Annotated in this window: 48 protein-coding genes (2 of these 48 running past the window's edge); 26 read left to right on the top strand and 22 right to left on the bottom strand. The window is 72.4% G+C overall.

Annotated elements, in window-relative coordinates; all coding sequences use genetic code 11:
• The 5 genes in view from DEJ18_RS09845 to DEJ18_RS09825 are tightly spaced (at most 24 nt apart) and all read left to right on the top strand, a layout consistent with a single transcriptional unit that may run on beyond the window.
• Positions 1 to 468, top strand: the end of a protein-coding gene (locus DEJ18_RS09845; RefSeq protein WP_111080535.1) for an adenosine deaminase. It extends 645 nt beyond the left edge of the window; the window shows 468 of its 1,113 coding nt (coding positions 646-1,113); the start codon falls outside the window, past its left edge; it ends in the stop codon at positions 466 to 468.
• Positions 469 to 472: 4 nt separating this feature from the next.
• A complete protein-coding gene (locus tag DEJ18_RS09840) occupies positions 473 to 922 on the top strand; it encodes a PTS sugar transporter subunit IIA (protein ID WP_111210976.1) in 450 nt (149 codons plus the stop codon).
• On the top strand, positions 919 to 1,191 hold the full coding sequence (locus DEJ18_RS09835; RefSeq protein WP_111080533.1) for a PTS sugar transporter subunit IIB: 273 nt from the start codon (positions 919 to 921) through the stop codon (positions 1,189 to 1,191). The genes DEJ18_RS09840 and DEJ18_RS09835 overlap by 4 nt, the downstream gene beginning before the upstream one ends.
• Positions 1,192 to 1,215: 24 nt before the next feature.
• The gene (locus tag DEJ18_RS09830) at positions 1,216 to 2,046 is read left to right on the top strand and encodes a purine-nucleoside phosphorylase (RefSeq protein ID WP_111210977.1); all 831 of its coding nucleotides are present in this window, start codon (positions 1,216 to 1,218) and stop codon (positions 2,044 to 2,046) included.
• On the top strand, positions 2,043 to 3,674 hold the full coding sequence (locus tag DEJ18_RS09825; protein WP_111210978.1) for a phospho-sugar mutase: 1,632 nt from the start codon (positions 2,043 to 2,045) through the stop codon (positions 3,672 to 3,674). Before DEJ18_RS09830 ends, DEJ18_RS09825 begins: the two co-directional genes overlap by 4 nt.
• 187 nt (positions 3,675 to 3,861) lie before the next feature.
• Here DEJ18_RS09825 and DEJ18_RS09820 read toward each other — a convergent pair whose 3' ends face one another.
• Together DEJ18_RS09820 and DEJ18_RS09815 are read right to left on the bottom strand one after the other, a co-directional pair.
• The gene (locus tag DEJ18_RS09820) at positions 3,862 to 5,637 is read right to left on the bottom strand and encodes an acetyl/propionyl/methylcrotonyl-CoA carboxylase subunit alpha (RefSeq protein WP_111210979.1); all 1,776 of its coding nucleotides are present in this window, start codon (positions 5,635 to 5,637) and stop codon (positions 3,862 to 3,864) included.
• 79 nt (positions 5,638 to 5,716) lie between these two features.
• On the bottom strand, positions 5,717 to 6,514 hold the full coding sequence (locus DEJ18_RS09815) for a Maf family protein (RefSeq protein ID WP_111210980.1): 798 nt from the start codon (positions 6,512 to 6,514) through the stop codon (positions 5,717 to 5,719).
• A 14-nt stretch (positions 6,515 to 6,528) separates the two neighbouring features.
• Here DEJ18_RS09815 and DEJ18_RS09810 point away from each other — a divergent pair, with 14 nt between their 5' ends.
• The 4 genes from DEJ18_RS09810 (at position 6,529) to DEJ18_RS09795 (ending at position 11,092) form a co-directional block, all read left to right on the top strand.
• Positions 6,529 to 7,788: a class I SAM-dependent RNA methyltransferase gene (locus DEJ18_RS09810; RefSeq protein WP_111210981.1), complete on the top strand. Its 1,260-nt coding sequence runs from the start codon at positions 6,529 to 6,531 to the stop codon at positions 7,786 to 7,788.
• 128 nt (positions 7,789 to 7,916) lie between these two features.
• Positions 7,917 to 8,642: a response regulator transcription factor gene (locus tag DEJ18_RS09805; protein ID WP_375334645.1), complete on the top strand. Its 726-nt coding sequence runs from the start codon at positions 7,917 to 7,919 to the stop codon at positions 8,640 to 8,642.
• A 24-nt stretch (positions 8,643 to 8,666) separates the two neighbouring features.
• Positions 8,667 to 10,013, top strand: a complete 1,347-nt coding sequence (locus DEJ18_RS09800; protein WP_111210982.1) for a sensor histidine kinase — start codon at positions 8,667 to 8,669, stop codon at positions 10,011 to 10,013.
• Entirely contained in the window at positions 10,010 to 11,092 is a 1,083-nt protein-coding gene (locus tag DEJ18_RS09795) for a DUF8320 family protein (RefSeq protein WP_111211048.1), read from the top strand. Before DEJ18_RS09800 ends, DEJ18_RS09795 begins: the two co-directional genes overlap by 4 nt.
• 469 nt (positions 11,093 to 11,561) lie before the next feature.
• On the opposite strand, the gene DEJ18_RS09790 is transcribed toward DEJ18_RS09795, so the two are convergent.
• Together DEJ18_RS09790 and DEJ18_RS09785 are read right to left on the bottom strand one after the other, a co-directional pair.
• Positions 11,562 to 11,813: an acyl-CoA carboxylase subunit epsilon gene (locus DEJ18_RS09790; RefSeq protein ID WP_111080526.1), complete on the bottom strand. Its 252-nt coding sequence runs from the start codon at positions 11,811 to 11,813 to the stop codon at positions 11,562 to 11,564.
• Positions 11,810 to 13,405, bottom strand: a complete 1,596-nt coding sequence (locus DEJ18_RS09785; protein WP_111080525.1) for an acyl-CoA carboxylase subunit beta — start codon at positions 13,403 to 13,405, stop codon at positions 11,810 to 11,812. Before DEJ18_RS09785 ends, DEJ18_RS09790 begins: the two co-directional genes overlap by 4 nt.
• 74 nt (positions 13,406 to 13,479) lie before the next feature.
• Between DEJ18_RS09785 and DEJ18_RS09780 the strand changes: the two genes are divergently transcribed.
• From DEJ18_RS09780 to purE, 6 genes are all read left to right on the top strand, one after another.
• Positions 13,480 to 14,325 carry a biotin--[acetyl-CoA-carboxylase] ligase gene (locus DEJ18_RS09780; RefSeq protein ID WP_111210983.1) on the top strand — a complete coding sequence of 282 codons (846 nt, stop codon included), beginning with the start codon at positions 13,480 to 13,482 and terminating at the stop codon, positions 14,323 to 14,325.
• Positions 14,326 to 14,329: 4 nt separating this feature from the next.
• Complete coding sequence (locus tag DEJ18_RS09775; protein ID WP_181434234.1) at positions 14,330 to 14,863, top strand: PH domain-containing protein; 534 nt, start codon at positions 14,330 to 14,332, stop codon at positions 14,861 to 14,863.
• A gap of 78 nt (positions 14,864 to 14,941) precedes the next feature.
• On the top strand, positions 14,942 to 16,249 hold the full coding sequence (locus tag DEJ18_RS09770) for a UDP-glucose dehydrogenase family protein (RefSeq protein WP_111210985.1): 1,308 nt from the start codon (positions 14,942 to 14,944) through the stop codon (positions 16,247 to 16,249).
• Positions 16,250 to 16,252: 3 nt separating this feature from the next.
• On the top strand, positions 16,253 to 17,389 hold the full coding sequence (locus tag DEJ18_RS09765; protein WP_111210986.1) for a 5-(carboxyamino)imidazole ribonucleotide synthase: 1,137 nt from the start codon (positions 16,253 to 16,255) through the stop codon (positions 17,387 to 17,389).
• 163 nt (positions 17,390 to 17,552) lie between these two features.
• Complete coding sequence (locus tag DEJ18_RS09760) at positions 17,553 to 19,220, top strand: glycoside hydrolase family 6 protein (RefSeq protein WP_181434235.1); 1,668 nt, start codon at positions 17,553 to 17,555, stop codon at positions 19,218 to 19,220.
• Between the two features lie 38 nt (positions 19,221 to 19,258).
• Positions 19,259 to 19,768: a 5-(carboxyamino)imidazole ribonucleotide mutase gene (gene purE, locus DEJ18_RS09755; protein ID WP_258371054.1), complete on the top strand. Its 510-nt coding sequence runs from the start codon at positions 19,259 to 19,261 to the stop codon at positions 19,766 to 19,768.
• Positions 19,769 to 19,804: 36 nt separating this feature from the next.
• Here the strand turns inward: purE and DEJ18_RS09750 are convergent, their stop codons facing one another.
• The 3 genes from DEJ18_RS09750 to DEJ18_RS09740 all read right to left on the bottom strand — a co-directional run bounded on the left by DEJ18_RS09750 (position 19,805) and on the right by DEJ18_RS09740 (position 22,800).
• Positions 19,805 to 20,512: a hypothetical protein gene (locus DEJ18_RS09750; protein WP_146241600.1), complete on the bottom strand. Its 708-nt coding sequence runs from the start codon at positions 20,510 to 20,512 to the stop codon at positions 19,805 to 19,807.
• A gap of 100 nt (positions 20,513 to 20,612) precedes the next feature.
• Positions 20,613 to 21,755, bottom strand: a complete 1,143-nt coding sequence (locus tag DEJ18_RS09745; RefSeq protein ID WP_111080517.1) for a glycosyltransferase family 4 protein — start codon at positions 21,753 to 21,755, stop codon at positions 20,613 to 20,615.
• A 55-nt stretch (positions 21,756 to 21,810) separates the two neighbouring features.
• Positions 21,811 to 22,800: a lysylphosphatidylglycerol synthase transmembrane domain-containing protein gene (locus DEJ18_RS09740; RefSeq protein ID WP_111210990.1), complete on the bottom strand. Its 990-nt coding sequence runs from the start codon at positions 22,798 to 22,800 to the stop codon at positions 21,811 to 21,813.
• Between the two features lie 124 nt (positions 22,801 to 22,924).
• Between DEJ18_RS09740 and DEJ18_RS09735 the strand changes: the two genes are divergently transcribed.
• Positions 22,925 to 23,980, top strand: coding sequence for a glycosyltransferase (locus DEJ18_RS09735; RefSeq protein ID WP_220034338.1), 1,056 nt, complete (start codon positions 22,925 to 22,927; stop codon positions 23,978 to 23,980).
• An 84-nt stretch (positions 23,981 to 24,064) separates the two neighbouring features.
• On the opposite strand, the gene rfbD is transcribed toward DEJ18_RS09735, so the two are convergent.
• The 5 genes from rfbD to DEJ18_RS09710 are packed head-to-tail and all read right to left on the bottom strand — an operon-like array spanning position 24,065 to position 30,215.
• The gene (gene rfbD / locus DEJ18_RS09730) at positions 24,065 to 24,916 is read right to left on the bottom strand and encodes a dTDP-4-dehydrorhamnose reductase (protein ID WP_111210991.1); all 852 of its coding nucleotides are present in this window, start codon (positions 24,914 to 24,916) and stop codon (positions 24,065 to 24,067) included.
• Between the two features lie 14 nt (positions 24,917 to 24,930).
• Positions 24,931 to 25,917 carry a dTDP-glucose 4,6-dehydratase gene (gene rfbB / locus DEJ18_RS09725; protein WP_111210992.1) on the bottom strand — a complete coding sequence of 329 codons (987 nt, stop codon included), beginning with the start codon at positions 25,915 to 25,917 and terminating at the stop codon, positions 24,931 to 24,933.
• A gap of 41 nt (positions 25,918 to 25,958) precedes the next feature.
• Positions 25,959 to 27,626, bottom strand: a complete 1,668-nt coding sequence (locus DEJ18_RS09720) for a glycosyltransferase family protein (RefSeq protein WP_111210993.1) — start codon at positions 27,624 to 27,626, stop codon at positions 25,959 to 25,961.
• Positions 27,623 to 29,281, bottom strand: a complete 1,659-nt coding sequence (locus DEJ18_RS09715; RefSeq protein WP_111210994.1) for a glycosyltransferase family 39 protein — start codon at positions 29,279 to 29,281, stop codon at positions 27,623 to 27,625. Before DEJ18_RS09715 ends, DEJ18_RS09720 begins: the two co-directional genes overlap by 4 nt.
• Positions 29,274 to 30,215 carry a glycosyltransferase family 2 protein gene (locus DEJ18_RS09710; RefSeq protein WP_111210995.1) on the bottom strand — a complete coding sequence of 314 codons (942 nt, stop codon included), beginning with the start codon at positions 30,213 to 30,215 and terminating at the stop codon, positions 29,274 to 29,276. The genes DEJ18_RS09715 and DEJ18_RS09710 overlap by 8 nt, the downstream gene beginning before the upstream one ends.
• 172 nt (positions 30,216 to 30,387) lie before the next feature.
• Here DEJ18_RS09710 and DEJ18_RS09705 point away from each other — a divergent pair, with 172 nt between their 5' ends.
• The 5 genes from DEJ18_RS09705 to DEJ18_RS09685 are packed head-to-tail and all read left to right on the top strand — an operon-like array spanning position 30,388 to position 36,428.
• On the top strand, positions 30,388 to 31,881 hold the full coding sequence (locus DEJ18_RS09705; protein WP_181434236.1) for a glycosyltransferase family 39 protein: 1,494 nt from the start codon (positions 30,388 to 30,390) through the stop codon (positions 31,879 to 31,881).
• 12 nt (positions 31,882 to 31,893) lie between these two features.
• Entirely contained in the window at positions 31,894 to 32,994 is a 1,101-nt protein-coding gene (locus DEJ18_RS09700; protein ID WP_111210997.1) for a glycosyltransferase family protein, read from the top strand.
• A gap of 27 nt (positions 32,995 to 33,021) precedes the next feature.
• Positions 33,022 to 33,633, top strand: a complete 612-nt coding sequence (locus DEJ18_RS09695; protein ID WP_111210998.1) for a dTDP-4-dehydrorhamnose 3,5-epimerase family protein — start codon at positions 33,022 to 33,024, stop codon at positions 33,631 to 33,633.
• A gap of 12 nt (positions 33,634 to 33,645) precedes the next feature.
• The gene (gene rfbA / locus DEJ18_RS09690; protein WP_111080505.1) at positions 33,646 to 34,509 is read left to right on the top strand and encodes a glucose-1-phosphate thymidylyltransferase RfbA; all 864 of its coding nucleotides are present in this window, start codon (positions 33,646 to 33,648) and stop codon (positions 34,507 to 34,509) included.
• Between the two features lie 2 nt (positions 34,510 to 34,511).
• Complete coding sequence (locus DEJ18_RS09685) at positions 34,512 to 36,428, top strand: glycosyltransferase family protein (protein WP_111210999.1); 1,917 nt, start codon at positions 34,512 to 34,514, stop codon at positions 36,426 to 36,428.
• On the opposite strand, the gene DEJ18_RS09680 is transcribed toward DEJ18_RS09685, so the two are convergent.
• The 6 genes from DEJ18_RS09680 to DEJ18_RS09655 all read right to left on the bottom strand — a co-directional run bounded on the left by DEJ18_RS09680 (position 36,425) and on the right by DEJ18_RS09655 (position 44,407).
• A complete protein-coding gene (locus tag DEJ18_RS09680) occupies positions 36,425 to 37,570 on the bottom strand; it encodes a glycosyltransferase family 2 protein (protein WP_181434237.1) in 1,146 nt (381 codons plus the stop codon). The genes DEJ18_RS09685 and DEJ18_RS09680 overlap by 4 nt on opposite strands.
• 58 nt (positions 37,571 to 37,628) lie before the next feature.
• A complete protein-coding gene (locus tag DEJ18_RS09675) occupies positions 37,629 to 38,501 on the bottom strand; it encodes a glycosyltransferase family 2 protein (protein ID WP_181434238.1) in 873 nt (290 codons plus the stop codon).
• A complete protein-coding gene (locus tag DEJ18_RS09670) occupies positions 38,498 to 39,568 on the bottom strand; it encodes a glycosyltransferase family 4 protein (RefSeq protein ID WP_258376965.1) in 1,071 nt (356 codons plus the stop codon). Before DEJ18_RS09670 ends, DEJ18_RS09675 begins: the two co-directional genes overlap by 4 nt.
• Positions 39,569 to 39,627: 59 nt before the next feature.
• A complete protein-coding gene (locus DEJ18_RS09665) occupies positions 39,628 to 40,869 on the bottom strand; it encodes an ABC transporter ATP-binding protein (RefSeq protein WP_111211001.1) in 1,242 nt (413 codons plus the stop codon).
• 4 nt (positions 40,870 to 40,873) lie between these two features.
• A complete protein-coding gene (locus DEJ18_RS09660; RefSeq protein ID WP_258376966.1) occupies positions 40,874 to 41,770 on the bottom strand; it encodes an ABC transporter permease in 897 nt (298 codons plus the stop codon).
• Between the two features lie 69 nt (positions 41,771 to 41,839).
• Positions 41,840 to 44,407 (bottom strand): glycosyltransferase, encoded by a 2,568-nt coding sequence (locus tag DEJ18_RS09655; protein ID WP_111211002.1) that lies wholly within the window; start codon positions 44,405 to 44,407, stop codon positions 41,840 to 41,842.
• 122 nt (positions 44,408 to 44,529) lie between these two features.
• Here DEJ18_RS09655 and DEJ18_RS09650 point away from each other — a divergent pair, with 122 nt between their 5' ends.
• The 4 genes from DEJ18_RS09650 (at position 44,530) to DEJ18_RS09635 (ending at position 50,374) form a co-directional block, all read left to right on the top strand.
• Positions 44,530 to 45,561 carry a glycosyltransferase family 2 protein gene (locus tag DEJ18_RS09650; RefSeq protein ID WP_111211003.1) on the top strand — a complete coding sequence of 344 codons (1,032 nt, stop codon included), beginning with the start codon at positions 44,530 to 44,532 and terminating at the stop codon, positions 45,559 to 45,561.
• A 232-nt stretch (positions 45,562 to 45,793) separates the two neighbouring features.
• Positions 45,794 to 47,875: a hypothetical protein gene (locus tag DEJ18_RS09645; protein ID WP_111211004.1), complete on the top strand. Its 2,082-nt coding sequence runs from the start codon at positions 45,794 to 45,796 to the stop codon at positions 47,873 to 47,875.
• 24 nt (positions 47,876 to 47,899) lie between these two features.
• On the top strand, positions 47,900 to 49,537 hold the full coding sequence (locus DEJ18_RS09640) for a DUF8201 family protein (RefSeq protein ID WP_111211005.1): 1,638 nt from the start codon (positions 47,900 to 47,902) through the stop codon (positions 49,535 to 49,537).
• Positions 49,538 to 49,612: 75 nt separating this feature from the next.
• On the top strand, positions 49,613 to 50,374 hold the full coding sequence (locus tag DEJ18_RS09635; protein WP_111211006.1) for a polyprenol monophosphomannose synthase: 762 nt from the start codon (positions 49,613 to 49,615) through the stop codon (positions 50,372 to 50,374).
• Here DEJ18_RS09635 and DEJ18_RS09630 read toward each other — a convergent pair whose 3' ends face one another.
• Together DEJ18_RS09630 and DEJ18_RS09625 are read right to left on the bottom strand one after the other, a co-directional pair.
• Positions 50,375 to 52,285 carry a glycoside hydrolase family 25 domain-containing protein gene (locus tag DEJ18_RS09630; RefSeq protein ID WP_111211007.1) on the bottom strand — a complete coding sequence of 637 codons (1,911 nt, stop codon included), beginning with the start codon at positions 52,283 to 52,285 and terminating at the stop codon, positions 50,375 to 50,377. It abuts the gene before it with no gap.
• A 63-nt stretch (positions 52,286 to 52,348) separates the two neighbouring features.
• Entirely contained in the window at positions 52,349 to 53,650 is a 1,302-nt protein-coding gene (locus DEJ18_RS09625) for an O-antigen ligase family protein (RefSeq protein ID WP_181434239.1), read from the bottom strand.
• Between the two features lie 92 nt (positions 53,651 to 53,742).
• Between DEJ18_RS09625 and DEJ18_RS09620 the strand changes: the two genes are divergently transcribed.
• The gene (locus DEJ18_RS09620; protein WP_111211009.1) at positions 53,743 to 54,969 is read left to right on the top strand and encodes a hypothetical protein; all 1,227 of its coding nucleotides are present in this window, start codon (positions 53,743 to 53,745) and stop codon (positions 54,967 to 54,969) included.
• 199 nt (positions 54,970 to 55,168) lie between these two features.
• Here DEJ18_RS09620 and DEJ18_RS09615 read toward each other — a convergent pair whose 3' ends face one another.
• A complete protein-coding gene (locus tag DEJ18_RS09615) occupies positions 55,169 to 56,548 on the bottom strand; it encodes an O-antigen ligase family protein (protein WP_111211010.1) in 1,380 nt (459 codons plus the stop codon).
• A gap of 20 nt (positions 56,549 to 56,568) precedes the next feature.
• Positions 56,569 to 57,671 carry the 3' portion of an acyltransferase family protein gene (locus tag DEJ18_RS09610; RefSeq protein WP_181434240.1) on the bottom strand. The gene runs 994 nt beyond the window's last position, so only the last 1,103 of its 2,097 coding nucleotides appear in the window; the start codon falls outside the window, past its right edge; its stop codon occupies positions 56,569 to 56,571.

Here is a 57,671-nt window from a genome sequence, read left to right as displayed (position 1 = left end):
GACGGTCTCGCGTCCATCCGCTCGGCGCTCGTCGACGGCCGTGCGCTCCGCCTGGGCCACGGCGTGCGCGTGTACGAGGACGTCACCCTCACCGACGGTGGCGACGGTTCGATGCTCGCCACCCTCGGCGAGGTCGCGTCATGGGTCCGGGACCGCGAGATCCCGCTCGAGGTCTCGCCGTCGTCGAACCTGCAGACCGGGGCGATCGCCGCGTGGGGCGACGACCTCGCCGACCACCCGATCGACGTGCTCTACCAGCTCGGCTTCCGCGTCACGGTCAACACCGACAACCGCCTGATGAGCAACACGACGTTGTCGAAGGAGCTGGCGCTCCTCGCCGGCACGTTCGGCTACGACCTCGACGACCTCGCCGCCTTCCAGATCAACGCCGCCCTCGGGTCGTTCCTGCCGCTCGAGGACCGCGAGGAGATCATCGCCGCCATCACCGCCGGGTACGCGGAGGCCTGACCCGATGGGGCTGCCGCCGCTGCCGGACCCGGCCGTCGTGCTCGGGGCGTCCGCGTCATCGTGGCGTGACGCGCTGCGGGCGGTCGGCGGTGCCCTCGTGGCCTCGGGAGCCACCACCGAGGCGTACACCGACGCCATGACCGCCATGGTGGAGGAGCACGGGCCGTACATCGTCATCTCGCCCGGGCTGGCGTTCGCGCACGCACGACCGGGGTCGAGCGTGTCGCGGGACGGCCTGGCGGTCGTGACCCTGGCCTCGCCGGTGGCGTTCGGCCACCCGCACAACGACCCGGTGTCGGTCGTGCTCGGGCTCGCCGTCGCCGAGGTCGGCACCCACCTCGAGTCGATCGGCGAGATCGCGAACCTGTTCAACGAGGCCTCGGTCACCGGTCGACTGGCTGCCGCCACGACCGCGGCCGAGGTCCGGACCATCATGGGAGTGACGGCATCGTGAAGATCGTGACCATCTGCGGTGCCGGCATCGGTGCGAGCGCCATCCTCAAGGTCAACGCCGAGAAGGCCCTGGCCGCCCTCGGTCTGTCGGCCGAGGTCGTCGCGGCCGACGTCGGCTCCGTGCGCCAGGTGTCCGACGACGCCAACGTGATCCTCACCAGCCAGGAGTTCGTGGACGCCATCGGGACGACCTACGCCGAGGTCATCGTCATCCGGAACCACTTCGACCAGAGCGAGATCACGGCGGCTGTGGAGAAGGCGCTGGGCTAGGTCCGCTCCCGGTACGATCGGCGCATGGTCAGCACCGACAACCCCCTGAACGACCCCGCCGTCGACCCCTTCGATGTGGCCCGGGACGCCGCAGCCGTCATCGCGTCGCGGTCCGGCATCGAGCGTCACGACGTCGCCCTGACGCTCGGCTCCGGCTGGGGGAAGGCCGCCGACCTGCTCGGCGAGACCGTGTCCGAGATCCCCGCTGCGGACGTCCCCGGCTTCAGCGCGTCGGCCGTGCCCGGACACTCCGGCACCGTCCGCTCGATCCGGCTCGCCGATGGTCGCCACGCGCTCGTCATCGGCGCCCGGACGCACTACTACGAGGGCCACGGCGTCCGTCGGGTCGTCCACAGCGTCCGGACCGCCGCCGCGACCGGCGCGTCGGTCATGGTCCTCACGAACGGTGCCGGCGGCATCAAGGAGACCTGGACGCCCGGCACCCCGGTCCTCATCAGCGACCACATCAACCTCACCGCCGACAGCCCGCTCGAGGGCGCCACGTTCATCGACCTGACGGACCTGTACTCGGCCCGTCTCCGTGCGGTCGCGAAGACCGTCGACCCGTCTCTCGACGACGGCGTCTACACGCAGTTCCGCGGGCCGCACTACGAGACCCCGGCCGAGGTCCAGATGGCGAAGGCCATCGGCGGCCACATCGTCGGCATGTCGACCGCGCTCGAGGCCATCGCCGCGCGGCAGGCCGGCATGGAGGTCCTGGGCTTCTCGCTCATCACGAACCTCGCCGCTGGCATCCAGAAGACGCCGCTGTCCCACGCCGAGGTGCTCGAGGCCGGCAAGCAGGCCGAGCCCGTCATCGCCGACCTCCTCGCCCGCGTGGTGGCGGCACTGTGAGCGTCGTCGACACCGCCAGGGTGTGGGCGGCGCAGGACCCGGACGACGAGACCCGAGCCGAACTCCAGCAGCTCATCGACGCCGGGGACACCGACGAACTCGCCGCCCGCTTCGCCGGACGTCTGCAGTTCGGCACCGCCGGGCTCCGCGCCGAGCTCGGGGCGGGCCCCCTGCGGATGAACCGCGTCGTCGTCACGCAGGCAGCGGCCGGGCTCGCGCGGTTCCTCATCGACTCCGGCCGTGACCGCAGCGTCGTCATCGGCTACGACGGCCGCGTCAACTCGGACGTCTTCGCGCGGGACTCCGCCGAGGTCATGCGGGGTCTCGGCCTCGACGTGACGCTGCTGCCCTCGGCCCTGCCGACACCGCTCGTGGCGTTCGCCGTCCGGCACCTCGACGTCGGCGCCGGCGTCATGGTCACGGCCAGCCACAACCCGCCGCGTGACAACGGCTACAAGGTGTACCTCGGCGGGGACGACCAGGGCTCGCAGATCGTGCCGCCGGTCGACGCGGAGATCGCCGCCGCCATCGACGTGGTCGCCGCGGGCGACATCCGCGACCTCGAACGGGCCACGGACTACACCGTGGCGGACGCCTCGCTCGTGCAGGCGTACGTGGACGCGACGGCCGCGACCGTGCCGGCCCCGGGCCTCCCGGTCGACCAGCAGCCGTCCGTCGTCTACACGGCCATGCACGGGGTCGGGTGGGAGACCGCACGCGCCGTCTTCGCGCGCGCCGGCTTCCGCGAACCAGCCGTGGTGCCCGAGCAGATCGAGCCCGACGGCGCCTTCCCGACGGTGTCCTTCCCGAACCCGGAGGAGCCGGGGGCGATGGACCTGTCGATCGCTCGCGGGGTCGAGCTGGGCGCCGACCTCGTCATCGCGAACGACCCGGACGCCGACCGGCTGGCACTCGCGATCCCGGACGGTGCCGGCTCCTACCGTCGACTCTCCGGCAACGAGGTCGGGTGGTTGCTCGGCTGGCGTGCCGCCACACGCGCCGCTGCCGCCGGGACGACCGGTGTGCTCGCCGCGTCGATCGTCAGTTCGCCGGCGCTGTCCCGCGTCGCGGAGCAGCACGGCCTCGGGTACCGCGACACCCTGACCGGGTTCAAGTGGGTCTCCCGCGTGCCGGACCTGCTGTTCGGCTACGAGGAAGCGCTCGGCTACCTCGTCGACCCGCAGGTCATCCGTGACAAGGACGGCATCTCGGCCGCGCTCGAACTGCTGTCCCTCGCGGCTGAACTCGCCGCCGACGGCAAGACCATCGCCGACCAGCTCGACGCGTTCGCCGAGCGGTTCGGGGCGTTCTCGTCCGGGCAGGTCTCGACGCGGGTCGACGACCTGTCGCGGATCGGCGAGATCATGGCGTCGCTGCGTTCGTCGACGCCGACCGAACTGGGTGGGGTCGCGATCACGTCGGTGACGGACTTCCTCGACGGTGTCGAGGGCTTCCCGCCGTCCGACATCCTGCGCTTCGACCTCGAGGGCGGGGCGCGGGTCATCGTCCGCCCGAGCGGCACTGAGCCGAAGGTGAAGGTCTACATCGACACGGTGGCGGCCACCTCCGCCGAGGCTGCTGCGCTGGCCGACCGCCTGGCGACGGCGGTCCGCCCCCTCGTGTCCTAGCGCACGGGCGGCCCGCCACAGCGGAACAGGAACCCGCTCGAACCACTGCATCCGGTGGTTCGAGCGGGTCCTCGTCGTGTCGGTGCGGACGGAAGGAGCCTCGTCCTGCACGACGCGCGGGTTCTGCGCTGGTGTCCAGGTGTCGTTCGTGTCCGACCCACGCCACGGGAGCGCGGCGCGGGGAACGCTACGCGATCTCGAGCAGGACGTGACCGGAGGAGACCGTCTGGCCGACGGGGGCGTTGAGGCCGGTCACGACGCCGTCCTTGTGCGCCTGGACGGGCTGCTCCATCTTCATCGCCTCGAGGACGACGAGCAGGTCGCCCTTCACGACGGTGTCGCCTTCCGCGACCGCGAGCTTCACGACGGTGGCCTGCATCGGGGACGCGACCGACGAACCCGACGCCGCACGACCACCCTTGACGGCGGAGGAGCGGCGCTTCGGGGGAGCCGAGGGCCCGGACGGACGACGGGCACCGCCGGCACCGCCGCCGACGATCGAGGGCATGGTGACCTCGATGCGCTTGCCCTGCACCTCGACCACGACGCTGTCGCGCTCGGCGGGGACGGGCAACGCCTCGGGCTCCCCGCTCCACGCCGGGATGTCGTTCGCGAAGTCGGTCTCGATCCACTGCGTGTACACGGAGAACGGCGTCGTGTCGTCCGTGGCGAAGGCCGGGTCCGCGACGACCGCGCGGTGGAACGGGATGACGGTGGGGAGCCCGGCGACCTCGAACTCGGCGAGGGCGCGGCGGGAGCGCTCGAGCGCCTCGGCACGGGTGGCACCGGTGACGATGAGCTTCGCGAGCATCGAGTCGAACGATCCGGAGACGACGTCGCCCGACACGACGCCCGAGTCGACGCGGACGCCCGGACCGGACGGGGCGTTGAACACGTGCACGGGGCCCGGCGCGGGGAAGAAGTTGCGACCCGGGTCCTCGCCGTTGATGCGGAACTCGAAGGAGTGTCCGCGCGGGGTCGGGTCCTCGTAGTCGAGCACGCCACCTTCGGCGAGCCGGAACTGCTCGCGGACGAGGTCGATGCCGGTCACTTCCTCCGACACGCAGTGCTCGACCTGCAGCCGGGTGTTCACCTCGAGGAAGGACACGGTGCCGTCGGCACCGATGAGGAACTCGCACGTGCCGGCACCGAGGTAGCCGACCTCGCGCAGGATGGCCTTCGACGACTCGTACAGGGCGGTCGTCTGCGCCGCCGTGAGGTACGGGGCCGGGGCTTCCTCGACGAGCTTCTGGTGGCGACGCTGCAGGGAGCAGTCGCGGGTGGAGACGACGACGACGTTGCCGTGCATGTCGGCCAGGCACTGGGTCTCGACGTGCCGCGGCTTGTCGAGGTACTTCTCGACGAAGCACTCGCCACGACCGAAGGCGGCGATGGCCTCCCGCGTGGCGGACTCGAACTGGGACTCGATCTCGTCCCGGGTGCGCGCGACCTTGAGCCCGCGGCCACCGCCACCGAACGCGGCCTTGATCGCGACGGGCAGCCCGACCTCGTCGGCGAAGGCGACGACCTCGGAGACGTCCTGCACGGGCTCGATCGTTCCCGGGGCGAGCGGCGCGCCGACCTTCTCGGCCACGTGCCGGGCGGAGACCTTGTCGCCGAGGCGCTCGATGGACTCCGGCGAGGGGCCGATCCAGGCGAGGCCGGCGTCGATGACCGCGCGGGCGAAGTCCGCGTTCTCGGCGAGGAAGCCGTAGCCCGGGTGCACCGCGTCGGCGCCGGACCGGCGAGCGACCGAGATGATCTTCTCGATCACCAGGTAGGTGTCGGCGCTCGTGGTGCCGTTCAGCGCGTAGGCCTCGTCGGCGAGGCGGGCGTGCAGGGCGTCGCGGTCCTGGTCGGCGTAGACCGCGACCGAGGCCTTGCCCGCGTCACGGGCCGCGCGGATGATGCGGACGGCGATCTCGCCGCGGTTCGCGATGAGGACCTTGCTGATGCGGGGCATGGAACATCAGCGTATTCGTGTGTCGGGGTCGTGTTTTGAGCGGCATCCACAAGAAACACCCCGTGGAGCAGGTGGATGTCTACAGGGCCCAGAGGTCGTGCCAGGCGATCCCGAAGCCCGTGCGCAGCATCGAACGGAGGACCGGGAGCGACAGGCCGACGACGGCGGAGGGGGCTCCGTCGATCCGCGTGATGTACGCCGCGGCGCGACCGTCGATCGTGAACGCGCCGGCGACCTCGAGCGGCTCGCCGGTGGCGACGTACGCGTCGATCTCGGCCGGGGAGACGTCGTCGGCGAACGTGAGGACGGCGCTGTCGACCGCGACCACGCGGTCGCCGTCGGTGACGAGCGCGGACCCGCCCGGCGCGACCGCGCCCAGGGACGCCACCGCGTCGGACCCGGCGGACATGCCGGACCCGGCCACCGGTCGGACGGGAGGCCCGTCACCCGACGTCACCGCGCCTCCCGGCCCCGACACGGTCGGTCCGCCACCGGCGCGTCGGTCGATGACGCAGTGTCCGCTCCACAGCGTGCCGCCGCCGGCCTCGAGCATCTGCCGCCACCGTCGCCGCGCGACCGCCGGGTCGTGCGGCTTGCCGTACAGCTGCCCGTCCACCTCGAACGCGGAGTCGCCGCCGAAGACGAAGCCGTCGAGCGGGCCGGCGGTCGTCACCGCACCGTCGGCGACGGCGGACGCCTTGGCCACGGCGAGCAGGGCGACGAGCTCCGGACCGGTGAGCTCGCGACCGAGGCGGTCCCGCTCGGCGAGCCCGACGGCGTCCTCGTCCACGCCGGGCGAGACGAGCACGGGGTCGATCCCGGCCTGCGCCAGGAGCGCACGGCGGGCGGGGGAGGTGCTCGCGAGGTACAGACGCATGGGAACATCGAACCATGGGTGAATCCGTCGGCACACTGCTCGAACTCGACGTCACCGGGATCGCCCACGGCGGCATCTCGGTGGCACGGCACGAGGGGCGCGTGGTGTTCGTCTCGGACGCGGTCCCGGGGGAGCGGGTCGTCGCCCGGGTGACGGAGGACCGGAAGAAGCCGTTCTGGCGCGCCGACACCGTGCAGGTCCTCGACCCGAGCGAGCACCGGGTCGACCACGTCTGGCCCGAGGCGGCCCTCGAGCGCGACCCCGCGGTGCGCCCGGGCGGCGCGGAGTTCGGGCACATCGCCCTCGCCCACCAGCGCACCTTGAAGCGGGACGTCCTGGTCGACTCGTTCTCCCGGTTCGGCCGTGTCGACCTCGACGAGATGCTCGGCGCACCGGTGCTCGTCGAGTCGGCTCCCGGCGACGACGAGGTGAACGGCCTCGGCTGGCGTACCCGCCTGCGGCTCCACGTCGACGCCGACGGCACCCCCGGCCCCTTCGCCGCCCGCTCGCACACCGTCGTCCCCGTGACCTCGCTGCCGCTGGCCACGGCGGCCGTCCAGGAGTCCGCCCCGATCGCCCGCGGCTCGATGCCCGGCGCGGAGGTCGTCGACGTCCTGAGCCCGAGCGGCTCCGAGGGTGCCCGCCTCGTCATCGACGCGCAGCGTCCCACCGTGGTGCACGAGATCGTCGGCGAGCGGACCTTCGCCGTTGACGACGACGGGTTCTGGCAGGTGCACCGGCAGGCCCCCGCCGTGCTCACCGCCGCCGTGCAGGACCTGCTCGACCGTGAGCGGCTCGACCCGGAGGGGCAGCACCTCGACCTGTACGGCGGGGTCGGCCTCCTCGCCGCCGCCCTCGCCGACGTCGGCGGTCCCCGCGCCCGCGTCACGAGCGTCGAGAGCGCCGCCCGGGCGACGGAGCACGCGCAGGAGAACCTGTCCGAGTGGATCGGCGCCCGCGCCGAGACCGGTCGCGTCGACCGATGGCTCGCCCGGACCGTGGACACCGCCTCCCGTCCGGAACGGGAGCGCTTCCGCGCCGGCACCGTCGTCCTCGACCCGCCCCGCGCCGGTGCCGGCCGTGACGTCGTCGTCTCCGTCGCGGCGCTGCAGCCGGCCCAGGTCGTCTACGTGGCGTGCGACCCGGTCGCGCTGGCCCGCGACGTCGCCACCTTCGCGGACCTCGGCTACCGCCTGGAGGCCCTCCGCGCGTTCGACCTCTTCCCGCACACCCACCACCTGGAGGCCGTGGCGCGTCTGGTGCCGGTCGCCTGACGCGGTCGACGCCGACCGGGTCCGGCACTTCCGTTGCGGGGTACGAAGCTGAGGCTGACCTGGGTATCCTTGGTTGCTGACGGCAACCGGGATCAGGGCCCGGCGCGTCGTCGGAACGAGAGGCAACCGTGGGAGACACCACCAGCACAACGACCGGCACGACAGGGACTGCCGGTCTCGAGACCCGGCCGGTCCGGGTCGCCATCGTCGACGACCACGAGTCGGTCCGACTGGGGATCCAGGCCGCGTGTCAGAACGAGGGGTTCGAGGTGGTCCTCACCGCCGCGAGCGTCCCGGAGTACATCGCGCAGCTCGGTGGGCGTGAGGTCGACGTCGTCGTCCTCGACCTGTCGCTCGGCGACGGTTCGACGGTGACCGAGAACGTCAAGGGCGTGCAGGGGACCGGCTCGGCCGTCCTCGTGCACAGCATCGCCGACCGGGTGGCGAACGTCCGCGAGGCGCTGGCGGCAGGGGCCGCCGGTGTCATCCCGAAGTCCTCCGCCACCAAGACCGTGATGGCCGCCGTCGCGACCGTGGCCCGCGGTGACGTCCTCAACAACCTCGAGTGGGCGAGTGCGATCGACGCCGACCGGGACTTCGCGAAGGCGCAGCTCGGCCGCCGCGAGCGCGAGATCCTGCACCTGTACGCATCGGGTCTGCCGCTCAAGCTGGCGGCCCAGCAGCTCGGGATCGGGTACTCCACGGCCCGCGAGTACCTCGACCGCATCCGCGTGAAGTACGTGGAGGTCGGTCGTCCCGCGCCCACCAAGGTCGACCTCCTGCGCCGCGCGGTGGAGGACGGGATCCTGCCCGGGCTCGACTCCGGCATCGACCCCGACGGCGATGGTCGCTGACGACGTCCGCGGTCGGCGGTCCTCGTGACCACCGACGCCGCGGCGGACGCCGGGCCGGGAGCGGCCCGGCGTCCGCCGCACCCGGGGTCCGGCGCAGCCGTCGGACAACGCGTGCGACCGGGGGACGACCCGGGGACGGGCACGTCGCCCTCGGGCATGACCGACCCGTCGCGGTCGGTGCGCGCGACGATCACGCAGGCCTCGCTGGGCCGGGCGTTCACGATCCTCATGGCGATCGCCGCGATCGGCTTCGGCGCCGTGAACACCCCGTCGTTGTTCCGGCAGCTGCCGTCCCTCGACCCGTTCTGGGCGCCGGCGACGACCATCGTGGTCGGGCTCTCGCTCCTCGTCGTCGGTGCGTCGGCGTTCGCGCAGCGCTGGGCCCAGCCCGCGCAGATCGTCTGTGCGGTGCTGTTCCTCGTCGCGCTCGTCACCTTCCCCCTGACCGTCCGCGAGCCGCTCTCCGCCGCGGACATCCCGTGGCCGTGGTGGCTCTGCAACGTCGGCACCATCGCCGCGTCGCTCAGCTTCGCCACCTGGCGGGCAGCGGTCTACAACGCGCTCGTGCCGATCGTGTACATCCTGCTGCGGCTCTCGCCCGCCGGCGGGGCGGTCGGTCTGCAGCGGGCGTTGCTCGACGGCGTGTACACCGCCGTCCTCGGCATCGCGGCGCTCGTGCTCATCGTGGTGCTCCGCCGTGCGGCCGCAGCGGTGGACGTGGCACAGGCGACCGCGGTGCGGCGCTACTCGCGGGCGATCCGTGAGCACGCGACCGAGGTCGAGCGCGTCCAGGTCGACGCGATCGTGCACGACAGCGTGCTGACGACCCTGCTGTCCGCGGCGCGGGCGGACACCCTCGAGGCGAAGACCCTCGCGGCGCGGATGGCACGCAACGCGATCGACCACCTCGCGGCGGCGGCGGCGGACGGCCCCGGCGAGGACCCGGTCGTGCCGTTCCACGCGCTCCGTGAGCGCATCACCGCCTCGGTCTCAGCGCTCGCCGCCCCCGTCGAGGTGCGCACGGCGCCGACCGACGGCCCGGCCGTCCCGGCCTCCGCCGCCGACGCGCTCGCGTCCGCGGCACTGCAGGCCGCGGTGAACAGCGTCCAGCACGCGGGGAACGACGTGTCGCGGTGGGTGACGATCGACGCCGACGACGCGTCCGTCCGCGTGGAGGTCGCCGACGACGGCGCGGGGTTCGACCGGGACGCCGTGCCAGCGGAGCGACTGGGGGTCCGACGGTCGATCGTCGAGCGCATGGCCGCTGCGGCCGGCGCGGCCGAGGTGCTGACGGCACCGGGCTCCGGCACGCGGGTCGTGCTCCGGTGGCCGGCGCCCCGCACGGAGCCCGCGACGGGAGACGTCGCATGAGGGCCCCCGGGACCCGCGGGAGCGCGACCGGTCTGGCCGCGCTGTTCTCCCTCGTGCACCTGGTGCTCGCCGCGTCCACGCTGCCCGCGGCGCCGGCGGACGCCGCGCGCGTGGTGTCGTGCATGGTCCTCTACGCGGCGGCGACGGCGCTGGCGCTGTTCGTGCGCGGGCCCGCGCTGCCGGTCTGGGTGGCGTGCTTCGCACTCGCCACCGCGTTCGTGATGCCGATCGTCTGCGCGCCGGTCGTCGACCTCAGCGTCGCGCCGACCTACTCCACGTGGTGGATCGCGGCCGTCGGGACGCTCATGGTCGTGCTCGCCGTCCGGCAGCGCGGCCCGTTCGCCTGGGCCGGCGTGCTCTTCTGCACGGTGCACTCCGTCGCCTGGGCCGGGCTCGGGGCGCTCGGCGAGCTCGGCGCGCTCGGCAGCGTCATCTGGCTGTCGGTGGCGACCGGGTTCTCGATCGCGATGAACCACGCGAACCGGATCACCCGTGACTTCGTCCGCGCCGAGCAGGAGACCGTCGACTGGCAGGCGGCCCAGGACGCCCACGTGTCGGAGCGGCAGGTCCGCCTCGGGCAGACCACGCGGATGGCGCTGCCGATGCTGCAGCGCATCATCGACACCTGCGGAGACCTCGACACCGACGAGCGCGCGGAGAGCCTGCACCTCGAGCAGGCGATCCGCGACGAGATCCGTGGCCGGTCGCTGCTGTCGGACGACGTGCGGACCGAGGTGATGCGCCTGCGTCGTCGTGGCGCCGTGGTGCAGCTGCACGACGACGGGGGGCTGGACGACCTCGACGTCCGTGAGCAGCAGCGCGTGCACGGCGAACTCGCCGACGCGCTCCGGCGCGCGTTCGAAGCCCAGGCGGACAGCGTCATCGTCCGCACCGTGCCGGACGGCGCCGACGCGGCCGTCACCGTCGTCGGGCTCCGGCTCGACGCCGCGGAGAGCGAATCGGCGGCCCTCGGCGCGGCCGACGACGACGAGGACGGCGACGAGGACGACTCGGTGGCGCTGTGGCTCGAGATCGCCCGGTCGGCGGAGTCGACCGCACCGGCTGGCCCGCAGCGCTGACGCAGCGCACGCCGGGAAGCTGACACAGCGCACGCCGGGAAGCTGACGCAGCGCACGCCGGGAAGCTGACGCAGCGCACGCCGGGAAACTGACACAGCGCACGCCGGAAACGGGAACGGGCCGGTCGGAGCTACCGACCGGCCCGTTCACGACCCGAGGCAGAGCGACAACCCGAATACCGCCCTGACTCGTCACGGTGGTGGCTTCGTACCCTAGTCGGCCACCGACCGCCGATGCACTTCAACGAAGAACACCGAACACAGACAATGATGCCCGCAGCACCGCGGGGTGTCAGTCATCATTTCGGGGGACAATCCCGCCGATCTGCGGCGATCTGCAGGCGGGACGCCCCCCCGACCGAGGGGAGACGGAACGGTGCGTCGGTCCGGGCCGAGTGGTGCGTCTCAGCGGACCCCGGCGACAGCCTGGACGACAGCTGTCAGTGGAAGATCCTCGGGGTACACGCTGGTCAGCGCAGCGACCGACTCCAGGTGCCCTGGTGCAGCGGTCGACGCATGCCCCGGGCGGAAGCGTCCCAGCCCGACCTCGGCGAGTCCTCCGCACGGGCCCGGCCGGCGGCCGCGGCCTCGTCGGCCTGCCGCTGCAGGACCGCGATGACGGCGGCGAGTTCCTCGGGCGTCGGGTCGCCCCCGACGACGCGGACGTCCGCGACCGACGTGGGTTCGTCGGCCGGGACGGCGGCAGCGTGACGCGGGCTCACAGCGGGATGTTCCCGTGCTTCTTCGGCGGCAGGCTCGCCCGCTTGCCGCGCAGGGCCCGGAGCGCCTTGATGACCGACACACGGGTCGCGTGCGGCTGGATGATGCCGTCGAGCTCACCGCGCTCCGCTGCGAGGTACGGCGACGCGACGTTGTACGTGTACTCGTTCGCGAGCTTGGTGCGGACCGCGGCGACGTCCTCGCCGGCCTCCTCCGCACGCTTGATCTCGCTGCGGTAGAGGATGTTGACCGCGCCCTGGCCGCCCATGACCGCGATCTCGGCGGTCGGCCACGCCAGGTTGATGTCGGCGCCGAGCTGCTTCGAGCCCATGACGATGTACGCGCCGCCGTACGCCTTGCGGGTGATGACGGTCACGAGCGGCACGGTGGCCTCGGCGTACGCGTACAGCAGCTTCGCGCCACGGCGGATGACGCCGGTCCACTCCTGGTCGGTGCCCGGCAGGTACCCGGGGACGTCGACGAGGGTCAGGATCGGGATCCCGAAGGCGTCGCAGAACCGGACGAAGCGCGCGGCCTTCTCACCGGCGTCGATGTTCAGCGTGCCGGCCATCGCCTGCGGCTGGTTCGCGATGATGCCGACGGTACGGCCCTCGACGCGGCCGAAGCCGATCATGATGTTCGGCGCGAAGAGCGGCTGCACCTCGAGGAACTCGCCGTCGTCCACGACGTGCTCGATGATCGTCGTGACGTCGTACGGCTGGTTCGTCGAGTCCGGGATCACGACGTCGAGCTCGCGGTCGGCGTCGGTCGTCTCGAGCTCGGGCGCGACGTCGTAGCTCGGCGGGTCGGACAGGTTGTTGTCCGGCAGGAACCCGATGAGCGAGCGCGCGTAGTCCAGCGCATCGGTCTCGTCCTCGGCAAGGTAGTGCGCGACGCCCGAGACCGCGTTGTGGGTGTGCGCGCCGCCGAGCTCCTCGAAGCCGACGTCCTCGCCGGTGACCGTCTTGATGACGTCCGGACCGGTGACGAACATGTGGCTGGTCTTGTCGACCATGATGACGAAGTCGGTGAGGGCGGGGGAGTACACCGCGCCACCGGCCGCCGGTCCCATCACGATCGAGATCTGCGGGATGACGCCGGAGGCAGCGGTGTTGAGGCGGAAGATCTCACCGTACTTGCCGAGGGCGACCACCCCCTCCTGGATCCGGGCGCCGCCGGAGTCGAGGATGCCGATGATCGGCACACCCGTCTTCAGCGCGTGCTCCATCACCTTGACGATCTTCTCGCCGGCGACCTCGCCGAGGGAGCCGCCGAAGACGGTGAAGTCCTGCGCGTACACCGCGACCTGTCGGCCGTGGATCGTGCCGTGTCCGGTGACGACCGCGTCGCCGTACGGGCGCTTCGACTCCATCCCGAACGCGTGGGTGCGGTGGCGGACGAACTCGTCGAGCTCCACGAAGGAGTTCTCGTCGAGGAGCTGCTCGATGCGCTCCCTGGCGGTCATCTTGCCCTTGGCGTGCTGCTTCGCGATCGCGGCCTCGCCCGCGGCGGTCACGGCCTCGTGGTACCGGTCGCGGAGGTCGGCGAGACGGCCGGCGGTCGTCGAGAGATCGGGGGTGTCTCCTGTGGTCACCCGCTCACCCTACCGGCGGTCCGGAGCGGGCCCGTTGGAGGACCCCCACGGTTCCGGCCCGTAGGTTTGCGTGCATGTCCACACCGGTCGCGCCCTCCTTCCCCCGTGCCCGTGCCGCCGTCGAGGCCACCGGCGCCACCTTCACGGCGACCGCGACCACCGGTTCGACCAACGCGGACCTCCTGGTCGCCGCCCCCGGGCTGCGTTCCGGCAGCGTCGTCGTCACGCTCGACCAGACCGCGGGGCGGGGGCGCCTGGACCGCACCTGGGAGGCCCCGGCGGGACAGACCCTGGCCGCCAGCGTCCTCGTCCGTGCCGACCTCGAGCCGCGTGAGCGCGGGTGGTTGCCCCTCGTCGCCGGCGCCGCGGTCCGGGACGCGGTCGTCAACGCGCTGTCCGGGCACGGGCACGGGCACGGTCACGGTCACGAGGACCCTCGACCGACCGAACGGCGCGTCCTCGTGAAGTGGCCGAACGACGTCCTCGTCGACGGCCGCAAGGTCTCCGGCGTGCTCTGCCAGGTCGCGCGCGACGGCTCGGTCGTGGTCGGCGTCGGGGTGAACCTCACGATCCCCGCGGACGCGCTGCCCACCCCGACCGCGACCTCGCTGCTCGTCGCCGGTGCCACCGAGCCGGCCACGACGCTCGCCGACGCCGTCCTGACGGACCTCTGGACGGGCCTCCAGGAGGCGGTCGCCGGCCTGGCGACGCCGGGCGCGGCCGCCGAGTCGGTCCGTTCCCACGTGCGCGCGGTCTGCGGAACGATCGGCCAGCGGGTGCGGCTCGAGCTGCCGGACGGGTCGATCGTCGAGGCCGACGCCACCGGTGTCGACGACGACGGTCGGATCACGATCCGGGACCGGAGCGGCGTCCCCAGGGGCGTCGCGGTGGGGGACGTCACCCACCTGCGCTATGCATGACGGCATGACCGACGAGCCACCGCCCGAGCTGGTCGTGGCACGGCTCCGGCCGCACGCCCGACGGCTCGTCCGCCCGGCGGTGTTCGTCGTGCTAGTCGCCGCCGCGGGTGGGTTCGGGTTCGGCGTGTTCCGTGCCGAACTGGCCTGGGTCAACGCCGTCGTCGCGGTGGCGGCCGTCGCGCTCGTCGTCCTCGGCGGGGTCGTCCCCCTCCTGCGCTGGCTGTCGCAGCGGTACGTCGTCACCACCCGGCGACTCGTCGTCGTGCACGGCCTCGGGACCCGGACCCGACGCGAGCTCCTGCACTCGCGCGGGTACGACGTGACCGTCCGTCGCCGCGGTGCCCAGGGCCTGTTCCGGTCCGGTGACGTGCTCGTGTTCCCAGGGGACGACCCCGCCCTCGTGCTCAGCGACGTCCCACACGCCGACCTCGTCGTCGCGGTGCTGCACGACCTGGTCGAGGCGCACGAGGCCCGTCGGCGGCACCGCGAACCGGACTGGGACGACATCGTGAGGGGCACTGCCCGGCACGACGGGTAGTCGCGTGCCGGCGACCGCGACGAGGAGCGCGCGGTCCGCCGTCATGTGGATCGGGCCGGGAACCGGTAGCGTCGTCGCGTGCGTATCTCTGTCATCGGCTGCGGCTACCTCGGTGCCGTGCATGCCGCCTCCATGGCCAAGCTCGGACACGACGTCGTCGCCGTCGACGTCGACCCGACCAAGATCGAACGACTCGCTGCCGGCGAGGCACCGTTCTTCGAGCCGGGACTGCCCGAGATCCTCGACGAGGCGCTCGGCTCGGGCCGCATCCGGTTCACCACGGACATGGCCGAGGTCGCCGGCGCCCAGGTGCACTTCCTCGCCGTCGGGACCCCGCAGGGGCCGACCGGCGCCGCCGACCTCCGGTACGTCGACGCGGCGATGGCGTCGCTGACGCCGTACGTCTCGGCCGGCCAGTTCGTCGTCGGCAAGTCCACGGTGCCCGTCGGCACGGCCGCCCGCCTCGGCGCCGACCTGTCCGCCGCCGTGCCGGGCGCGACGCTGGTGTGGAACCCGGAGTTCCTGCGTGAGGGCTTCGCCGTGCAGGACACCATCTCGCCGGACCGCTTCGTGTACGGCGTCCCGGAGGGCGAGGACGGCCAGCGTGCCGTCGCGGCGCTCGACGAGGTCTACGAGACCGCGCTCGCCGAGGGCACCCCGCGCCTGGTCGTCGACCTCGCCACCGCGGAGCTCGTGAAGATCAGCGCGAACGCGTTCCTCGCCACGAAGATCTCCTTCATCAACGCGATGGCCGAGATCGCCGAGGTCGTCGGTGCGGACGTCACCGCGCTCGCCGACGCCATCGGGCACGACGCCCGCATCGGCCGGAAGTTCCTCAACGCCGGCCTCGGCTTCGGGGGCGGCTGCCTGCCGAAGGACATCCGCGCGTTCCAGGCCCGGGCCGACGAGCTCGGGGTCGGCGAGTCGCTGGCGTTCCTGGCCGACGTCGACGCGACGAACCTCCGCCGTCGCGCGCACGTCGTCGAGCTGGCCCAGGAGATGCTCGGTGGTGCCGTCGCGGGCAAGCGGGTCGCCGTCCTCGGTCTCGCGTTCAAGCCCAACTCCGACGACGTCCGGGACTCGCCGGCACTCGACATCGCCGCACGGCTGCTCGGCCTGGGTGCGACGGTCGCCGCCTTCGACCCGGAGGCCGTGGTCACCGCTCGACGCGTGCACCCGGAGCTCGACTACGCCGAGACCGCGACCGACGCCCTGACGGGCGCCGACCTGGTGCTCGTGCTCACCGAGTGGAACGAGTTCCGGGAGCTCGACCCCGCCGCGGTCGCGTCGCTCGTGGCGTCGCCGGTCGTCATCGACGGCCGGAACTGCCTGGACCGCGAGGCCTGGCGCGCCGCCGGCTTCACCTACCGTGGCATGGGTCGCTGACCGATGGTGCTGCGTGTCGGGGTCATCGGTGGCGGCCAACTGGCCCGGATGATGGTGCCCGCAGCCGTGGAACTCGGCCTCGACATCCGTGTCCTCGCCGAGGGGCCCGGCATGTCCGCGGCGATCGCGGCGACGGCCGAGGGTGACTACCACGACGCCGAGACCGTCCTGGCGTTCGCGCGGGACGTCGACGTCGTGACGTTCGACCACGAGCACGTGCCGCAGGACGTCCTCGCCGTGCTGCGCGACGCGGGTGTGGCGGTGCACCCCGGCCCGGAACCCCTCGCAGTCGCGCAGGACAAGATCACGATGCGCCGCCGCCTCACCGAGCTGGGCCTCCCGGTCCCGGACTGGGCCGCGGTGCACGACGCCGAGGAGCTGCGCGCGTTCCTCGCCGAGCACGGCGGTCGTGTGGTCGTGAAGACGCCCCGTGGCGGCTACGACGGCAAGGGCGTCCGCGTCGTCACCGACCCGGCCGACGTCGAGGACTGGTTCATCGCGGCGGCGGAGGTCGGCGGCGAGCAGGCGCTCCTGGCGGAGGAACTCGTCCCCTTCACCCGCGAACTGGCGCAGTCGGTCGCCCGGCGGCCGTCGGGGGAGATCGTGGCCTGGCCGCTCGTCGAGACGACGCAGCGCGACGGGGTCTGCGCCGAGGTGATCGCCCCCGCGCCGTCCAGCGCCGGACGCGTCGCCGACGCGGCCGAGGCGATCGCGGTGCGCGTCGCCGAGGAACTCGGTGTCACCGGGGTCCTCGCCGTCGAGCTCTTCCAGACCGACGACGAGCGCATCCTCGTCAACGAACTGGCGATGCGACCGCACAACACCGGCCACTGGTCGATCGACGGCGCCACCACGAGCCAGTTCGAGCAGCACCTCCGTGCCGTGCTCGACCTGCCGCTCGGCGCGACGGGCGCGAAGGCGGCCGTCGCGGTCATGGTGAACGTGCTCGGCGGCCCGGCGGACGGCGACCTCGCGGCACGCTACCCCGCGGCGCTCGCTGCCTTCCCCGAGGCGAAGTACCACTTCTACGGCAAGTCCCCGCGCCCCGGTCGCAAGATCGGCCACGTCACCGTGACGGGTGACGACGTCGACGACGTCGTGTACCGCGCGCGAGCGGCGGCAGCGCACTTCGACGACTGAGCCGGCAGCCGGCCGGAGGGGCTGACCGGAGATCGGGAGACCCGGTGGCCCGACGGCGACGGGTGCCACCACGACGGGTGGCACCCGGACTGGCGGGTGGCCGTGGGGCAGGTCACGTGGTGGCATGGGAGGGCCGACAACGCCGATCCCCAGGGGGCCCCACATGCGCACGACCTCGGTTCTCGCCGTCGGCCTCGCCGTCGCAGCCCTGACGAGCGGTCTCCTCGTCCCCGCCGCGTCGGCCGCCCCGACGCCCGACGTCCGGTCACGGACCGCGGCGCAGCTGTACGGCAACGGGCAGTACACCTCGCCGACGAGCGAGCCCGCGAAGGCCGCCGCAGCGCTCCGCACGAGCGACCCCGCCGGCGCCGCCGCGGCGTCGACCATCGCCCGGTACCCGGTGGCGACCTGGCTCGGGGAGTGGACCCAGGGCACCACGCTGACCAAGACCGTCACCGCCGCCACCGAGGGGGCGGCAGCGACCGGCACGACCGCGGTCTTCGTGACGTACGCGATCCCGGACCGGGACTGCGGCGGCTACTCGGCCGGCGGGTTCGACGAGGCGTCCTACGACGCCTGGGTCGACCGGGTCGTGGCGCTCCTGGCGGGCAAGCGCGCCGCGGTCGTCGTCGAACCGGACTCGCTCGCCATGCTCAGCAACAGCGCGTGCACGGGGTCGCTCGACGAGCAGCGCTACCGCATCCTGTCGCGCGAGGTCGCTGCCTTCACGGCCGCCGGTGTGCCCGCGTACCTCGACGCCGGGAACTCGAACTGGGTGCCGCCGGCGACGATGGCCGACCGGCTCACGAAGGCGGGTGTGCAGCAGGCCCGCGGCTTCTCGACCAACGTCGCGAACTACTACCCGGTCGCCCAGGAGCAGGCCTACGCGCAGCGGGTGTCGGCACTGACCGGTGGTGCCCACTACGTGATCGACACGTCGCGGAACGGCACCGGTTGGCGGGGCACCTGGTGCAACGCCCCGGGTGCGGGACTGGGCACGACGCCCCGGGTCGCGACCGACGGGACGGCCCTGGACGCGCTGCTCTGGGTGAAGACGCCCGGCGCGAGCGACGGGACCTGCAACGGCGGACCGAGGGCCGGGTCCTGGTACTCGGCCTACGCGCAGGCCCTGGTCGCCAACGCAGCGCTCGGCGCACCCACCGCGGCGAAGACGGCACCGCCCGCACCGTCCGCTCCGGCCGCCCCACGCGTCAGCCTGGACTCCGCGACGCCGGCCCCGGCGGGCGTCGCCGTCCGCGGCTGGGCCGTGGACGCCGACGAGCCGGCCACGTCCCTGAGCGTCGACGTCACGGTCGACGGCAGGACCACCCGGACGACGCGCGCCGACCGGGACCGACCCGACGTGGCCCGGGCGACGGGCGCGGGCGCCGCCCACGGCTTCGAGGTCGTGGTGCCGGCCGCCGGCGGGTCGCACCGGGTGTGCGCGGTCGCCCGCAACGTCGGACCGGGTGCCGACACGGCCTCGGGCTGCCGGACCGTGACGGTGCCGGTGAGCGCTCCGGTCGGTCGCGTCGACAGCGTGACCTCGAGCACGAGCCGGCGCCTCTCCGTGTCCGGATGGGCCTTCGACCGCGATGCCGTCGGTTCCCCGGTCACCGTGACCGTGCGGGTGGACGGGCGTGCGGTCGTCGGCGTCGCGGCGTCGGCAGCACGGCCCGACGTCGACCGAGCGTACGGAGCCGGCGCCGCCCACGGCTACGCACGGACGCTGGCGGTCGCCTCCGGGAAGCACCGCGTCTGTGTCACCGCGACCGGCCTCGGCCGCGGCGGGGACGCCTCGCTCGGGTGCCGGAGCGTCACCGTGCGCTGACCGCGTCCCCGCCGACGCCCGCCACTAGGCTCGTCAGGGTGACCGACAGCTCCGCACCAGCCCCCCTCGTCTCCGTCATCATGGGTTCCGACTCGGACTGGCCGACCATGCGCGCCGCGGCCGACGTCCTCGACGAGCTCGGCATCCCGTTCGAGGCCGACGTCGTGTCGGCGCACCGCACCCCGGACAAGATGATGCGCTTCGGCCGGACCGCCGCCGAGCGCGGCATCCGGGTCGTGATCGCCGGTGCCGGGGGAGCGGCGCACCTGCCCGGTATGGTCGCCTCGGTCACGACCCTGCCGGTGATCGGCGTCCCGGTGCAGCTCGCACGGCTGGACGGTCTCGACTCGCTCCTGTCGATCGTGCAGATGCCCGCTGGCATCCCCGTGGCGACGATGGCCATCAACGGCGCGGCCAACGCCGGACTCCTCGCGGCGCGCATCATCGGCACGTCGGAGCCCGCGGTCGCGGCACGGCTCGCGGAGTACGCCGCCGGGCTCGAACAGGCCGTCGAGCGGAAGGCGCAGGCGCTCCGCGACGCGCGCTGACCCGGCAGCCGCACCGGCCGCCGTCGAGCAGCCCGGTCAGGAGGCCCGGGTCGCGCCCGTCACGCCGTCCACCGTCACCGAACGGCTCGCCCCGCCCGACGTGACCGTCGCGTTCCACACCGGAGCGGACCCGCTGCCGCCCAGCTGCAACCCGGTGAGCGAACTGCCCGGCACCGCCGCGGTGGCCTTGGCCACGGCAGCGTCGGCGTCGACCCGGAGGGCCGCAGCCCGAGCAGCGGTCGCGCCCTTCGCCGCCGCGTCCGAGTCCTTCGGGAAGGGCCCGGAGGTGACACGGCCGAGCGTCGCGGACACGACCGACTGCGTCAGGGAGCCGTCCGGCCCGGCGACGACCACGGTCCACAGGTCGCCCCCGCCCGTGAGGGAGACGACGGTCCCTCCTCCGGCAGCTGCGACGCCCTGCTGCGTGACGGTGCCGAAGTCGACGGTGTCCGGGGCGGTGACGCCGCTGCCGTTGCCGGTGCCCTGACCGGAGCCGTCGTTGGTGTCGTCGTCGGAGCCCGGTGCCGACGCTTCGTCAGCCGGCGCCGACGGGGCGGCCGACATGGACGGGGCCGGTGCCTGCGACGGTGTGCGCGTCGGCGTGGGGCTGGCAGTCCTGGTCGCCGAGGCGCTCTTCGTGGGGGCCGGGGTGTCGCCGCCGGAGCAGGCGGTCAGGAGCAGGGCCCCGCTGATGCCGACGGTGATCGCGGCGGTCAGGACCGTGGACGGGTGACGACGTGTCATGGGCTGATCCTGGCAGCCGGGCACGGGCCTCCCGGGCAGGGACACGGCGAGAGCCGCGATCGATGCCGAGCCGTGACGCGGCCCACGAGCGCTCGGCGCGTCAGAGGTCGGCGTGCAGTTGCCAGGTCTCGAGGGCCGAGTCGCGCCAGTCGAACATCCTGGCGCGGTCCGGTCCCGCGACCGCCAGTTGCCCCGCGAGGTGCGCGTCGTTGACGACCTGGTACATCGCCTGCGCGAGGCGCTCCGGGTAGCTCTGCCGCGGGTTCCGCGCGACACTCACGCCGGCGTCGGACGCGACTTCACGCACGGCCTCGTCGTCCGAGTGGATGACCGGGACGCCGAAGCTCATCGCCTCGACGACGGGGAGGCCGAAGCCCTCGGCGAGGCTCGGGAACACGAAGACGGTGGCACGGTCGTACGCGACGGCGAGGTCGGCGTCGTCAACCCGCCCGAGCACCTTGACCCGGTCCGGGCTGAGCCCCGCCCGCTCGGCGGTGCCGTGCACGTCCACGTCGCCCCACCCGTCCGGGCCGGCGATGACCAGGGGGACGTCGTCGGGGGCCTCGGGGTGCGCCATGGCCTCGATGAGGGCGCTCAGGCCCTTGCGGGGCTCGAGGGTCCCGACGGCCAGCACGTACCGGTCGGGAAGTCCCAGCCGTTCCGCACGCAGGTCGGCGTCCACCGGGACCCGCAGACGGCCGCTCGGGGCACCGCCGATGACCCGCAACCGGTCGTCGAACCGGTGGATCTCGTTGAGCTGCGCGGCGACCGCGTGGGTCGGGACGACGACGGCGTCGGCGTACCGGTACGCCCGCTTCACCATCGCCTTGTGGAAGTGCACCCCGCGCGGCGTCAGGGTCTCGGGGTGCGTCCACGGCACCGTGTCGTGGACGGTGACGACCGTCTGTCGGCCCGGCTCCTGGACCCGGTCGTGCTTCACCAGCGGCGCGAGGACGCTCGGCGCGTGCACCATGCCGTGCGAGGCGCCACGAGCCAGACCGCCCTGCCACGCGAGCGCGAGTTCCCGACGGGGCAGCGCGAGCCGGTCGAGCCCGGAGAGCCCGGGCAGGAGCGTCCGGAGGTGCTGCAGGTCGGCAGCGGGAGCGGCGGAGACGACCGCCTCGACGTCGCAGCCGTCCGGCGCGGTGGCGACGAGTTGCCGGGTCAGTTCCTCCGCGTAGCGACCGATGCCGCCGGGCACCGGCGCGATCACCTGGTCCACGATCACGCGGAGTGTGGTCATCTGGCAGGGCTCCTCGGTGGTGCGGCCGGGTCACCCCGGGGATCGATGACCAACGCTACCAGTGGCGCTCGGGGGAACCCGTGGGGTCGACCGGACGGTCCCCTGCTCCCGGGCGTCGTCGGCGTCGCTCCCCGAGTACCGCAGCACCGGCGAACAGCAGGTCGACGACGGTGAGGAGCACCCGGGACATCACGGCGACGCTGACCGCGGCCGACGCACCGAGTGGGACACCGGCGGTGAGCAGCGCGGTCAGGACCGCTTCCCGACCACCCAGGCCGGCCGGCAGGAAGAACACCACGAAGCCGACGAGCCACGCGAGGGCGTACGCACCCGTCGTCAGTGTGACCACGCGCAGGTCCATGTGGCCGAGCGGGACGAGGACGAGGACGATGTGCAGGCCGAACACCAGCCAGGCCAGGAGCGCCCAGCCGAACGCACGGAGGACGGCACCGATGCCGATCTCGATCGTCCCGAGGTCGCGGCGGGTCACGCGCGACGCGAGGCGCAGGCCGAACCGGAGCACGGCGGGGTGCAGGGCCGCGAGGACCACCGGCACCAGCAGCACCACGAACCAGTACCGCGAGAAGGCATCGGGCTGCACGAAGGGGATCGTCACGGCAGCGACGGACACCCCTGCGCCGCAGCTGATGAGCAGGGTGAGCATGCCGACTGCGACGCTCCGGGCAGCCGGGACACGGTGTTCTCGGCCGAGGTCGGCCTGCGCCACGATCGGCCAAACGGACCCGGGGATGTACTTGCCGATCTGCGACAGGAAGAACACGCGCTGCGCGGCCCCGAGTGGGATGCGGTGGCCGGCCCCGGACATGAGCGCGCGCCATGACAGGAACGTGACGTAGGTCGCCGCACCCCCGGTGACGAGGGCGGCGACGAGCGTCAGCGGGTCCTGTCGGCCGAACGCGTCGGCGATGTCGCCGGCGCGGGGGACCAGGAAGGCCACGCAGAGCACGAGCGCGAGCACCAGGCCGACGACGCGGACGACGGTCTTCGTCCTCGAGCGGCCGGCGGGCTTCGGGAGGTCGGTCATTCTCACCTAGGGTTGATCGGGTGCGCCAGCACGGGAACAGCGCGAGTGAGCATCGGAAAGGGCGGCCCACGTGCGGATCTTGGCCTTCGGAACATACCAGGCGGCGGACCACCCTCGGGTACGCGTGCTCGCCGACGGGCTCCGCGCCCGCGGTCACGTCGTCGTGGAGGCGAACGTCCCCCTCGGCCTGTCCACACGCGATCGGGTCGCGATGCTCGGTGCGAGGTCAGGGGCCACGAGGATGGCGTGGCGGCTCGCGCGCAGCTGGACGCGGTTGGCCGTCCAGGCCCTCCGGGTGCGTGTCGCGGGTCGGCCCGACGCCCTGCTCGTCGGGTACATGGGCCACTTCGACGTCTGGCTGGCTCGCCTGCTCTTCCCCCGCACGCCCATCGTCCTCGACCACCTGATCTTCGCCGCGACGACCGCACAGGACCGCGGCGTCGGCGGCAGCGGCGCGAAGCAGCGTCTGTTGCAGTTCCTCGACGAGGCGGCTCTCCGGATCGCCGACGTCGTGGTCCTCGACACCGACGAGCACCGCGACCTGGTGCCCGAGCGGCTGCGTTCCAAGGCCGTGGTCGTCCCGGTCGGTGCCACGGCGCAGTGGTACGACGCCGCTGCGGCGCCTGTGGGCGGGGCGGACGGGCCGCTGCGGGTCGTGTTCTACGGTTTGTTCACCCCGCTGCAGGGTGCCGCGACCATCGGCGCGGCGATCGGCGCGCTCGGCCCGGAGGACCCGGTGACGGTGACGATGATCGGGTCCGGCCAGGATCTCGAGGCCGCACGGGACGCGGCTCGGGGCGGTGCTCGGACCGAGTGGATCCCCTGGGTGGACGCAGCCGAGCTGCCTGCGCTGGTGGCCGCGCACGACGTCGGCATCGGCATCGCCGGCACCACGCCGAAGGCGCTCAAGGTGGTCCCCAACAAGGTCTACCAGTGTGCCGCCGCCGGGCTCGCGGTGGTGACGAGCGACACCGCGCCGCAGCGCCGGGCGTTCGGCGACGCCGTCCTCGGCTTCCCGGCGGGGGACGCGGACGCGCTCGCGGCGACCCTTCGCTCGTTGGCCGCCGACCGGGACTTCCTGGCCGGACGGCGGGCGGCGGCAGCGGCCGCCGCGGAGCGTTTCCGACCGGAGGCAGCCGTCGCCCCGCTCGACGAACGGCTGCGAGCGGTCGTCGGCTGAGACGTCCGCGATGACGGGAAGGAGGCACGGTGCCAGCTGGCGCCGTGCCTCCCGCCCGTCAGACGATCGAGTCGAGTGGACCGCTCAGGCGCGGAGCGCGCCGGCCTCGACAGCGGCGTGCAGCGCCTCGCGCCAGTCTCGCATCGGGGCGAGTCCCGCTCGGGACCACGCGTCGTGCCCGAGGACGCTGTAGGCCGGACGCGGGGCCGGCCGGACGAACGAAGCGCTGTCGGTCGGCAGCACCCGCTCGGGGTCGAGACCGTTCTCGGCGAAGATCGCCTTCGTGAAGTCGAACCACGAGCCCTGGCCCGAGTTCGTGCCGTGGTAGGTGCCGGCCGGTGCGTCGGCGTCGACGAGTTCGACGATCCGCGCCGCCAGGTCGCCGGTCCAGGTGGGCTGACCGACCTGGTCGGTGACCACCGCGACGGTGTCGTGCGTCGCGGCGAGCCGCAGCATCGTCGCGGCGAAGTTCGGTCCGTGGGCGCCGTAGATCCACGCCGTACGCACGATGTACGACGAGTCCGGAGCGATCCGACGGACGAACGCCTCGCCCGCTGCCTTCGTCCGCCCGTAGGCGTTCAACGGGTCGGTCGGCGCGTCCTCCGGGTAGGGCGCGGTGCCGTTGCCGTCGAACACGTAGTCCGTCGAGATCGTCACCAGCTTCGCGCCGTGCCGGACCGCCGCCTCGGCGAGGTGCTTCGGCCCGGTGGCGTTCACCGCCGCCGCGTCGTCCTCGTGCGTCTCCGCGTCGTCCACCTTCGTGTAGGCAGCGGAGTTGATCACGACGTCGTGGCCGGCCACGGCGGCGTCGACCGCCTCCGGGTCGGTGATGTCGAGGTCGGCCCGGCCGAGGGCGGTCACGTCACGGCCCTGCAGGGCGAACTGCAGGTCGCGACCGAGCATGCCGGCAGCGCCGGTGATGAGGATGCGGGTCATCGTCGTCGCCGGGCTCAGCTGAGCGCCGCGCGCTCCTTGAGCGGCTCCCACCAGGCGCGGTTGTCGCGGTACCACTGCACGACGTCGGCGAGGCCCTGCTCGAACGGCACCTGCGGCTCGTAGCCGAGCTCGGCCTGGATCTTCGAGATGTCGACCGAGTAGCGGAGGTCGTGCCCGAGACGGTCCTGGACGCGGTCGACGTACGACCAGTCCTTGCCGGTCGCGTCGAGGAGCAGCTGGGTGAGTTCCTTGTTGGTGAGCTCCGTGCCGCCACCGATGTTGTAGATCTCGCCGGCGCGGCCCTTGGTGAGGACCATCGCGATGCCGCGGGTGTGGTCGTCGACGTGCAGCCAGTCGCGGATGTTGTTGCCCTCGCCGTAGAGCGGGACGTGCCGGTCGTCGATGAGGTTCGTGACGAACAGCGGGATGACCTTCTCGGGGAAGTGGTACGGCCCGTAGTTGTTCGAGCAGCGGGTGATCGAGAGGTTCAGCCCGTGTGTGCGGTGGTAGCTGCGGGCGAGCAGGTCACTGCCGGCCTTCGACGCCGAGTACGGCGAGTTCGGCTCGAGCGGACGCTCCTCGTCCCAGGAGCCCTCGCTGATCGACCCGTAGACCTCGTCGGTCGAGACGTGGACGAAGCGCTCGGTGCCGTGGCGGAGCGCTGCGTCGAGCAGGCGCTGGGTGCCGACGACGTTCGTCTCGACGAAGATGCCGGAGTCGCGGACCGAGCGGTCCACGTGCGACTCGGCCGCGAAGTGCACGATGGCGTCGATGCCCGGGATGACCTCGTCGAGCTTCCCGGCGTCGGTGATGTCGCCCTGCACGAACGTGTATCGAGGGGAGTCCGCGACCGGTGCGAGGTTCTCGAGGTTGCCGGAGTAGGTGAGGGCGTCGTACACGACGACGTCGGCACCTTCGAGTCCGGGGTAGGCGTCCTGCAGCGTACGGCGGACGAAGTTCGAGCCGATGAAGCCGGCCCCTCCGGTGACGAGGATCTTCACGCGTTGTTCCTTCAATAATCGGTGAGCGGTCGGCGGTGAGTCTAGCGGGAGCCGTGGTCGGCGTCGTGGTCGGTCTGTTCCGCAGACGATGCGGCCACTGCGGCGGGTGCAGCGCGGGTGTCATCGGTGCCCGTGTCGGTCGCGGCACCGCCGTCGGTGTCGACCGCCGTGCTGTCTGCAGGGGCCGTTCGGCGCAGGGGACCTGGTCGCCCCGCGAGGAGCCATGCCAGGACGAGCGTCGCCAGCCCGACGACGGCGACGGCGGCGGTCAGCGCCACCACCGGAAGGGGGCCGTACGGCACCGAACCGGCGAGCGTCCGGTATCCGGCGGCGGAGATGCGGAAGACGAGTTCTTCGTAGGACCCGGAGTAGAGCAGACCGAGCGCCGCGACCGCGACCAGCGGAGTCACGACGAGCACTGCACGGGCGAGCCGGACCCGCACGACGTCACGCTCGACCAGCACTCTCCAAGCGCAGGCCTGGACGACCAGGAGCGCCGCCAGCGCCGGGAAGAGGAACCGTCCCTGGTTGACCGTGACGCCGAGGTGACTGGCGTACGTGGCCCAGTCCCGGGCGAGGACGACGAGGAGTGCCGTCGCGGGGAAGAGCCCGGCGATCAGCATGGTGCGACGGTCGGCGGTGCGCCGCGTCCCGCCCCAGACCACGGCGGTCAGCGCGATGACGGTGAACGAGTCCACCAGGACGGACGACAGCGGCCACTCGTAGCGACCGAGGAGACCCCAGAACGAGTTCGACATGCCGTTCCAGAAGGCGCCGGCGAACTGGGTGGGAGCGGGTGACTCGTCCGTCGGCCACGCCATGGACACGGCGGGGAAGGGGTCCGGCTGTGGCGTCCCGGTCCGGACGGCCTGGACCACGTACCACCAGCCGGTCATGGCGGCGGGGATGGCGAGGACCACGAGCCCCCGCAGCACGCGGCCCAGGGCTCCGGTCCCGTTCCGCGCGACCAACACGGCGAGGAGCGCGAACGGGACGGCGATCACGCCTCCGGCCATCATCGCGGTGCCGACGGCGAGGGCACCGCCGAGTGCCACGACGGTCCACCATGAACGGTCGCCGGTGAGCACGCGCACCGCGAGCCAGGTCGTCAGCGCTCCCGCGGTGATCACCGGCACCCAGACCGACACCGACGAACCGAGCTGTGCGAGCTGCGGCACGGCCAGGAGGAGCGCAGTCGCGGTCACGGCCGTCCGCGGTGACCGCGTCGCTCGCCGGACACTCGCCCAGACGAGTGCCGGCACGGGGAGCATGACCGCGACGTCGACGAGTCGCATGCCGAGCACGACGATGTCCCAGCGACGGTCGGCGAAGTCGAGCAGGTGCGCGACCACCGCCTGCACCAGGAACCATGTCGGCGGGTGCTGCGACATCGGGTTGACCAGGGTGTCCTCGGAGCCGTCGCCGACGATCGCGGCGAAGTCGGGTCGGTCCACCGCAGCGGGCAGGTGTGCCGGCACGTTCTGCGCGAGCAGGCCCTGCAGGTAGTGGAGGTCCCCGGCTGACGGCCATCCCTGACCCATGGCGAGGTGGATCACGGCGTCGACATTGGCGAGCTCGTCGGGTCCGTGGAGCGACGGGTTCACGTACGCCCAGAGGGCGAGGACGAGTCCGAACACCACGGTGATCCCGACGACGGTGGTGAGCTCACGGCGGCCGACCGGAGGGTGCGAGCTCGTGGTGGGCCTCATGCGGTCGTTCCCTCTCGGCTGTCAGCGGCAGGTCCGTGCGCGACCGGTGGCGCCGTCCGCCGGTCGTGGTCCTGTCCGGCGTCGGGCCGTTCGGTGCTGTCCGGGCCGGACTCCGGGACGTCGGGGCGTTCGTCCCGGGCACCACGGCCAGCTGCGGGCTGCAGCGTGGCCACCATCACCACGGCAGCGGCGAGCACCAGCGCCACGGCGACCCAACCTGCCACGATCAGCGACACCGGCACCGGTGACGACGCAGCGAGCACCTCGAGCCCGCGCGGGGTGACCCGGACCCGGGAGTGCTCGGCGACGCTCCCGTAGGTGAACAGCAGGCCGTAGACCGCCAGCCCGGCCGAGAGCGCGGAGACCACCACGGCGAACCGACGACGTCCCGTCCCGGTGTGGACGGCACGTCGCCAGGCGATGGCGCTCAGGGAGATGAACGCGAGCATCGCGGGGAAGTAGTACCGGCCCTGGGTGGCGCCGATGAACGTGGTGGAGAGGTAGCTGCCCCAGGCGTTCGAGGTCTGCAGTACGAAGATGGTCGCGGGCAGGACCGCGAGCGTGATCGCGACGCGGAGCCCTGGCGCTCGACGGAACCCCCAGACGAGCACGGCACCGAGCCCGAGGACCGTCGCGGTCTCGAAGACCACGGGGGAGAGGATCCACTGCGCACGTCCGCCGAAGCTGCCCCAGAACGTGCGGGCGATGGTCGACCACGACACGTCGGCGAACGCCGCGGGGTCCGGACCGGTCCCGGTCGGGAAGGGCTTCGGCGGACGGAGCGCCGTGAAGCCGTTCGGCTGCAGCGTGTGGAACACGAGGATGTTGCGCACCCACCACCACGCACCGGCGACGGCAGCGACGGCGAGGACCCAGAGCGCCCGGATCACGCGCGGCGCGACCCCGGGGCGACGCACCGGTCCGACGAGCAACGCGACCGCGACGAAGGGGATCAGGGGGAGTGCGGTGCCCTTCCAGAGGATCGCGACACCGAGGGACAGTGCGAGCGCGACCGCCGTGCGCACCCGGTCGTCGCCCGTGACGACACGGACCGCGAGCCACACCGTGGTCGCCGCGAAGAGCACGACGGGAGCGTCGTTCGACGCCGATGCGCCGATGGAGGCGAGCTCCGGGACGGCGAGGACGGCGAACCCGCCGACCAGCGCTGCACGGGGCGACCGGGTCACGCGTCGCACCGTGGCCCAGGCGAGCGCCGGCAGCGGCATCACGATGAGCGCGCCGAGGAGCCGGACCGCGAGCAGTGCGACGTCGGGCCGGAGGGACTCGAAGTCCACCAGGTGGAGCACAGCTGCCGCCACGGCGTAGTAGGTCGGTGGGTGCTGCGTCATCTGGTCGACGGTGTCGGACGGAGCCGCCCCGGTCGACCGCAGGAGCTCGCCCATGGTCGGGGCGCTGTCCCGGTCGGGAGCGCTCGCCGCGCGGTCGACCGCCTCCAGCACGCGGAGGTCGCCGGGATCCGGCCAACCGTCCCCGATCGCCACGTGGACGGCGGCGTCGAAGTGTGCTCGTTCGTCCGGAGCCTGGAACGCCGGCACGAGGGCGGCCCACAGCACGAGCAGCACGCCGAACGACGCCGTCACCGCGGCGACGACGACCCGTTCGTGGCGACGTACCGGAGGTGCGGCGTCAGTCACCGTAGCGCGCGAGCTTCTGCAGGTCGAGCTGCTCCTCCGCCAACGTCCGGTTGAGGCGGGTGAGGTCGGCGACGACGCCGATCGTGATCGAGAGGACCGCGGTGATGATCAGCACCAGTCCGAGGAGGAGCGACTGCAGGTGGTTGCCGCCCGAGTCGGTGTAGAGCAACACCAGGTAGCGGACGAAGGGGATCAGCCCGCAGATGGCGAGCACGGCACTGACCGACGCGAACAGTGCCATCGGCCGGTACATGAGGTAGACGCGGGCGATCGCGGAACCGGACTCGAACATGTGCTGCCAGATGTTGCTGAACAGCCGGGACTCGCGGGTCTTGGCGTTCGTCGTGATCGGCACGCTCGCGATGGCGATCCGCTTGTACCCGGCCTGCACGATCGTCTCCATGCAGTAGCTGAACCGCGTGACGATGTTGAGACGGATGAGCGAGTACTTGGAGTACGCGCGGAAGCCGCTCGCCGCGTCCGGCAGGTCCAGGCCGGCGGCACGGCTGGCGACCCAGGAGCCGAAGCGCTGCATGAGCTTCTTGAACCCGGAGAAGTGTTCGATGGTGCGCGTCTGCCGGTCGCCGATCACGATCTCGGCGCGGTTCTCGAGGATGGGCTGGACGAGATCTGCGATCTGCGCCTGCGGGTACTGGTTGTCGCCGTCTGTGTTGACGACGATGTCCGCGCCGTGCAGGAGCGCGTAGTCGACACCGTCGCGGAACGACCGGGCGAGGCCCATGTTCTGCGCGTGGCGCACGAAGTGCGTGACGCCGTGGGCCTTCGCGACCTCCACGGTGCGGTCTGTGGAACCGTCGTCGATGACGAGGATCTCGATCTCGTCGATGCCGGGGATGGACCGCGGGATCGTCTCGAGGACTGCGGGGAGCGTCTGCTCCTCGTTGAGGCACGGGATCTGGATGAAGAGCTTCACTGCGTTCGGGCGTCTCGATCTGGTCGTTGGGCGCGCGTGCACGAGGTGATGACGCGCGGGAGCGTTTCGGGCCGCGTTCACCATACGTGATCTCGTCGACTCGCCACCGGAACGACGGGCGCAACGGTGAGCGTGAGTCGGTTCTTTCGGTGCTGTGGGAGGATCGATCACCGTGCGCCGCCCGATCCCGTCCCTCCACACCGGCATCGTCATCGCGGCCGCCCTCTTCGCCGTCTTCGGTTCCGTCGCGATCGGCTTCAGCTCGCCGCCGTTCAACTCCGGGGACGAGGCCGCGCACTTCGACTACGCGGTGTCCCTCTGGCACGGGTACCTGCCTGTGTTCGAGGACGGGCTCACGATCGACCCTCCGTTCGGTGTCCTGCCGCCGGCGCAGTGGGTCTCACAGCACCCGCCGCTCTTCTACGCGCTCCTCGCACCGGTCGTCGGACCGATCTGGGACGGCGGCGAGCTCTACCACGCGGTCCTGGCGGGACGCGTGGTGAACGCACTCCTCGCCGGGCTCACCGTGGTCGCTGTCGCGTGGGCCCCGCGGCGCGTCCTGCCGACCCGGCCCCTCGCCGCCTGCCTCGCCGCCGTCATCACGTCGTTGACGCCGATGTTCCTGCTGGTCGGCGGTGCCGTCTACAACGACCTGCCGAACGTCGGGTTCGGGGCGCTCGCGATCGGTGTCGCCGCCACGGCGCTCCGACGTGGCCTGTCGACAGGCCTGGTGGTGGCAGCTGCCGTGGTCACTGCCGGGGGCATGCTCAGTCGACTCTCCTTCGCCGTGTTCGTCGTCGCCGTGCTCGTCGCCTTCGTCTGTGCCCGCGGTGCCGGCTGGTGGAACACCCTGGGCGGCAAGGTCGTCGCCGTCGTGATCGCCGCCGCCGCTCCGGTCGGCGCCGCCGGTTGGTTCTTCCTCCGCAACCAGCGGCTCACCGGCAACATCGCCGGCAGTCAGCCGGAGTGGGCCGCCGAGCACCTGCAGCGCCGGCAGCACGGGTTCGTCGAGACGGTGACCGACCCCGAGTTCTGGACCGGCGTCTTCTCGGTCTTCCGCGGGCACTTCACGATCGACGTCCTGTGGCCGTGGGCGTTGCTCGTCGCGCCGCTCCTGCTCGCGGTCGTGGTGGCGGTGGTCCCGGCGCTCCGCCGCAACGGTCGTTCCCCTGCGGCGACCGGCGCGATGGCAGCCCACGCCGCGCCGACCGGCACCGGGCGGCACCGGCGACGTGCGGTGCAGGCCACCGGTCGTGTCGCCGACGTGCTCGTCGCCCTCATGCTCGTCGCGGTCTTCGTGCTCATCGTCTACCTGCAGGTGCGGTTCACCATGCAGGGCGGAGCAGCCCAGGCGCGGTACGGACTGCCGCTCGTCCCGGTCCTCGCCGTCGTGATGGCGATCGGCTTCGCCGGGGCCGGCCGACGCCTGGCACCCGTGCTGGTCACCGTGTGGGTCGCAGCAGCCGGGTACGACTGGTTCGACATCGTGGACCTCACGACGCCCGCGTTCCACGAGCCGGTGACGCTCGTCGTGAGCCGGGTGGCCGTCGTCCTCGCGGTCGTGGCGCTCGTCGCGGTGGTCACGATGGTCTGGGCCGTGTCGCTCCGACGACCGGCATCCGCCACGCAGCCGACCACCGCCGACGAGGCAGCGATCCCCGCGTGACAGGATGACGGGGTGACGTCGATGCGCTCCCGGGTCGCCCGGTTCCTCAGCAGCCAGCGCCGACCAGACGACCGGCCGGTCAGCGATCCGACCACGGACGCTCCCCTCGTCGGCTTCGTCGTGCACGGCGCCGGCGGTGTCCACCCCGCCTCCGCGCACATCCGGGTGACCGGGCGGATGTCGGCACTCGCCGTGTCCGGGGCGGCCCGCGTCGCCCAGGTCGACCCGGTCCGGTGGGCCGACGGCTCGGACACGGCACAGATCGACGTGCTGCTCGTGCAGCGGGACGCCTTCCCGCTCGCGTCGCTCGACGCGGCACTCGAACGCGCCCGTCGCGAGGGCACCCGGATCGTGGCCGAGGTCGACGACGACTTCTTCAGCCAGGAGGCCCGTGCCCGGCTCGCGCGCGCCGAGTACGACCCCGACCGGCTCGCCGCCGTGGAGCGTGTGGTCCGCGCCGCCGACGCGGTGGTGACCTCCACCGAGCCGCTGCGCGCGGTGCTCGCCGCGGTCGGCGTCGACGCGGTCGTCGTCCCGAACGCGGTGCAGCCGGGCATGTGGGGCGACGGCCCGAGCCGCCCCGACCCGGCAGGCCCGCGCCGGGTCCTCTACATGGGGTCCGCGACGCACGGCGACGACCTCGCGCTGCTCCGGCCGGTGTTCGACGGACTGGTCGACGACGCGGGGCGCCCGGTCCGGCTCGAGGTCGTCGGCGTGACGGCCGGCGACGCGACCTGGTTCGACCGCCTGGCACTGCCGGAGGGGGCGACGCACTACCCCGACTTCGTGACGTTCCTCCGGGCGCACGCGGACCGGTGGTCCGCAGGGGTCGCGCCGCTCACCGGGGACCGGTTCAACGACGCCAAGAGCGACCTGAAGTTCCTGGAGTACGCGATGCTCGGGCTGCCCTTCGTCGGGTCGGACCGTCCGTCGTACGCGGGGGTCGACGCGCACGGCGGGCTGCTGGCGTCGGACGACCCGGCGTCATGGCGGGATTCCCTGCTGACGGCGTTCCGGGAGACCGACGAGCGGGTCGCCCGTGCCCAGGCGTACGTGCGGGCCGAGCGGGTCGTCACCGACGAGCGCGACTGGCGGGCGGCCCTCGGGCTCTGAACCCGGGCCTCTTGCTAGGCTGCCCCGGTGCAGATCCGCGAACTGAAGATCCAAGGCGCCTGGGAGTTCACCCCGGTCCAGCACGGTGACGCTCGGGGGGCCTTCCTCGAGGCGTACCGAGCCGACGTGCTCGAGGAGACCGTCGGACACCCGCTCGACCTCCGCCAGGTGAACATGTCGATCTCGTCGCGCGGCGTCGCGCGCGGGATCCACTACGCCCTCGTACCGCCGAGCCAGGCGAAGTACGTCACCGCCGTCCGTGGTGCCTTCATCGACTACATCATCGACATCCGCGTCGGTTCGCCGACGTTCGGTCAGTGGGACTCCGTGCGCATCGACGACGTCGACCGCCGCGCCGTGTACCTGTCCGAGGGCCTCGGCCACGCGATCGTCGCCCTCGAGGACGCCTCGACGGTGAACTACCTCGTGAGCGCCCACTACGACCCGCAGCGCGAGAAGGGGATCAGCATCCTCGACCCGACCGTGGGCCTCGAGCTCCCCGACGGCATCGGCGAGCCGGTCCTCTCCGAGAAGGACACCAGCGCACCGACCCTCGAGCAGGCTGCCGAGCAGGGGCTGCTGCCGACGTACGAGGAGTGCCTCGCCTACACCGAGTCCCTCCGCACCACGAACGAGTAAGGACGCATCGCCATGAAGGGCATCATCCTGGCCGGCGGTTCCGGCACCCGCCTCTGGCCGATCACCAAGGGCATCAGCAAGCAGCTCATGCCGATCTACGACAAGCCGATGGTCTACTACCCGCTGTCGACGCTCATGATGGCCGGCATCCGCGAGGTCCTCGTCATCACGACGCCGGAGTACAACGACCAGTTCCGGGCACTCCTCGGGGACGGCTCGGCACTCGGCATGACGATCGAGTACGCCGTGCAGCCGTCGCCGGACGGCCTCGCGCAGGCGTTCGTCATCGGCGAGGAGTTCATCGGCGACGACAGCGTCGCCCTCGTGCTCGGCGACAACATCTTCCACGGCACCGGACTCGGCACGAGCCTCACGAAGAACACGGCCGTGCAGGGCGCCACGATCTTCGCCTACCACGTCGCCGACCCGAAGGCCTACGGCGTCGTCGAGTTCGACGACGACTTCACCGCGGTCTCGATCGAGGAGAAGCCCGCCGAGCCGAAGTCGAACTACGCCGTGCCCGGGCTCTACTTCTACGACAACGACGTGGTCGAGATCGCGAAGACGATCGAGCCGAGCGCGCGTGGCGAACTCGAGATCTCCACCGTCAACGAGCGCTACCTCGAGGCCGGCACGCTCGGTGTCGAGGTGCTCGACCGCGGTACCGCCTGGCTCGACACCGGCACGTTCGAGTCGATGATGCAGGCCTCCGAGTACGTCAAGGTCATCGAGGACCGTCAGGGTCACAAGATCGGCTGCATCGAGGAGATCGCCTGGCGCAACGGGTGGATCGACGACGCCGCTCTCGCCGCGCTCGCGGCACCGCTCGCGAAGAGCGGGTACGGCGTCTACCTGCAGAACCTGCTGCGCGGCTGACGGTGGCCCGGTCCGGGTGGCGCCGGCTCCTCGGTCCGACCGGAGGTGCCGACGCGGCCGCGTCGACGCCGACGGCGCTCGAACCGGTCGAGCCGCGCCTCCCGGTCGACACGTCGCTCGTGACGGAGCCGCCGCGGCCGAGCACCGACGGGTTCGACGTCCTGGTCACGGTGGCCGAGTCGGCGTACCGCGCGGGCGAACACCGCGCCGTGGTGCGGTCGGCACGCGAGGCCGGCGCGGTGGGCGTCGTGGTCAGCGTGTACGACCTGCACGCCGGCCCGACGAGCACCTACCCGCCGGTGTCGGCTGGTGAGGACCACGCCGTCGCGCGGGCGACGGTCGCCGCGACGTGGGGTGGCGCGGTCGCGGCCGCGCGTCCGCTGCTGCGGAGCGCCGTCACGGTGGTGCAGGACGCCTCGGTCACGATGCCCGGAACGGCACACGGCCGACTCGTGGCGGCGCTCGACGGGGAGGCCCGCCAGGCCCGGGTCGCCCTGGCCGTCGTCCGCACCGGTGACGACGTGGTCGCCAGTGCCGGCGCCGCACTCGTCCAGCGCACCGCACCGGTCGCGTCCCTGCTGCGCGGGCACCCGGTCGAGGACGCCGACCTGCTGGACGGCGCCGTGGTGTTCGCGGGGGACGAGCCCTGCTTCGCCGTGCGCACCGCGGACCTCGCGGTCCCGGTCCGGACCGTCGACACCCGCACGGCGGTCGCACGACTGACCCGGGACAGCGCGGACGCCGGCGGCGGGACCTGCGTGGTCGTGGCGCTCGGACGCGTGTACCGCACCGGTGCGTTCCGCGAGCGGCGCTACGACACCGACGCGGCCGAAGCGCTCACCCGGTGGCGGACCCGGACGGACGACGACGCCGTGCACGCGCTCGCGCGGGCCGGGCTCGTACCGGGGGAGCCGAGCGCCGAGCCCGCCGGGGCACCGGTCGCCCTCCGGGAGCCCGTGCTGCGGGTCGAGCGCGGTCCGGAGCGGCTCGCCCTGCGCGACCGCGGGGAGCGGCTGCGCTGGTCGGTCCGGATCGCCGCGCACCCCGGTCCGCGCGGAGACGACTGGGGCGACACCTTCTTCGCACACGACCTCGCCGCCGCACTGCGGTCACTCGGGCAGGAGGTCGTGGTCGACCACCGCGAGTCCCACGTCCGCCCGCTGTCCGAACACCTGGACGACGTCACCCTGACGCTCCGCGGGCTCGACGACACCCCCGTGCACCCGTCGGCGACGAACGTGCTCTGGGTGATCTCGCACCCCGACCTCGTGACGGGCGCCGAGCTGGCGCGGTACGACCTGCGGTTCGCGGCCGGGCCGGTCTGGGCCTCCCGGGTGTCCGCGGAGACCGGACTCCACGTCGAGCCGCTCCTGCAGGCCACGGACCCCGCGCGGTTCCACCCCGGCCCCGTCGACCCCCGGTACGCCGGGCTGGACACGGCGTTCGTCGGGAAGACCCGGGCGGTCTTCCGGCCGGTCGTGCGGGACGCCGTCGCGGCCGGTCTCGACCTGGCGGTGTGGGGCGAGGGCTGGGAGGGGCTGCTGCCGGACGGCGTCCACCGGGGCGTCTTCGTGCCGAACGACGAACTGCCCGCGCTGTACCGCAGCGCCCGCGTGGTGCTGAACGACCACTGGGACGACATGGCCCGTGACGGCTTCGTGTCCAACCGGCTGTTCGACGCCGCGGCGACGGGTGCCCTCGTGGTCACCGATCCGGTGCCGGGGGTCGAGGAGCTGTTCCACGGGGCGGTGCGCACGTACGCGTCGGTCGCGGACCTCCGCGCACTCGTCCGACAGGGCGAGACCGCGTCGGCGGCCGATCGCGTCGACCGCGGAAGGCGTGTCGGTGCCGAACACGCCTTCGTCCGGCGGGCCGAGGTGTTGCTCGACGCGGTCCGGCAGCGCCGCTCGGTCGGCTAGCGCTTCCGGAGACGCCGGACGGCCTCGGTCGCGCGGTCCGTGATCCGCACGACCCGGCGGGCGTGCATCGCGGCGAGCTCCGCATCGCGCACGGCGAGCTCGCGGAGGGCGGCCTCGGCACGGTCCCGTTCGAACTGCACGGTCGCGCGCAGCGTGTCCGCGGTCGCCTCGCCCGCCCGGACGGCGTCCTCCAGGGACGCGATCCGCTGGTCGCGGTCGACGATCGCGTGGCCCAGGGCCTGCAGACGCCGGAGCTCGTCCTCGGTCACGACCGGGTCGCCAGCGCCGTCGAGCGTGGTCGACCCCGCCCGTCGGAGCGCGTCGGCGATGCCGTCGTCACGGGTGAAGGGTCCGGCGGCCGCGTCCTCGTCGGTGACGAAGCGCAGGGCGAAGGTCGCCTGCAGGACACCCTCGCGCAGACGGTGGAGGTCGCGCATCCCGTGGTGGCGCGGGCTCGGCGTCAGGTCGGGGTTCGCCTCGTAGGCACGCCCGCTGACGTCGACGCGGTGTTCGTACTGCGCCCAGGAGCGCCACGGCAGGTGCAGGACCTCGAGCTCGAGACCGGACGGCACCGGGGCACGGTTCGCGACGCTGACCTGGTGGTTGCCCTGCACGACGACGACCTCGGGGTCGCCGACGTGCACCGCGTTCGTGCTCGGCGGGCCGAGGAGCCCGATCGCCTCGAGCTCCGCGACGGATCGCTCGTCGCGCCAGTGCAGCCGCTCGATCCCGCTGCCGGACTCGGCGAGCATGCCCGTGAGGTTGACGACCGGCACGGTGAACGCGCCGATCGCGGGGTCGAGGCGTTCGAAGACCTGCCGGACGGTCAGCGAACGGTCGACGGGGAGGACGAACTCGTCGGCGTCGGCGTTGACGACCCAGTCGGCGGAGTGGATGCTCGCGGCGTCCCGGGCCATGCCGGTCACGACGGTGCCCTGTTGCTTCCGGTGCACCGGGTCGGAGCGGAGGTCGACCGTGACGTCGGGACGCTCGGCGAAGGCGGCGAGGAGTTCGGCCGTGCCGTCGACCGAGCCGTTGTCGGTGATGACGAAGACGTCGAACCCCTGGGCCAGGTGGTGGTCGAGCCATGCGGGGATGACGTCCGCTTCGTCGCGGACCATCAGGGTGACGGCGAGGATCATGCGCGGTGCTTCCGGGTCGGGGGAGAGGAGCGTGGTCGGATCGGGCGACGATACCGTGTCAGCGGGTGTGCGTCGCGTGGGCGCGCACGGCGAGGGCCGTCTTGAGCACCACCCGGAGCGGCCACAGCCACCAGGCCGGGTACTTCCGCGCCAGGAAGCGGTACGCACTCTCATGGTGGGCACGACGCATGCGCTCGGACGCGCCCTGGGTGGCGGTGCCGCCGATGTGGGTCGCCGTGGCGTCGGGCTCGTAGACGTTCCGGAGGCCGAGACGGCCGATGCGCCAACCGAGGTCGACGTCCTCGAAGTACATGAAGTAGCCCTCGTCGAAGCCCCCGAGGCGGTCGAAGACGTCACGACGGACGAGGACGCACGCCCCGGACAGCCAGCCGGCGTCCCGTCGCCCACCGTGCTCGCCGTCCTGACGGTAGCGCCGGGTCCAGGGGTTGCCGGGCCAGACGTTGGCGAATGCCGCGTGCCCGAGCCCGGTGCGGAGCGAGGGGACGAGTCGGGCCGACGGGTAGACGGCGCCGTCCGGCTCGAGCAGCCGAGGACCGACAGCACCGATCGAGGGATCCGCGTCGGCCGTCGTGACGAGCCGGTCGAGGGCTCCCGGTCCGAGGACGACGTCCGGGTTCGACACGAGGACCCATCGGACGTCGGGTGGGAGCGTGGCCACTGCGCGGTTCACCGCCGCCCCGTACCCGCGGTTCTCGCCGAGCGCCAGGAAGCGGGCGCCCGCGGCCTCGGTCACGGCACGGAGCGCGTCGACGTCGGCGGAGTCGTTGTCGACCACCACCACCTCGACGCCGGCGGCGCTCGCCTGCGCGGTGGAGGTCAGGAACGGCGGCAGGACGTCGCCCGAGTTGTAGGAGACGGTGACGATCGCCGCACGGGCCGAGGCGCCACCCCGGGTGTCGCGGGCGCTCACCGGTACACCCCGAGGTGCGCCTCGGCACACGCGGTCCAGCTGAAGCCCTCGGCCTGCTCCCGAGCCCGGGCGACGCGTGCGGCACGAGTTGCGGGCTCGTCCGCCAGCAGCCGTCCCAACGCGACCCGGATCGGCTCGGCGTCCGGTTCGGTGTAGGTCACCGCGTCGCCGCCGACCTCGGGGATCGCCAGCCGGTCGGTGGTCAGGACGTCCGCGCCGGACGCCATCGCCTCGAGCACGGGGAGCCCGAAGCCCTCCGCGATGCTCGGGTACGCCACGACGCGGGCGCCGCCGAGGAACGCCCGGAGCTCGTCGACCGGCAGGTAGCCGAGGTGGCGCAGCGGTGCACCGGCGTGGTCGCCCGCGGCCGTGAGCTCGCGCACCGCCGTCTCGTCCCAGCCGAGGCCGCCGGCCACCAGCAGGGGCGGGACCACCGCGCCTCCGGCGACGAGCGCACGGTGCGCCGCGATGAGCTCCGGGACACGCTTGCGGGGCTCGACCGTGCCGAGGAACGCGATCCAGTCGTCACCGTCGGCGAGCTCGTGAGCGGTGCGGAACGCGGCCAGGTCGGCCTCCGAGGGCGGGTGGAACAGCGAGCGGTCGACGCCGAGGTGCGCCACCACCGTCGCGCGCCGCGGTCGCCCGGCGAACCGGTCGAGCTCGCGGACCGTCGCGGCGCTCGGTGCGACGGTGGCGCGCGCCAGACGTCGCGCGAGTCGGGTCCAGACGCGGAAGAAGCGCACCTTGAGCGGGGAGTGCGCGGCCGGGTCGCTGAAGAACGTCGCGTCGTGCAGGGTGACCACCGTCCGGGAGGCACAGAGCACCGGGAACGTGTAGTGCGGGCTGTGCAGGACCTCGGCGCCGACGCGTCGGGTCAGGGTGGCGAGACCGGTCTGTTCCCACGCCAGTCGCAGCGGGCGGGACGCAGTCCAGCCGGGCGCCGCGTGGTACCGGTGCGCCGGGGCGATCCCGCGCAGCCAGTCGACGTCGCCCGGCTTCGCCACGACGTCGACGCGCACGTCGAGGTCCGCCAGTCCGGCGAGGAGCCCGGAGATGTACCGCGCCACGCCGCCTCGGTTCGGCGGGACCGACGTGGCGTCGACCAGCACCGGGAGTGCCCCCAACGTCAGCCCTTGACCTGGCGCTCGGTGGTCTTCGTCCAGGCGATGCCGGACTGCGTGTCCTCGTCGACCACCACGAACCGGGCAGCCTCACGCTCGATGACGATGTGCTCGCCGTTCGGCTTCGCCAGGAACACGTGCACGAAGTACTGGCCGCCGCCGAGACGGAGGTCGGACAGGTGCCACTCGACGGTCGCCGAACCGCGGAGCGGGTCGTGCCGGGTCTGGAGCTGCCGGCTGTCCACGCCGAACGCCGGGTGCCCGAGGTGGTTCTCGATCTTGATGCCCGCTCGCCACTCCGGCAGGACATCGGTGTGCGAGAAGGTCGCACGGACGACGAGGTCGTCGCCGTGGTGGTGCTCCTCGCCCGGCGCCCGACCGGGGATCTCGAGCTCGACGTGCTCGACCTTGCCCGGGTTCGCGTCCTCCTCCGGGTGCGCGGCCTCGGCCTCGGCGACACGGCGACCCTCGAGGATCTCGCGGAAGTTCTTCACCGCGAGCCGGGCGGAGCCCTGGAACTTGACCTCACCGTGGTGCAGTACGACGGCGGAGTCGCAGAGCTCCTGCACCTGACCGAGGGAGTGCGACACCAGGATGATCGTGCGGCCCTGCTCCTGGAACTCGCGGATCTTGTCGAGGCACTTCTTCTGGAACTGCTCGTCGCCGACGGCGAGGACCTCGTCGACGAGCAGCACGTCGGGGTCGGTGTTGATCGCGACCGCGAAGGCCAGTCGCACGTACATGCCGGATGAGTAGAACTTCACCTGCGTGTCGATGAAGTCCCCGATGCCGGAGAACTGCAGGATGTCGTCGAAGCGCGCCTCGGTCTCCTCCTGCGTCTGGCCGAGGATCGCCGCGTTCAGGTAGACGTTCTCGCGGCCGGTGAGGTCCGGGTGGAAACCGGCACCGAGCTCGATGAGCGCGGCGAGCCGCCCGCGACGCTCGACGGAGCCGGTGGTGGGCTCGAGGATGCCACCGATGGTCTTCAGCAGGGTCGACTTGCCGGACCCGTTCGGCCCGAGCAGACCGATGGTCGTGCCGGCCGGGATGTCCAGGCTGATGTCCTTGAGCGCCCAGAAGTCCTCGCTGTGGCGTCGTCCGGCGCGGCCCAGGGTGACGACACGCTCCTTGAGCGAATTGTCCTTCCGGATGGTGAACCGCTTGGAGACGTTCTTGACCGTCACGACCGCGGGCGCGTCGGTGAAGGGGGAGCGGGTCTCCTGGGTGGTGTCGTTGTCGATGCTCATCAGGTCAGATCTCCTGGGCGAAGTTGCCCTGCAGCTTGGCGAACACACGCTGGCACACGAGGAGCGCGACCAGGCCGACGACGCCCGCGACGACCAGGCGGAGGAGCAGGTGCGACGGGTACTCGGAGTCGGCGCCCGCGGTCCAGAACGCCCGGTGGATGCCGAGGACGGCCAGCGTGATCGGGTTGGACGTGTAGATCGTGAGGAGCCACTCCGGCGCGCGGGTGGCGACCATCTGCCAGCTGTAGACGATCGGTGACGCCCACATGAGCAGGAGCACGAGCACCTCGACGAGGTACTGCATGTCGCGCAGGTAGACGTTGAGCGCGGCGAGCAGCAGTGCCAGTGCGGTCGCCCAGATCAGGACGACCAGGACCGACGGCACGAAGTAGAACAGGTCGAGGCGGACCCAGGCGAACCCGCTCTGCAGGATCGCCGCGGCGAGGAGCACGACGAGTTGGACGCCGAAGTTGAACAGCGCCGCCCCGACGCTGGCCAGGGGGTAGATCTCCCGGGGCAGGTAGATCTTCTTGATGAGGCCACCGTTCGACACGATGGACGCCGTGCCCGCGGCGACGATCTCACTGAAGAGCCCATACAGCGTCAGGCCGGAGAACACGTAGATCGCGAACTCCGGGATGTTGCGGGAGGCTCCGAGGATCTCGCCGAGGACGAAGTAGTAGATCGCCAGCTGCACGAGCGGGCGGATCAGCGTCCATGCGAAGCCGAGTGCGCTGTCCTTGTACCGCGACTTGAGGTCGCGACGGATCAGCAGGTCGAGCAGTTGCCGGTGCGCGAAGATCTCGCGGAGCGATCCGATGACCGCGGTGGCCGGTCGTCCGGCCGGGATCATCCGTTCCTGCCGGAGTCGCTCGAACCGCTCGGTGACGATGTTGCTCAAAGGGGTTCCTCACATTCGACGCGGGCGACGGACAACTGTACATCGGCGACCGGGGACGGCCGCCGGACGTCAGCGTCCGTTCTTGCTCTCCCGCATGATGCGAACGCGGTTCTGCACCTTGTCGCGGAGCCCCGAGACGCCGTTCTCGCGGAGGTACCAGGTGGCGAGACGGACGTCGCGGGTGATGCCGTGGCGGCTGTTCGCGATCTGGTGGAACTGGAGTTCGCGCTGGCGCGCCGGGCTGAGCTGCACGCGGGGACGGCTCGCCGCCGCGAGCGACCCGGCCGGGACGGCGGCCTCGTGCGCGCGGTCGGCCGCGACGGACGGGTCCTTGCAGAACTCGACGAGGGGCGCGAGCGCCTTCTCCCAGGTGAAGCCCTCGCGGACGCGGCTGACCGCGTCACGGGCGGACTGCGCCGCCTCGGGGTCGTAGAGCATCGACTCGAGCGCCGCGGCGAGGCCGTCGACGTCGCGCTCCTTGACCGCCACACCCATGCCCTCGGCCGCGACGAGGTCACCGAAGCTGTCGCCGTCGGTGGTGACGATCGGCAGGTTCGCCCACATGTAGTCGAGGATGCGGGTACGGAACGAGAACGTCGTCTCGATGTGCGCGAAGTGCGTGCTGACGCCCGCGTCCGCCTCGAGCAGGTAGTTCTGCCGGTCGTCGAGCGCGACCCACTGCTCGTTGAAGAACACGTGCTTGCCGGTGAGTCCGAGCTGGTCGCTGATCCGGCGCGTCTCCGACACGATCGCCATCTCCGGCACGTCCGGGTTCGGGTGCGCGACGCCGAGGAAGAACAACCGGATGTCGTCGTGCGTCTCGGCGACCTTGGCGATCGCGCGGACGAGGGACGGGGTGTCGAACCAGTTGTAGATGCCGCCGCCCCAGATGACGACCTTGTCGTCCTCGCCGATGCCGGGCGTGACGCCGCGGATCGCCTTGCGCTCGTGCTCCGGCGGCGTGGAGTCCATGCCGAACGGTGCGATCGCGATGAGCTTGTTCAGGTTGTCGTCGGCGAGGTAGTTGTCCGGGTTGACCCGACCGACCGCGGCGAGCTGGCCGAGCCAGAACAGCCGCTGCCGCTCCGAGGCGCACAGGAAGAAGTCGCCGCGTTCGAGCTGGCGGTTGATGACCTCGGTCGTCGAGGTCACCTGGTTGCGCCAGCCGACGTCGCCGTTGTCACGTGCCTGCTCGAGCTGCTCGAGGTGCATCGGGTCGTAGAGGTCGACGACCATGATCTTGTTCGACTGCTGCAGCGTCTGGAAGTGGTGCAGCGCGTAGCCCTGGAAGAAGATGACGTCGGCCCACTCCTCGTGCTCCCGCATGGCGCGCTCGTGCTGGAGCGGGACGCGGGACACCTCGAAGCGGTCGGTCTTGCGGTTCGCGACGTTCCAGGTCACCAGGCGCACGTCGTTGTGCTCGCTGAGCGCCTCGGCGATCTTCCACGCGCGCATGCCCGGCCCGGCCATCTTTGCGCCGAGGGCGTCCCCGGTGATGACGAGCACACGGGTGCGGTGCATCGGCTGCTCGACGTCGAACGCCTCGATGATCGCCTGGTAGCCCTCGAGGAAGTACCCGTCCTCGAACAGCGGCTTGAAGGCGTCGCCGAAGAGCCGGAAGACCTCCTTGTCGGTCTTGACGCGCTGGCCCTGGATCCGGCGGCGCTCCTCCGACAGTCGGGGGAGGTCCGACACGAACTGGTCGAGGGCGTACAGGCCGGCGACGGCCTCCTTCGACATCGGGGTGGTGGGGTCGAACTCGTCCGGGGCCCCGGTGAAGCGACGGATGTCGAACTCCTCCGAGTCGCGACCGCTCTTCGCCACGGCGCGCCGGGCGAGCAGTGCGAGGGCCGCGGGCAGGAAGGTGCCGAGGTTCTCGTCCGACAGGTTCTTGTAGAGCAGGTGCAGGGCGTTCCGCTCGAGCAGGTACATCTCGCGGTGGTCGCCGAACGACTTCATCGACCCGTGGTGCTTGTGGTAGACGACGGACCGCGGGGCGAACCGGACGCGGTAGCCGAGCAGGTTGAGGCGCCAGCCGAGGTCCACGTCGTCGTAGAACATGAACAGGCCCTCGTCGAAGCCGCCGACCTCGAGGAAGACCTCGCGACGGACGAAGAGCGCCGAGCCGGTGCCGAACAGCAGGTCCTGCGGCTCGTCGAAACGACCGTCGTCGAGTTCGGCGATGTGGTTCTTGTAGCCCATCCCGAACCAGCTGAGGCCGGACTCGACGAAATCGATGGTCTTGCCCTCCCAGTCGAGGACCTTGCTCGCGACGGCGGCCACGCGGGGGCTCGGCGCGAAGCCTGCGATGCCCTCCTTGACCCAGTTCACGTCGGGCTTGGCGTCGTTGTTGAGGAAGGCGACGACCTCGCCGCTCGCCTCACGCGCGCCGAGGTTGCTGCCACCGGTGAACCCGAGGTTCTCCGCCGACACGATGATCTTGACGTTCTGCTGCTCCCCGAGCGCTGCGCGGAGGCGCTGTTCGCTGTCGTCGCCGGAGCCGTTCTCGACGACGACGATCTCGAGGCGGTCCGCCGGCCAGTCGACCTCGCTCAGGCGGGCGATGCACTCGAGCGTGTCGTCCGTCCCCCGGAAGTTGATGACGACGACGGAAACGCGGGGCGCGGAGGTGGACACGGAACGGACTCCATACGTCGGCTGGCGGTGGTGCCCACGGGAGCGGGCATGGTGCCTGCGGAAGGCGGGTACGACTATACCGACGCGGTCCTCGGATCCGGGCGACCTGGGAGACTGACGCCGTGGACGTCTCCGTGGTCATCATCGACTGGCACCAGCCCGAGCTCACCCGGCGGGCCCTCGCGTCCGTGCTGTCGCAGCGCGTCGACGGCTCGGTCGAGGTGGTGCTCGTCGTCAACGAGGCCGACGACGCGACGGTCGCTCGGTACCGTGCCGACCACCCCGACGTCGTCGTCGTGGCCGAGCCGACGAACACCGGGTTCGCGGGCGGGGTCGTCCGGGGGATCGCCGCGTCCTCGGGCGAGGTCGTGGTGCTCGTCAACAACGACGCCGTCGCGGACCACGGGTTCCTCGACCGTGGGCTCGCCGTGCTCGCGGCGGCCGGGCCCCGGGTGGCCGCCGTCGCCGCGACCGCGGTCCTCGAGGGTCGGTTCGTGCCGATCGACCCCGCCACCGCTCGGTCCGCGGACGACCTCGTCGCGGCCGACGGCCGACGCTGGCGGCGGGCCGAGACCGGCCAGACCCTGGTCAACGGCACCGGCGTCGTGCTCGACCGGTCCGGCAACGGTCGTGACCGCGACTGGCTCCGCCCGCTCGACGACGCCCCGGAGCCCGCACCCCTGTTCGGGTTCTCCGGGGGCGCGGTGTTCCTGCGGCGGGGGCCGCTCACCGAGGTCGGTGGCTTCGACCCGTCCCTCTTCATGTACTACGAGGACCTCGACGTCGCGTGGCGCCTCCGACTCGCGGGCTACGAGATCCGGCACGCCCCGGACGCGGTGGTGGTGCACCGCCACGCGGCCAGCTCCGGCAGCGACTCGCCACTCGTGCGCTCCCAGAGCATGCGGAACCGGCTCGCGGTCGTGCTCCGGAACGCCTCGGCGGGCTTCGCCCTCCGGGTGGTCGTCCGGACCGCGGGTCGCCTCGTCCGCGACCTCCTGCGGCCGGCCTCGGCGCAACTCACGCCCGCAGCGTGGTGGCGACTGTGCCGGGAGGCCCCTGCGGTGCTCCGCCACGCACGTCGCGCCCGCCGTGCCGACGGGTTCGACGCAGCAGCGCGTCGGCGGGTGGAAGCGGCCCTCGCTCCCGACGTCTGAACCGACGTTCAGGTGCCGCGCCGCGGTCCGGGGTACGCGGACCACAGCGTCCGTACCGGCGAGGAGCCGGGCCTCCCGTTCGGGGGCCGATCTGGGGGCTGTGTGATCGATGTGATCCAGGTAGCCTGATGTGACCCGTGTGTTCCGGTCGTTCGTCAGGGGTCGACCGCCAGCACAGAGTGCTTCGCGCACGCCACCAACCCCGTCGACGCCCAAGGGAAGGCCCAACGACGTGAAGAAGGTCGTCGCCATCATCGCGAGCGTGCTCGCGGTCGCGAGTGTGCTGGTCGGATTCCAGCTGTCCGGTCCGAACGCCTCGCAGGACGCGGCCTCCGCCGTGACCGGTTCGTCGTTCTCGGCGGGCAACATCATCTCGGACGCGAACTTCTACGACGGCGACGCGATGTCGGCCGCGCAGATCCAGTCGTTCCTCACCTCGCAGATCGGGACCTGCGCCTCGAGTTCCTGCCTCAACGTCGGGCGGTTCAGCATGAACTCCCGCGGCAGCGACCCGATGTGCGGTGCGGTCACCGGCGGGTCGAACCTCACCGCGGCGGTGATGATCTCGCGCGTCGCGATGGCCTGCGGCATCAGCCCGAAGGTCCTCCTGGTGACGCTCCAGAAGGAGCAGAGCCTCATCAACGGCAGCGTCGCGCGCAACCCCTCGGCGAGCCGCCTCGAGCGGGCCATGGGCTACGCCTGCCCCGACAACGTCGGCGGTCGCTGCGACCCGGCCTACGCGGGCGTCGGCAACCAGGTCTACTGGTCCGCCTGGCAGTGGAAGCGCTACGGCAACCCCGCCGGCACGAGCAACTACTTCACCTGGTTCAACCCGGGCGGCGTCCGCCAGATCCAGTACAACGTGCCGGTCTCCTGCGGGACGAAGTCGGTCACCGTGCAGAACAAGGCGACCGCGGCGCTCTACTACTACACGCCGTACACCCCGAACACGGCGGCGCTGAACAACCTCTACGGCACCGGCGACTCCTGCTCGGCCTACGGCAACCGCAACTTCTGGCGGATGTACAACGACTGGTTCGGGTCGCCCACCGCCTCGTCGAAGCCGATCGGCAGGCTCGACTCGGTGGTCGACGCCGGCGACGCGGTGCGGGTGCGGGGCTGGGCCATCGACCAGACCACGACCGCCGCTGCGCGGGTGCACGTCTTCGTCGACTCGGCCGGCGCGGGCTACACCGCCGATTCCAGCCGACCCGACGTGGGCAAGGCCTACCCCGGCTCCGGTGACGCCCACGGCTTCGACCTGACGATCAACGCCGGAGTGGGCAAGCACGAGGTGTGCGCGTCCGCGATCAGCGTCGACGGCAACCGCAACCAGAGCCTCGGCTGCAAGACCGTCACGGTGACGAAGGCCGCTCCGGAAGGCCGCGTGGACTCCGTCAAGACCGTCGTGGGCGGCATCGCCGTCCGAGGCTGGACCTACGACCCGAACCAGCCGAAGACCGCGCTGACGGTGAAGGTCTCGATCGGCGGCAAGGTCACACAGGTGCCGGCCAACCGGACCCGCGCCGACGTCGGCAAGGCCTACCCCACGGCCGGGTCGGTGCACGGGTACGAGGCCACGATCCCCACCACCAGCGGTTCCCAGAAGGTGTGTGTCACCGCTGTGAACGTCGGGGCAGGCCGCGACGCCCCGCTCGGCTCCTGCACGACGGTGCGTGCGGTGGGGTCCGTGCCCGACGGTCGCGTCGACGCGGTCACCGCCGTGCCGGGCGGCATCGCGGTCCGCGGATGGGCGATCGACGGAGACACCGCGAACCCGATCAACGTCGACGTGTACGTCGATGGTGTCGGTCGCCGCATCCCCGCCAGCACCGTGCGTCCCGACATCGGCTCGGCCTACCCGGCATTCGGCTCGAAGCACGGCTACGAGACCACGCTCTCGGCGAAGTCGGGGAAGCACCAGGTCTGCGTCTACGCGATCAACACCGGGGCCGGCTCGGGCAACCCGACCCTCGGCTGCCGGACGGTCGAGGTCGGGAGCTCCCCGGTCGGACGACTCGACTCGGTGACGCCGGTCAGCGGTGGTGTGACGGTGAACGGCTGGGCGTACGACCCGGACACCGGTGCCGCCCCGATCACCGTCCGGGTCTCCGTCGGCAGCGCGGCCACCGCGTCGAAGACCGGCAAGGCACGCCCGGACGTGGCGAAGGTCCACCCAGCGGCCGGCGGGAACGCCGGGTACGTCGCGACGGTCCCCGCGCCGAAGGGTGTCTCGAAGGTCTGCGTGTCCGCGGTCGACGCGAACGGCGGCGCGGACACGACGCTCCGGTGCACGTCGGTGACGGTGCAGTAGGCCCGGATCTCCTAAGGTGGCTGGGTGCGTACTGACCCTGGGACCACCGTGCGTCCGTCCCGACGCGAACGACTGTCCATCACCGCGATCGTCCTGGCGTTCGTCGCGGTCCTCGTGGTCTGGGCGTCGCTGCAGCCGCTGTTCGGGTCACCGGACGAGATAGCCCACTGGGACGCGGCGGTGCAGCTCGCCATGGGGCACGGTTGGCCCGATCCGGCTCACCTGAAACTGCTCGCAGCGACCCGCGCCGGTCAAGCCGAGGGGCTCGGGTACCTGCAGGTCGACCGTCCGACGCTCGAAGCGCTGATCGCGTCGGCACCGGGCAACGGCTCCACGAACCAGATGACGCAGCACCCGCCGACCTGGTACGCCATGGCCGCGGGGATGCTGCACCTCATCGGGTACATGCAGCTCCGCTGGGACGTCGACCTCTACGCCATGCGGCTCATGAACGTCGCGATCCTCGGCACGCTGCCCCTGGTGGTCTGGGCCGCAGTCCGCCGCGTGACCCGGTCGCCCCGGACGGCGCTCGTCGCCGCGGCGTCGTTGTTCCTCATCCCGCAGGTCGGTTTCATCGGGTCGTCCGCCACGAACGACACCCCGGTCATCATCCTCGGTGCCGTCGTCGTGTGGCTCGTGTGCCGGGTCATCACGGGAGACCGCGGGTGGGTCACCCTCGTGGCACTCGCGATCGCGACGGCCGCGGCCGTGTCCTTCAAGGCCACGGCGCTGCCGCTCGTCCCCTTCGCCGTGGTCGCGGTGATCGTCGCTGGTCACGGCCGGGGCCGGTGGATCCGCGGCGCCGTCGTGCTCGTCGTGCCCGTCCTCGCCACCTCGTGGTGGTGGGTGCGGAACGTCCTGGTCTTCCACACCCTGCAGCCGGCCGGCCTGCCGCAGTCCATCCGGACGCTGGAGTTCGCACCCGGCGAGGGCCCCGACGTCGGTGGGTTCGCCAACACCGAGTGGAACCGGGTCATCAACTCCTTCTGGGGACAGTACGGGTTGCTGCAGTACCCGTCGAGCCCGATCGTCATCGCGACCCTCAGCGTCGTCGCCATCGGCGTCGTGCTCGTCTGGGGCTTCCGAGGGAGAACGCGGCGGACTGCGTGGTTGCTCGCCCTCCTGCCGATCCTCACGCTCGTCGCCGGATTGCAGAACAACTGGTCGACGTACTTGCGGACGACGACCATCGGCGGGATCCAGGGCCGGTACTACTTCGTGCTGGTCGGGGTCCTGGCCGTGCTCAGCGCGATCGCCTGGCGTCGCTTCGTTCGGGCCGAGGACGACCGTCGTCGCCTCGGTCGGACCGTCGTCGTGGTCGCGGCGCTGATGACGCTCTACGGCTGGTCTGTCGCCTACCGTGGCTACTACGAGGGCTTCCACCTCAAGGTGACGGGCACCGGGCTCCGACTGTTGGCAGGCCAGACGCCGATCGGCACCGTCGGCTTCGGGCTCGTCGCCGCGACCGCCCTGCTCCTGCTCGCGGTCGCGGTCGCGGTCACGGTGTCCGCACTCCGCTCACCGACGAGGATCGAGGGGCGTGCCGACCGGTCCGAGGGCCACGACGGTGCGGACATGGTCGGGGATCCGCACGAGGGCCTGACGAACGGTGCCCTCGACCACGACGATGCGCGCACGGAGACGGCACGTCGGCACGCGTAGACCGCCGTCGGTCCGACCGCCGACGACGGAGGCAGGCGATGACACCCGCCCAAGTACGACACCGTAGAGAGAACCATGGCTGACACCACCGCCCCCCGCACACTCGTCATCGTCCCGACCTACAACGAGGCCGACAACGTGGTCGACATCCTCGACCGGGTCCTCGGAGTGGTCACCGACGCGCACCTGCTCGTGGTCGACGACGGAAGTCCCGACGGGACCGGCGACCTCGTCGCGGCGCGGGCGGCCGACGACGACAGGGTGCACCTGCTCCGGCGGTCGGGGAAGCTCGGGCTCGGGACCGCGTACGTGGCGGGCTTCCGGTGGGGGCTCGAACGCGGGTACGGCCTCCTGGTCGAGATGGACGCGGACGGCTCGCACCCGGCCGACCGTCTGCCGGCCCTGATCGCGGCCGTGGTGGACGCCGACCCGGCCGACGACGTCATGCTGGCCATCGGTTCGCGGTGGACCGCCGGCGGGTCGGTCGTCGACTGGCCCAAGCACCGTGAGCTGCTCAGCCGGGGCGGGAACGCCTACGCCCGGTTCATGCTCGGGCTCGACGTCCACGACATCACAGCGGGCTTCCGCGTCTACCGGGCCGACGCGATCGCCCGGATGGCACTGGACGAGATCGACTCGAAGGGGTACTGCTTCCAGGTCGACATGACGCTCCGGGTCCACGACCTCGGGGGCGCGATCGTCGAGGTCCCGATCCGGTTCCGCGACCGCGTCCACGGGGTCTCGAAGATGAGCCAGGCGATCGTCGTCGAGGCGATGTTCCGAACGACCCAGTGGGGGCTGCAGCGGCGCTTCCGGCCGCGCACCCGACGGTCCTGATCACGGCGAGGCACAGCTGACGACGCGATCGAACCCGCCCTCGACGTACTGCACGAGTTCGGTCCGCCCGCCCGCGGTGAACGGTGTTGCGGAACAGGCAGTCTGGGCAGTGGCCAGCGTCGACGGACCGATCGCACGCCACGTCGGAAGCGTGTACAACTGGCTGCTCGCGGGAACGCTGCCCATCAGCTGTGCCCACTCGCCCGGCGACGAGTAGACCCCGACCGAGGCGCCGGTCGACCGGAACATGTCGGTCATGCCCTCGAGCGTCGCGCGGTTCAGCGCCTGCGACGACTGCCACGAGCCGTCCGTCTCCGCGTCGAGCCACCAGCGGTACGGTCCGGACGGGACGCCGCGGTCGTGGACGTCCTCGTGAGCGCGGTTCCAGCCGTACACGTACGAGCAGGCGAGTGAGGACAGACCCGCTACGCCTCCTGAGCACACGCCGTACCGGAGCGGGACCGCGACTGCGGTACCGTCCGGGTCACGGTTCGTGGTCGGCCAGGACGCTCGTGCGAGCGTCGGGTCGTCGGCGAACGCCCGACCGGGGTTCGCGGTGTTGACGTACAGCTGCGTGGTCGGCTGCGTCGTGCCGCCGCGCGACGTCGCCGCCCAGGCCAGTTGCCGCGCGAGGCACGGGTTGGTGGTCGTCGCGCGGCCTCCGTTGACGCCGACGATGCCGAACGCCTGGTCGGACGGCCAGGTCGACGGTGCTGTGCGGCACTGCGGCCACGAGAGGTCCGCCCCGACGCCGGAGCCCGCGGCGGGTGCGGTGAAGTACCCGGAGACGTCGACAGAGGTCGTCGCACTCCCCGTCGTCACCCGTACCTGGAGCCGCCTGTCGACCGCGCTTCCGTCCACGAGCAGCGGCATCACCGTACTCGAGATCGACTGCCCCTGGGCGTGCCGTTGCGTCGCCAGCGGGGTGTCACGGCCCGCTGCGGTCACCCGGACCGTACCGGTAGCCGTGGGGGCGGTCACCGTGGTGGTGGCCACGACCGCGGCCGCGACGCCGGGCACGCCGCCGACGCCGGTCACCCGGATCGTGCGCGGTGCGGACGACGCGGTGGTGGACAGGACCCGCACCGGGTCCATGGGGGTGAAGACGTACCCGGTGCCGGTCGTCGCGTAGTAGCCGGTCACATCGACGGACACGGTCGCGGTGCCCTTCGTGGTCCTCACCTGCGCCGCGCCACGGGCGAGTGCCACGACGGCGCTGTTCGAGACAGGAGTGGCGCGCTCGAAGACCTGCGTCGTCACCGCCGGGTCCTGGCCGGCCGTGCTGAGACGCACACTGCCGGCCGAGGTCTGCCGTTCGACCGTGACGTTCACGGCGACGGCGGTCGCGGTCGTCGGGACGCCGCCGCGCCCTGCGAGCGGGACGGTCACCGGCGCCGTACCGATACGGGTCCCGCTGAAGACCCGGGCGGGGTCGAGCGGGGTGAACGTCGACGAGCCGCCGGCACCGTAGAACCCCGCGACGTCGAGGAAGGCCGTCGCCTTCCCTGCGGTGACCCGGACCTGCACCGCGCCGCCGGACAAGCGGACCGTCGCGGTGTTCGCGATGCCCTGACCGGCACGGAACGACTGTGCCGACAGCGCGCTGTCGGTACCGGCGGCCGCGACCTGAACCCCACCGGCACGTGTCGGCGATGCCACCCCGACCGTGAGGACCACGGCGACGGCGTTCCGCGGCACGCCCTTCGTGCCGGCGACGGTCACTCGCTTCCACGTCGTCCCGACGGCGCCGCTGAACGCACGCGTCGCGCGCACGGGGGAGTACCGGCCGGAGGCCGGGGCGTCGGCCGCGGTCGCGTCGCCGACGGCCGCCTGTGCCGGGACCGACGGGACCGCGACCAGGCTCGTGACGAGGAGCCCGAAGATCACCATCAGGTGGTGCAGGCGCGACATGGCGGTCCTCCCGGTGCGTGGCCGTTCCCCTGACGACCCGTGGGCCTCGCGGCCACGAGCAGCTTAGGCGTGGAGGAGTCGTCTCCGCCAGGACCGGCGTCGCGCCGACACGACGAGCACCGTGACGAAGAGCATCAGGCCGGCGCCGTGCAGCAGCGTGCTCTCGGCGACGCTCGTGACGCCGAGCAGGACGAGCACGGCCGCCGGCCAGACGTACGCGACGCCGGGGTAGGTCGTGGCGGTCACCCAGGAGCGGGCGAAGGCGAGCAGCGCCGCGCCGACGAGGAGCAGCATGCCGGCGAGTCCGACCTGGAGCCAGGCGTCCACCACGACGTCGAGCCCGGAGGTGAAGCGGACGCCGGAGGGGTCGACGAAGGTGACGTAGGGGACGACGGGCTCGGTCGGCCAGGCCCCGACCCAGCCCCACCCCTGGACCGGGTGCTGCTCGATGAAGACGCGGATCTGCGACCACAGCGCCAGCCGGGTCGAGGTGCCGCCGGCCGCTCCGATCTCCGGCAGGAACCGGGCTCGACCGACGACGAGCACGACGCCGATGGCGAGCACGGTCGTGGCGAGCACCGCGTTGACGACCGGCCGCGACGCCGGCCGCGCGTGCCGGAGCGACCAGATCGCCAGGGCGGCGACGGCGAGCGCGATCATCGCGAGTCCGGTGATCGGCGACTGGACGAGCATCAGTGCGATGACCGCGAGCGCCGTCGAGGCGATCGCCCGCCAGTGCGTGACCGACCTGGTGAGGTACTCCACGACGAAGGTGACGAGAGCGGTCGCGGCGATGAAGCCCATCACGTTGCGCGTCCCGCCGATGCCCTGGATCGGTCCGCCGTAGGCGATGTCCGCGCGGATGCCGAAGGCGGGGAACGGGACGTCGAGGACGAGTCCGGCGAGCACCTCGAGACCGAGTGCGGCGACGAGCAGGATCCGGAAGGCGTCCCCGCACGCGCGGATCACCTGCACGAGGTCCCGGCCGAGCGCGAGGTAGAGCCCGAGTCCGACGAAGCCGAGCGTCTCGGCGAACCCGCGGAGCGCGACCCAGGAGTACTCGCTCCACAGCACGCTGACGCCGCAGTACGCCACGAAGGCGATCAACGACAGCGGCAGGACGCCGTGCCACTCGATCCGGTACCGCTGTCCGAGCAGGCTGAGGCCGGCGAGGACGACCAGCGTGACGAGGACGGCCCAGGTGCCGGCCGGCCCGACGAGCACCTGCACGGTCGGCTCCCCGAAGGCGAAGAGCACGATCGTCGTCGCGAGCGCCTGGCTGAAGCGGCCGCCGGCCGAGAACCCGATCCACGCGGACAGGTACCGGCGCGCGCGCACGAGTCGCGTCGTCCGGGCGTCCGTCATCCGTCCATACTGGCGCACGCTGCTCGGCTCGGCCTCCGTCATCGCGGAGCGTCGATATCGCGGATCGTCATCGGAACGCTACCGTCGGCCTGGTGGGACGCGCGGAGCGGAGCTGGTGGCCGGTGCTCGCCACGGTGGTCCTGGGCGTGCTCGCCGCGGCGACCGCGTGGGTCCGGCTCGGTCCGGAGGCACGCGGCACGGTCTGGGCGGAGGACGGCGGGCTGTTCCTCCGGGAACGCCTGGCGCTCGGTCCGATCGGCAGTCTCCTCCACCCCTACGCCGGGTACCTGCACCTGGTCCCCCGGCTCGTCGTCGACCTCGTGCTCCTGTTCCCGGTGCCCTGGTACGCCCTCGTCGTCTCCGCGACGTGCTGCCTGCTCACCGGTGCCGTCTGCGCCGGCGTGTTCGTCCTCGCCCGGGACGTCGTGCCGTCCCGGCCGCTCCGGCTGCTCCTCGCCGCGGTCCCCGTGCTCCTGCCGACCGCGCCGTGGGAGGTGTCCGGCAACGTCGCGAACCTGCACACGTTCGGCCTCGTCCTGGCCCCGTGGCTGTACGCGTACCGGGTGCGCTCGTGGTGGGGGGCCGGTGTCCTCGCCGGCGTCGCCGTGCTCGTCGGCGCGACGGAGGCACAGGCGGTGCTCTTCCTGCCGCTGCTCGTCCTCGCCTGGCTCCCCGTGCGTCGCGACGCCGGGAGCGCCCGGCTCCTGCCGCTGCCGGTGACCGTCGCGGCGCTCGCGGCCGGCGTCGCCCAGGTGGTGACGGCGCTCACCACGCCACGTGCCTCCGCCCCCGGCGACCCCACCGCGACCGACGTCGTGGCCGGGTGGCTCCTGCAGACCGTCGGTGGCCTCTGGGACGCCGACGTCGGCTCCGTGGCGGCTGCGGTCGTCGACGCAGGGTGGGCGGTGGTCGCGGTGCCGGCCGTCCTGCTGGCGCTCGTCGTCGTCCTCGGCGCCGCCGTCGCGGTGCGGACCGGCCGGTGGCGTGCCGCGGTGCTCGCCGTCGTGCTCGCGGGCGGTGCCGCGGTGGTCTGGACCGCCGCCCTGGTCGCCAACGCCTCGGCGGACGGCCGGTGGTCGCAGGCAGACCCGGGCGCGCTCCTCGCGGCGACGCCGTCCCGCTACGCGGCTGCTGCGGGCATGCTCCTCACCGGAGCGCTCGTGGTCGCCGCCGCCGTCCTCGTCGACCGTGCGCCCGGTGCCGTCGCAACCGGGCGGCGGTCTGCGATGGTGGTGCGGGCTTCCAGGCCGGGAGGCCCGACCGCGGTCGTCCGCTCGGCCCTCGGCTGGTGCGTGGTGGCGCTGGTGGTCACCTCGTGAGTGGGCAACCTGTCCACGGACACGCAGCGGAGCGACGGTCCGGCGTGGGCACCGCAGTTCGCGGGCGCCGACGCGATGTGCCGGGCTGATCCGTCCGCCGTGCTCGACGTCCGGACGCGCCCGTGGGGCGCCGAGGTGCCGTGCTCGCTGGTCCTCGGCGATCGGTGACGGGCGGCGCGCGGCCGACGCGCGGCCCGGGTCAGGGGTTCGCGGCCCAGCGGAACGCGCGCTTCGCCACCGGGGTGCGCGGGCCGTCGCCGACGGACGGCGGCTCCTCCGTCACCAGGACGATCCGCGACTTGACGGCGATGAGCGCGAACAGCACCCAGTTGCCCTGGTAGAGCAGTCGCGACTCGGCGATCGCCTGCACGAGGAGCGCGACGACGACGAGCAGCGGGAACAGCCCCACCGGGTCGAATGGCCGCGGTGCGAGGTCCGGGCCGAAGCCGGCCCGGGTCGCGCTCGACCACGACCGCGACAGCGTGGTGAGGACGTACAAGGCGAAGAGCACGAGTCCTACGACGCCGGTCTGCATCCAGACGTCCAGGGCGGCGTCGTGGGCCTGCAGGTAGGTGACCCCGTTGCGGGGCGCGAGGTCGGCCAGCAGCGGGATGCCCGGCCACCAGTACCCGATCCAGCCGAAGCCGAGCACCGGGTGCTGCTCGACGAGGCCCCAGACGGCCTGCCAGATCGTGCCGCGGCCGGTGAGGTCCGACGACCGTCCGAGCACGGCGACGAGCGTGTCCTTCGCGAGCACGACGGCGACCACCACGACCACGGTGCCGGCCGCGATCGCGAGGTACCGCGGTGTCCGCCGTTCGGTCGGCACCCGACGCATCCAGAGTGCGAGCGCGAGCACGACGGCCACCACGACCGCGGCGACGAGCACCGTCGAGGAGCGGGTCAACGCGGTCACGAGCGCGGCCACGACGAGCCACCCGATCGCGCGACCGCGGCGCATCCGGCCCTCGGCGAGCTGCACGGCCACGACGATCGCCGCGAGCAGGGCGACCATCGCCAGGAGGTTCGCGTTCCCCGGGAGGCCCTGGATCCTGCCGCCCGTCAGGAGCTCGGCCCGGGAGAAGTAGAACGCGTCGGGGACGTCCCGGTCGCCGTAGTCGGTCCAGATCGGCGCGATCGGATGGCGCACGACCACGGCGACGACCGCCTCGAAGAGCAGGGACAGTCCGAGCACCCAGCGGAACGCCAGGCTCATCGCGTCGAGGATCCGTCGCCAGGTCAGGGTGGACGCGATGGCGAAGGCGACCAGCGCGCACACCACCTGCGCGACGGTGCTGGCGAGGGTGGCGGGCCGCCAGTGCGACCAGAGCACGGAGACGAGGCACCAGGCGAGGAACAGCCAGAGCGCCCGCGGGGTGCGCTCGAGGGGCGGTCGGGCACGCGCCACGACGCTGATGCCCCACGCGCCCTCGAGCGCCCAGACGGCCGCCGCGCCGTACCAGGTGATCGTGTTCGGCACGGCGTCGCCGGCGAACAGCGTCAGCAGGACCGTGGCGGCGAGGGCGAACGCCTCGCGTTCGGGCACGGAGCCGCGCGCCAGTGGCCAGGTGTTCGTCACGGAGGACAGGCTAGTGCCGGTCACCCGCGGACCTCCCCGAGCGCGTCCGCGAGCGCGTCGCCCAGGTACGGTGCCAGCGTCGTCGCGAAGGTCGCCGTCACGTGCGTGGGGTCCCGGTGCACGACCACGCCGCCGATCACGGCCGGGCAGGTGCTGGCGGAGCAGTACCGGTCGGTGAGGTCGACGAACGCGGCACGGTCGCCGAGACGTGCCACGGCCTCCGCGGAGCCGTCGAAGGCGGACAGCGCCGCCGACCGGGGCGAGTCGCAGGCGTCGGTCGTCGGGCCGGTCATCCGTCCGAGGCAGGTGAGGACGTCGTTCCGCGCGACCGGGTTGTCGCGGATCGCGAGGACGGGCACGCCGACGTCGGTGGCGTTCCGCCAGGCGCCGACCAGACCGTCGACCACCGTGGCCTCGTTCGTGGACCCCTCGGGCACGATGACGGGGCTCTTCGTCGCCGCGTGCGTGACGACGAGGGCGTCGAGGTCCGGGTGGTCCCGCACCCAGGCGAACGCCGCCTGCTTCCACCCGTCGCAGCTCGCCGTGTAGGCGTCGGACGGTGCCTGCTGCTCGGCCGTCGTCAGGTAGCAGCCGACGTGCCCGGCGACGTCGATGCGCCAGTTCCGTTCCTCGGCGATGGCCGCGTAGGCGCTGAGCAGCGCGTTGTTGTGGGAGTCGCCGATCGCCGCGACGTGCCGGGTGTACCCCGTCGACGGGCCGAGGCGGCAGACGTTGAAGTCGGGCGTGGTGTTCGACCAGCACGCGTACCGGTTGACGTCGTCGCTGCCGGCCGCCGACGGGACGGGGACGCGCACGTCGGCGAGGCGGGGGTCGGTGCACGGGTCCGCCGTCCCCACGCCCGCGGCGGCGCCGAAGCAGGGGACGTCGCCGTCCTCGAGCGACCGCTGGTAGGCGGCCGCCTGCGTCTGCTGGACCTGCAGGGCGCCGAGCGTGGCGGCGCCGAGCGCGACGACGACCAGGGTGCTCAGGACGCCCCACACGGCCACCCGGCGCGGCGGGAGCGCGGACACCCGGGCCGAGAACCGGAGCGGTTCCTCGACGACCCGCGTGGACAGCGCCGCGACGACGACGCTGCCGACCAGGATCGCGACCTTGTCCCTCG

It is taken from the genome of Curtobacterium sp. MCSS17_015 (genome assembly GCF_003234265.2).
Classification (GTDB): domain Bacteria; phylum Actinomycetota; class Actinomycetes; order Actinomycetales; family Microbacteriaceae; genus Curtobacterium.
Note: the sequence above shows the minus strand (reverse complement) of the source record. Positions and strands in the feature narration are given on the sequence as shown.

Excerpts from the sequence above, each read along its gene's own strand:
- DEJ18_RS09840 (WP_111210976.1), top strand. The coding sequence starts at position 473 with ATGGGGCTGCCGCCGCTGCCGGACCCGGCCGTCGTGCTCGGGGCGTCC.
- DEJ18_RS09830 (WP_111210977.1), top strand. The coding sequence starts at position 1,216 with ATGGTCAGCACCGACAACCCCCTGAACGACCCCGCCGTCGACCCCTTC.
- DEJ18_RS09820 (WP_111210979.1), bottom strand. The coding sequence starts at position 5,637 with ATGCCCCGCATCAGCAAGGTCCTCATCGCGAACCGCGGCGAGATCGCC.
- DEJ18_RS09815 (WP_111210980.1), bottom strand. The coding sequence starts at position 6,514 with ATGCGTCTGTACCTCGCGAGCACCTCCCCCGCCCGCCGTGCGCTCCTG.
- DEJ18_RS09810 (WP_111210981.1), top strand. The coding sequence starts at position 6,529 with ATGGGTGAATCCGTCGGCACACTGCTCGAACTCGACGTCACCGGGATC.
- DEJ18_RS09795 (WP_111211048.1), top strand. The coding sequence starts at position 10,010 with ATGAGGGCCCCCGGGACCCGCGGGAGCGCGACCGGTCTGGCCGCGCTG.
- DEJ18_RS09780 (WP_111210983.1), top strand. The coding sequence starts at position 13,480 with ATGTCCACACCGGTCGCGCCCTCCTTCCCCCGTGCCCGTGCCGCCGTC.
- DEJ18_RS09775 (WP_181434234.1), top strand. The coding sequence starts at position 14,330 with ATGACCGACGAGCCACCGCCCGAGCTGGTCGTGGCACGGCTCCGGCCG.
- DEJ18_RS09765 (WP_111210986.1), top strand. The coding sequence starts at position 16,253 with ATGGTGCTGCGTGTCGGGGTCATCGGTGGCGGCCAACTGGCCCGGATG.
- DEJ18_RS09760 (WP_181434235.1), top strand. The coding sequence starts at position 17,553 with ATGCGCACGACCTCGGTTCTCGCCGTCGGCCTCGCCGTCGCAGCCCTG.
- DEJ18_RS09750 (WP_146241600.1), bottom strand. The coding sequence starts at position 20,512 with ATGACACGTCGTCACCCGTCCACGGTCCTGACCGCCGCGATCACCGTC.
- DEJ18_RS09745 (WP_111080517.1), bottom strand. The coding sequence starts at position 21,755 with ATGACCACACTCCGCGTGATCGTGGACCAGGTGATCGCGCCGGTGCCC.
- DEJ18_RS09740 (WP_111210990.1), bottom strand. The coding sequence starts at position 22,800 with ATGACCGACCTCCCGAAGCCCGCCGGCCGCTCGAGGACGAAGACCGTC.
- rfbD (WP_111210991.1), bottom strand. The coding sequence starts at position 24,916 with ATGACCCGCATCCTCATCACCGGCGCTGCCGGCATGCTCGGTCGCGAC.
- DEJ18_RS09720 (WP_111210993.1), bottom strand. The coding sequence starts at position 27,626 with ATGAGGCCCACCACGAGCTCGCACCCTCCGGTCGGCCGCCGTGAGCTC.
- rfbA (WP_111080505.1), top strand. The coding sequence starts at position 33,646 with ATGAAGGGCATCATCCTGGCCGGCGGTTCCGGCACCCGCCTCTGGCCG.
- DEJ18_RS09680 (WP_181434237.1), bottom strand. The coding sequence starts at position 37,570 with ATGATCCTCGCCGTCACCCTGATGGTCCGCGACGAAGCGGACGTCATC.
- DEJ18_RS09665 (WP_111211001.1), bottom strand. The coding sequence starts at position 40,869 with ATGAGCATCGACAACGACACCACCCAGGAGACCCGCTCCCCCTTCACC.
- DEJ18_RS09635 (WP_111211006.1), top strand. The coding sequence starts at position 49,613 with ATGGCTGACACCACCGCCCCCCGCACACTCGTCATCGTCCCGACCTAC.
- DEJ18_RS09630 (WP_111211007.1), bottom strand. The coding sequence starts at position 52,285 with ATGTCGCGCCTGCACCACCTGATGGTGATCTTCGGGCTCCTCGTCACG.
- DEJ18_RS09625 (WP_181434239.1), bottom strand. The coding sequence starts at position 53,650 with ATGACGGACGCCCGGACGACGCGACTCGTGCGCGCGCGCCGGTACCTG.